32 protein-coding genes are annotated in these 42,777 nt (G+C 42.6%); 23 read left to right on the top strand and 9 right to left on the bottom strand.

Annotated features, from left to right (window positions below; translation table 11 throughout):
• The 10 genes from AB5Z12_RS14915 to AB5Z12_RS14960 form a co-directional block, all read left to right on the top strand.
• The coding region (locus AB5Z12_RS14915) for a family 78 glycoside hydrolase catalytic domain (RefSeq protein ID WP_368368696.1) at positions 1–2,184 on the top strand (2,184 nt) is incomplete at its 5' end.
• Positions 2,185–2,217: 33 nt separating this feature from the next.
• Positions 2,218–3,951 carry a sensor histidine kinase gene (locus AB5Z12_RS14920; protein ID WP_368356842.1) on the top strand — a complete coding sequence of 578 codons (1,734 nt, stop codon included), beginning with the start codon at positions 2,218–2,220 and terminating at the stop codon, positions 3,949–3,951.
• Positions 3,952–3,985: 34 nt separating this feature from the next.
• The gene (locus AB5Z12_RS14925) at positions 3,986–5,056 is read left to right on the top strand and encodes a response regulator (protein ID WP_368356841.1); all 1,071 of its coding nucleotides are present in this window, start codon (positions 3,986–3,988) and stop codon (positions 5,054–5,056) included.
• 299 nt (positions 5,057–5,355) lie between these two features.
• Positions 5,356–6,660, top strand: a complete 1,305-nt coding sequence (locus AB5Z12_RS14930) for an ABC transporter substrate-binding protein (RefSeq protein WP_118577669.1) — start codon at positions 5,356–5,358, stop codon at positions 6,658–6,660.
• Between the two features lie 155 nt (positions 6,661–6,815).
• Positions 6,816–7,694, top strand: a complete 879-nt coding sequence (locus AB5Z12_RS14935) for a carbohydrate ABC transporter permease (protein WP_173734799.1) — start codon at positions 6,816–6,818, stop codon at positions 7,692–7,694.
• A gap of 14 nt (positions 7,695–7,708) precedes the next feature.
• Positions 7,709–8,536, top strand: a complete 828-nt coding sequence (locus tag AB5Z12_RS14940; RefSeq protein WP_227200628.1) for a carbohydrate ABC transporter permease — start codon at positions 7,709–7,711, stop codon at positions 8,534–8,536.
• A gap of 4 nt (positions 8,537–8,540) precedes the next feature.
• Positions 8,541–9,851 (top strand): trehalase family glycosidase, encoded by a 1,311-nt coding sequence (locus AB5Z12_RS14945; protein WP_368356840.1) that lies wholly within the window; start codon positions 8,541–8,543, stop codon positions 9,849–9,851.
• 197 nt (positions 9,852–10,048) lie between these two features.
• A complete protein-coding gene (locus tag AB5Z12_RS14950) occupies positions 10,049–11,794 on the top strand; it encodes a glycoside hydrolase family 43 protein (protein WP_173770800.1) in 1,746 nt (581 codons plus the stop codon).
• Between the two features lie 281 nt (positions 11,795–12,075).
• A complete protein-coding gene (locus AB5Z12_RS14955) occupies positions 12,076–13,692 on the top strand; it encodes a DUF5605 domain-containing protein (protein ID WP_173769404.1) in 1,617 nt (538 codons plus the stop codon).
• A 149-nt stretch (positions 13,693–13,841) separates the two neighbouring features.
• Complete coding sequence (locus tag AB5Z12_RS14960) at positions 13,842–15,212, top strand: MATE family efflux transporter (RefSeq protein ID WP_173718623.1); 1,371 nt, start codon at positions 13,842–13,844, stop codon at positions 15,210–15,212.
• Positions 15,213–15,275: 63 nt separating this feature from the next.
• Here the strand turns inward: AB5Z12_RS14960 and AB5Z12_RS14965 are convergent, their stop codons facing one another.
• The 4 genes from AB5Z12_RS14965 to AB5Z12_RS14980 form a co-directional block, all read right to left on the bottom strand.
• Entirely contained in the window at positions 15,276–15,374 is a 99-nt protein-coding gene (locus tag AB5Z12_RS14965) for a DUF6783 domain-containing protein (protein WP_368356868.1), read from the bottom strand.
• Positions 15,362–17,305, bottom strand: a complete 1,944-nt coding sequence (locus AB5Z12_RS14970) for an EAL domain-containing protein (protein WP_368356839.1) — start codon at positions 17,303–17,305, stop codon at positions 15,362–15,364. Before AB5Z12_RS14970 ends, AB5Z12_RS14965 begins: the two co-directional genes overlap by 13 nt.
• Before the next feature lie 111 nt (positions 17,306–17,416).
• Entirely contained in the window at positions 17,417–17,635 is a 219-nt protein-coding gene (locus AB5Z12_RS14975; RefSeq protein WP_118577646.1) for a FeoA family protein, read from the bottom strand.
• Between the two features lie 475 nt (positions 17,636–18,110).
• Positions 18,111–18,953 carry a NifB/NifX family molybdenum-iron cluster-binding protein gene (locus AB5Z12_RS14980; protein ID WP_173715725.1) on the bottom strand — a complete coding sequence of 281 codons (843 nt, stop codon included), beginning with the start codon at positions 18,951–18,953 and terminating at the stop codon, positions 18,111–18,113.
• Between the two features lie 196 nt (positions 18,954–19,149).
• Between AB5Z12_RS14980 and AB5Z12_RS14985 the strand changes: the two genes are divergently transcribed.
• Positions 19,150–19,881 carry an ABC transporter ATP-binding protein gene (locus AB5Z12_RS14985; RefSeq protein ID WP_173718622.1) on the top strand — a complete coding sequence of 244 codons (732 nt, stop codon included), beginning with the start codon at positions 19,150–19,152 and terminating at the stop codon, positions 19,879–19,881.
• The gene (locus tag AB5Z12_RS14990; protein WP_173715727.1) at positions 19,881–20,804 is read left to right on the top strand and encodes a SufD family Fe-S cluster assembly protein; all 924 of its coding nucleotides are present in this window, start codon (positions 19,881–19,883) and stop codon (positions 20,802–20,804) included. The genes AB5Z12_RS14985 and AB5Z12_RS14990 overlap by 1 nt, the downstream gene beginning before the upstream one ends.
• A gap of 173 nt (positions 20,805–20,977) precedes the next feature.
• Here the strand turns inward: AB5Z12_RS14990 and AB5Z12_RS14995 are convergent, their stop codons facing one another.
• Positions 20,978–25,006, bottom strand: coding sequence for a fibronectin type III domain-containing protein (locus AB5Z12_RS14995; RefSeq protein ID WP_368356838.1), 4,029 nt, complete (start codon positions 25,004–25,006; stop codon positions 20,978–20,980).
• A 67-nt stretch (positions 25,007–25,073) separates the two neighbouring features.
• On the opposite strand from AB5Z12_RS14995, the gene AB5Z12_RS15000 reads away from it, so the two are divergent.
• The 4 genes from AB5Z12_RS15000 to AB5Z12_RS15015 all read left to right on the top strand — a co-directional run bounded on the left by AB5Z12_RS15000 (position 25,074) and on the right by AB5Z12_RS15015 (position 27,913).
• Complete coding sequence (locus tag AB5Z12_RS15000; protein ID WP_173715729.1) at positions 25,074–25,286, top strand: hypothetical protein; 213 nt, start codon at positions 25,074–25,076, stop codon at positions 25,284–25,286.
• 239 nt (positions 25,287–25,525) lie between these two features.
• On the top strand, positions 25,526–25,885 hold the full coding sequence (locus AB5Z12_RS15005) for a TnpV protein (RefSeq protein ID WP_173718655.1): 360 nt from the start codon (positions 25,526–25,528) through the stop codon (positions 25,883–25,885).
• A gap of 156 nt (positions 25,886–26,041) precedes the next feature.
• Positions 26,042–27,091 carry a YhcG family protein gene (locus AB5Z12_RS15010; RefSeq protein WP_173718620.1) on the top strand — a complete coding sequence of 350 codons (1,050 nt, stop codon included), beginning with the start codon at positions 26,042–26,044 and terminating at the stop codon, positions 27,089–27,091.
• A gap of 93 nt (positions 27,092–27,184) precedes the next feature.
• Positions 27,185–27,913 (top strand): conjugal transfer protein, encoded by a 729-nt coding sequence (locus tag AB5Z12_RS15015; protein ID WP_334292544.1) that lies wholly within the window; start codon positions 27,185–27,187, stop codon positions 27,911–27,913.
• A 48-nt stretch (positions 27,914–27,961) separates the two neighbouring features.
• On the opposite strand, the gene AB5Z12_RS15020 is transcribed toward AB5Z12_RS15015, so the two are convergent.
• The gene (locus AB5Z12_RS15020; protein ID WP_368356837.1) at positions 27,962–28,276 is read right to left on the bottom strand and encodes a winged helix-turn-helix transcriptional regulator; all 315 of its coding nucleotides are present in this window, start codon (positions 28,274–28,276) and stop codon (positions 27,962–27,964) included.
• Between the two features lie 134 nt (positions 28,277–28,410).
• Here AB5Z12_RS15020 and AB5Z12_RS15025 point away from each other — a divergent pair, with 134 nt between their 5' ends.
• The 4 genes from AB5Z12_RS15025 to AB5Z12_RS15040 all read left to right on the top strand — a co-directional run bounded on the left by AB5Z12_RS15025 (position 28,411) and on the right by AB5Z12_RS15040 (position 31,839).
• A complete protein-coding gene (locus tag AB5Z12_RS15025) occupies positions 28,411–28,845 on the top strand; it encodes an Hsp20/alpha crystallin family protein (protein ID WP_173715732.1) in 435 nt (144 codons plus the stop codon).
• Positions 28,846–29,300: 455 nt separating this feature from the next.
• A complete protein-coding gene (locus AB5Z12_RS15030) occupies positions 29,301–29,384 on the top strand; it encodes a DUF6783 domain-containing protein (RefSeq protein ID WP_368356867.1) in 84 nt (27 codons plus the stop codon).
• A 96-nt stretch (positions 29,385–29,480) separates the two neighbouring features.
• Entirely contained in the window at positions 29,481–30,431 is a 951-nt protein-coding gene (locus AB5Z12_RS15035; protein WP_195408764.1) for a 3'-5' exonuclease, read from the top strand.
• Between the two features lie 124 nt (positions 30,432–30,555).
• A complete protein-coding gene (locus AB5Z12_RS15040; protein WP_368356836.1) occupies positions 30,556–31,839 on the top strand; it encodes a hypothetical protein in 1,284 nt (427 codons plus the stop codon).
• Between the two features lie 131 nt (positions 31,840–31,970).
• Here AB5Z12_RS15040 and AB5Z12_RS15045 read toward each other — a convergent pair whose 3' ends face one another.
• A complete protein-coding gene (locus AB5Z12_RS15045) occupies positions 31,971–33,203 on the bottom strand; it encodes a D-alanyl-D-alanine carboxypeptidase family protein (RefSeq protein ID WP_237925448.1) in 1,233 nt (410 codons plus the stop codon).
• A 617-nt stretch (positions 33,204–33,820) separates the two neighbouring features.
• Here AB5Z12_RS15045 and ileS point away from each other — a divergent pair.
• Positions 33,821–36,973, top strand: a complete 3,153-nt coding sequence (gene ileS, locus AB5Z12_RS15050; RefSeq protein WP_173734789.1) for an isoleucine--tRNA ligase — start codon at positions 33,821–33,823, stop codon at positions 36,971–36,973.
• 28 nt (positions 36,974–37,001) lie between these two features.
• Positions 37,002–39,476 carry a glycogen/starch/alpha-glucan phosphorylase gene (locus AB5Z12_RS15055; RefSeq protein ID WP_334285846.1) on the top strand — a complete coding sequence of 825 codons (2,475 nt, stop codon included), beginning with the start codon at positions 37,002–37,004 and terminating at the stop codon, positions 39,474–39,476.
• Between the two features lie 104 nt (positions 39,477–39,580).
• Here the strand turns inward: AB5Z12_RS15055 and AB5Z12_RS15060 are convergent, their stop codons facing one another.
• Positions 39,581–40,336 (bottom strand): PIG-L family deacetylase, encoded by a 756-nt coding sequence (locus AB5Z12_RS15060; protein ID WP_173715737.1) that lies wholly within the window; start codon positions 40,334–40,336, stop codon positions 39,581–39,583.
• Between the two features lie 129 nt (positions 40,337–40,465).
• Here AB5Z12_RS15060 and AB5Z12_RS15065 point away from each other — a divergent pair, with 129 nt between their 5' ends.
• On the top strand, positions 40,466–42,502 hold the full coding sequence (locus AB5Z12_RS15065; protein WP_173734788.1) for a beta-galactosidase: 2,037 nt from the start codon (positions 40,466–40,468) through the stop codon (positions 42,500–42,502).
• Between the two features lie 62 nt (positions 42,503–42,564).
• On the opposite strand, the gene AB5Z12_RS15070 is transcribed toward AB5Z12_RS15065, so the two are convergent.
• Positions 42,565–42,777, bottom strand: a 213-nt coding sequence (locus AB5Z12_RS15070) for a hypothetical protein (protein WP_368368697.1), incomplete at its 5' end; no start/stop codon positions are given.

Raw genomic sequence — 42,777 nt, forward strand, 5'->3', positions numbered from 1 at the left:
GGCCTGTATCAGTTTTACCTGAATGGCAAAAAAGTTGGTGAGGACGAGATGACACCGGGATGGACATCCTATAGAAGACATCTCCTCTATCAGACCTATGATGTAACGGAATATCTGCAGAAGGGCATTAACGGTGCCGGAGCAATGCTGGCTCCAGGCTGGTATAAAGGAGTTATGGGACTGACAAAGGCCCGCAACAACTATGGTGATCAGACAGCTTTTACTATGGAACTTCTGATTCGCTACACCGATGGAACAACAGAATCTGTTTATACGGATCCATCATGGAAAGGCTGCGATTCACCGGTGATATTTGCAGAAATCTATGATGGTGAGACTTATGATGCAGCCCTTGAGATTCCGGACTGGTCAAAGGCAGAAACCACAAAAGGCGACTGGAAGCCGGTTCAGCTTGTATTCTTTGATACACAGGTTATGCGCGCGCAGTACGCTGCGAAGGTTCGTGTAATGGATCGTATTCCAGCAAAACGTATTTTTAAAACACCGGCAGGAGATACAGTTATTGATTTTGCCCAGAATATGGCAGGACGAATTGAAGTAACTGCAGCCGGAAAACCAGGCGATGTGATCGAGCTTCACTGCTTCGAGGTTCTGGATAAAGATGGAAATGTATATCTGGACAACCTTCGTGCAGCCAAGGCAACGATGAAATATACTTTTGCAAGGGAAGAGACAGTTACCTGGCATCCGACCTTTACGTACATGGGATTTCAGTATGCGCTGATTGTTTCCTATCCAGGTGAGCCGAAAGCTGAGAATTTCACAGCCTGCACCCTTCACTCCAACATGGCTTCAAACGGAAGTCTGGAGTGTTCGAATCCGCTGCTGAACCAGCTGCATCACAATTTCCTGTGGGGACTGAAGAGTAATTTCCTTGATGTACCTACAGACTGCCCGCAGCGTGATGAGCGCCTGGGCTGGACTGGTGATGCGCAGATTTTCTGCCGTACAGCCACTTATCTGATGAATACCTATACGTTCTATAAGAAATGGCTCCATGATCTGGAGGTTGATCAGACACCAGAAGGCGGTGTACCACATGTTGTTCCGAATATTGAGGAAGGCCGTACAGATGGAAACTGGCTTCTCCGCCAGGGACCTCACTCTGCAGCAGCCTGGGCTGATGCGGCCATCATCAATCCATGGACCATGTATCTGATGTATGGGGATAAAGATATTCTGAAAAAACAGTACAACAGCATGAAGGGATGGATTGACTTCATGCGTGCCCATGCTGTTGATTATATCTGGAACTATAAGCTGCAGTTTGGCGATTGGGTAGCTCTTGATGCAGAAGAAGGCAGCTACTTTGGAGCCACACCAAATGATCTGACCTGTACTGCCTATTATGCATACTCTACCGGACTTTTTGTCCAGATGGCGAAAGCCCTTGGAAAAGAGGATGTGGCAGTAGAGTATGAGGAGCTTTATCATAAGATCGTAAAGAAATTCCAGGAGACCTTCTTCGACGCAGAAGGAAATATGACAGCACAGACACAGACCGCACATATTGTGGCACTGTATTTCCAGCTGACTCCTGAGAAATATATCACAAAAACGGTAGAAGGTCTGAAACGCCTTCTGGACAAAGAAAACGGTCATCTGGTTACTGGATTTGTGGGAACTCCGTATTTCTGCCATGCACTAAGTCAGAACCACGCTCTGAAGGAAGCCTATGACCTGCTTCTGAAGGAAGACTTCCCATCCTGGCTGTATCAGGTGAAAAAAGGTGCCACTACGATCTGGGAGCACTGGGATGGCATGAAGGATGACGGAAGCATGTGGAGTGCAGATATGAACTCCTTTAATCATTATGCTTATGGGGCTATTGGTGAGTGGATGTACCGTGCAATGGCCGGAATTGAAGCTGATCCGGAACATCCGGGCTTTAAACATGCGATACTCTATCCGCGCATTGGTGGAAATCTGAAGTACACTGCAGGAAAATATCATAGCATTTATGGTGATGTTGGTGTAAAATGGGAAGTCCAGGGGAAACAGATTACTTTAACTGTTCAGATTCCGGTGAATACAACAGCAGAGATCCGTCTGGATCAGGCAAAAGCTGTTCTGGAAAGCGATGGACTGACATTTGCCAGGGAAGCAGACTATATGGCTGCCGAAGCGGGAAGCGGTACATACCATATCGCATTTGAACAGTAATCATAATGCAGAATGCGAAAGGGTGATGAGAATATGGAAAAGAAAAAGGAACCTTCAGGAATACAGAAAGCGTGGAGACGGCTGAGTATTCAGAATCAGATTTTTTTATCCATGTTTCTTATCACCCTTTTGGGTGTGGGCGTTTTGATGAATATTGTATACAAAACCTCTATTGATGCTATTGAACAGAATTACAGGGCATCTTATCAGTCTACGCTGAAGAATTCCAGCCGCGTTATGGATATGAATCTGAAGAACATTGTAGACGTAGGCCGAAATTTTCTGAATGATGAAGCTCTTCAGCAGATTCTGGAAAAAGGCAACGAATACGGAGGAAGCAAGTTTGCATCCACAGACCGTGAGAAACTTCGTGTGATTGCAAATGAAATGGCAAGTCAGCAGGTGTGGGTGAATTATATAGTATTTACGGATCTTTATGGCCATGTGTATCAGCTGAACAATGTGAACCTGGGTACTTATGATTTCTATAATTATTATAGTGATAAGGATATTCTGGAAGAAAGCTGGGTGAAACAGGCAAAGGCTGCGCAGGGAAAGGAAATTTTTTTCCGTGACAGTATTTTAAAAGCAGGAACAAAGAAAGGATTTTCTTATGCGAAATATATGATCAATCCCTCTGATGGACAGGGAATGGGCTATATGGTGGTGGGACTGAGCCAGAAGCTGTTGGGAAAATCCTTTGTTATGGGCAATGAAAGCTTTGATTCCAGTAACTTTATGGTTGTAGATGAGGATGATCAGCTGGTTTATTTTGTGGGAAATGAGGAAAGGGAGAATGCAATTATGCAATCCTATTCGAATCCGGGAGAGAACCATCTGTATCTGTTTTCTTCTGTCACCAATTCTACTACAGGCTGGCATATTGTAAACGTAGTGGAGAAAAATGAGATCAGTGAAGAGAGCAAAAATATCCGTCTGACCTCGTTTCTGGTAGCCGGTTGTGTTCTTGTAGTGGGTTTTCTCATGGCACGAATCATTTCCAGAACCATCAGCCATCCTCTGAAGCAGCTGGAAAATACCATTGCACAGGTTGGGGAAGGAGAGCGCCACATTACAGAAGAGTTTGACTACAGTGAAGTTGGCCGGATTGGACGGAAATTCAAGGAAATGGTCAATACGAACCTGGAGCTTTCCGAGCATCTTATGGCGGTGAAGCTGAATGAACGGGAAGCAGAGCTGCTTTTGCTTCAGTCCCAGATCAATCCCCATTTTCTTTATAATACACTGGATTCTCTGTACTTTGTTGCAATCATGCATGGGGATGACCAGATGGCAGAAATGGTAGAAGCACTTTCTGATAACTTTAAGCTGGCGCTGAATAATGGAAGCAAATATATTAAAGTTGCGGATTCTGTGAAATGGATGCAGGGCTATATGAAGCTTCAGAATATGCGCTACAATAATCGTTTTGAACTGTTCGTGGATATCAGCAGAGAAATTCTTCAGCGTGAAACGATTACCTTTATTTTTCAGCCATTTATTGAAAATGCCATGTATCACGGTCTGGAGCCGAAGATTGGAAAAGGAAAGATTTCCCTTCGCGGCTGGCAGGAGCAGAATAATATGATTTTCACTATTGAAGATGATGGTGTGGGAATTGACGATATGTCCAGACTGGAGAATGGTTATGGAGTGCGCAATGTAATAGAGCGTATAAAGTTGAATTACGGGGAAAAATACGGCGTAACATTTGAAAGCAGTCCAGGCAATGGAACGAAGGTAACGATTGTGGTTCCGGTAAGATAAGGGATAGGGAAATGCAGATACAAGGAGGATTTTCATGTATCGCTTAGTGGTAATTGATGATGAATATATAGTTGTGCAGGGAATTAAGGCTTTAATTTCCCGCCTGAAACTGGATTATGAGGTAGTAGGGGCTGCTTATGACGGAATCCAGGGACTGGAAGTGATCCGAAGTGAGAAACCGGATGTAGTAATTACGGATATCCGAATTCCGGGGCTGGATGGTCTGTCTGTGATCGAGGCGGCGAAGGAAGAATGTCCGGATACATATTTTATTGTGATCAGTGGCTATTCTGAATTTGTGTATGCGCAGAGGGCGCTTACTCTTGGTGTAAAAGATTATATTGATAAGCCGGTTACAGCAGATAAACTGAAAAATGCCCTTACCAGAATTGAAGATGAATGGGCGAAGACTCGTCATGAGGATAATCGTAAGGCACAGGCTAATCGCGAGAAATTTCAGGAATTGGAAAGAATTTTTGAGAGCAGTGTAAAATGTATTACAAACTGTGATGCTGCAGCATTTCGGGAAGAATGCCGGCAGGCAATCAGATGCCTGCAGGAACTTTACCCGGAACTGCAGGATTTTCGCAGGGAATTTTACAAGCATCTCTGTGTGCTCAGCGATGTACTGATCGAAAGCCAGAAGCAGGTGGAACGAGGGTTACTTGTTTCTTTTCAGGAGATGGCAAAATGTCAGAGCATAGAAGAAGTACAGGCCTATGGGGAAAGCGTTCTGTCTGATATCAGCAAGCATCTGACAGCAGACCAGACCGGAAGCAAACACAGAATTATCCTGGAGCTTCTTACTTATCTGGACGAGCATTATGATCAGGATATCGGGCTGAGTGAGCTTGCAGACAGAGCCGGAATGAGCACGGCGTACTTAAGTGTTCTTTTTAAAACAGAGGTTGGTACATCTTATGTGAAATATCTGACAGACCTTCGCATAAAAAAGGCGAAGAAGCTTTTGCAGGATGGATATAAGGTTAATGAAGTCAGTGAAATGGTGGGCTATAATAATTACAGATATTTCTGTGATATTTTTAAAAAACATGAGGGCATGACTCCCAATGAGTATAAGGGAAACGTGTGGAAAGCAGAATGATAAAAACAGGATTTGCAAAAAAAATGCACATATTCAAATTGCTGAATATGTGCATTTTATATATTTAGCACAAGTAAATGCCTGGGCAAGTGAAACTTTTTATAAAAACAGTCTAAAAAAACTGTACATTACCAAAAAAATTAGGCACTGGTAAAAAAACAGAACAATGGTATTATATAACCATAAGATATTTCCCGGGGATACAAAGAAACAAATTAAACGTGACCGAAAAGTAAATGGCTATCAAGAGTAAATTATAACAAAGTTCAATAATTTTGAAAATTCTGGAGGAATTTATAATGAAAAAGAGAGCATTAGCTATTTTAATGGCAGCATTAACAGCAAGCACAATGTTTGCAGTTCCTACATTTGCAGCAGATTACTCAGGAGAGGATCCGCAGCTTGAGAAAAACATCAAAATCCTTACCATCTGGGCAGAAGATAATGACAATGGTATGCTGTTAAACAAAATCTGCGAAGACTATCAGAAAAATGTAAACCCGAATTTCACATGGGAATATGAGATGGTTGCTTCTGACAACCTTCAGCAGAAAATTGCTACACTTGCAGCATCCAATGATCTTCCGGATCTGTTCGCTTACGAAGCAGGTGCTCCACTCAGCGTTCTCATCGATTCCGGAAAGGTTAAAAATATTACAGAAGCTGTTGACGAGATCGGAACAGCAGATTATTTAAACAGCGGTGCTGTTGAGCTTCTGAAAGGATTATCTGGAACAGATGATCTTTATGATCTTCCTCTTGGACTGAATGTAGAAGGCTTCTGGTACAACAAAGCCCTGTTCGAGCAGGCAGGATGCGAAGTTCCTACTACATGGGATGAGTTTGAAGAGGTTCTTCAGAAACTTTCCGATGCGGGTATCCAGCCTCTTACAACCGGCGGATCTGACAAATGGGGTGCAACCCGTCTGATCAATGCATACGCAGTAAGAACCGCAGGAAACGACATTATGACAAAAGCAGCTGACGGCGAAGTTCCTTATACAGATGAGAAACTTGTTGCAGCAGCTGATAAGATTGCAGAGTGGGCAGAGAAAGGATACTTCGGAGAAGGTATCACAACAGTTGATATGAACACAGCTGGTTCCATGCTGATGAGTGGAAAAGCAGCCATCTTCTACAATGGTTCCTGGTTTACACAGAACCTGACTGATGATTCCCAGAACCCGGCAGGCGAGGACGGAATCGGATTCTTCAACATTCCGGTTGCAGATGAGTCCATCAGCTCCGCTACTTCTTACTCTATGAACTGTGGTAACATTCTTGCACTTGACAATGACAAATATGATGAGGCTACTGGCTGGTTCCTGAAATACTTCATGGAGAACATCGGAAACGTAGCTATGGAAGATCAGGGAACTGTTAAAGGTTACACATATGATGTTGCAGCAGATGATATGGATAACTACACCAAGCTTGTTCTTGACGAGATTGACAAATCCACAGAAGGATTTGCATGGTGGGAAGCAAAAATGCCTAGCGAAATCTCCAAGACAGCTCAGGAAAATGTACAGCCTCTGTTAAACGGCGAAATGACTGGCGAAGAATATATGCAGTCCATCCAGGATGTATATGACATGCAGTAAGTAACAGCTTTGGCAATATAAGCTTTGAACTTCAAATGGGAGTGTTTGCCAGCAGACACTCCCATTTTTATGTTAGAAGACAGGATGTTAGATGTGGGAGCGCCAAAGGCGCAGAGCATCTGACTTTCGTATGAAATCAGAAAGGAAGGAATTTTATGAACAAGGTATTAGGTAATAAGAAAGCGATATCCCTTTTCGTAGTTCCGGCATTAATTATTTACACTATCATCGTAATGGTACCGGTTATCTGGTCGTTGTATTATTCATTCTTCAGCGGCAGCCCGGGACTTCAGTGGGAATTTGCCGGATTTGACAATTATGCAAGACTTTTCAGAGACAAGAACTTCTTAAATGCATTGACAGTAAACTGTAAATATGTATTGGTAGTAACCGTTGGCCAGGTTGGAATGGGACTTTTACTTTCCCTGATGTTTAAATTCTGGCTGAGAAGATGCAAAACCATCGTAAGAACTCTGGTTTTCTTCCCGGTAGTACTTCCTACTGTTGCAGTAGGTCAGCTGTTTGCAAAGATCTATGAGATTCAGCCAAACTATGGTCTGTTAAACTCATTGCTTGACTCTCTTGGTTTTACGAACCTTGTTCAGCCATGGATCGGCCAGTCCAGCACAGCTCTCTGGGCATTGTGCGTAATGGATATCTGGGTAGCCATGGGATTCTATTCCGTAATTTTCTATGGAGCACTCCTTGATATCTCTGATGATATCCTGGAAGCAGCCAGAATCGACGGCTGCGGCGGATGGCAGTTATTCAAAAACATCCTTCTTCCGCTTCTTCGTCCAATGGTGATCACCAGCCTTGTATTCAGTTTCTCCGGAACTGTAAAGATGTTCGAGTCTGCTATGGCTCTTACCAAGGGTGGTCCAGGAAGCGCAACAAAATCACTTTCCATGTATATGTATGATGTTGCATTTACCTATAACAAGGTAGGTTATGCCAGTGTTATCGCTATCGTAATCTTCCTGATCTGTGTTGTGGGATCTCTTGTTATCAATAAATTTGATGTAAAAGACTGAAAGGAGGAAATATTATGAAAAAAGTAAAAGCAGTTTTTCGGGGAATTGTAATTTTCCTTCTTTGCATAATTGAGATTTACCCATTATTCTGGATGCTTACCGCATCCTTCAAGAAACAGGCTGAGTGGAGTGAAAAGCCAGCTTATGCATTAAATGATGGTTTCTATTTCCAGAACTACTCTGATGCATGGACAAGAGGACATATGTCCACTTTCTTTAAGAACAGTTTGATCACTACATTAGTGGCACTTGTATTTATTGTATTTTTCTCAGTAACTGTTGGTTTTGCTGTAACAAAGATGAAATGGAAATTCAGAAATGCAGTTGCACAGTATTTCCGTTTCGGTATCATGATTCCGGTGGCAATCGCTTTGATCCCGCTGTTCCAGATTTACAGCAGATCAAACCTGTTAAATACCAGAACATGTCTGATCATTACGTACATAGCATTTGGCCTGTCGTTGTCCATTTATCTGGTTCAGGGATATCTTCGTTCCTTCCCGGATGACATTATGGAGGCTGCCGTTATCGATGGCTGTGGTATTTACAGACTGATGTGGCACATTGTAACACCACTGATGAAGAACTCTATTGTAACCGTATTGGTTCTTCAGTTTTTCTTCAAATGGAACGACCTTCTGTTTTCCATGACATTCATCAGTGATTCTGCACTGAAGACTGTTCAGACAGGACTTCTGTACTTCTCTGATGAGTTCGGATCCAAGAACTGGGGTGCAATCTTCGCTTCTGTATCCATGAGTGTATTCCCACTTCTGATCCTGTATATGGCACTGAATAAGAAACTGATGGAAGGTATGACAGCCGGAGCTGTAAAGGGTTGATTTTATGGAAGATAAAAGGACAGAGCAGTATAGACAGGAACTGAAAAAATTTGTGATGTCTCACACGGAGGATGTGCTTAAGAATCCGCGAAGCTTTATCCATTATCCGTTTATTGATCCAGGTTCCGTTTATGATGGAAATGTATGGGACTGGGATACCTACTGGTCCGTATATGGCTTTCTGAATCTGGCGGATTCTTATCAGGATCCGTCTGTGAAGCCGAGAATTATAGAGCACGCACAGGGGAATATCCGCAATTTCTTCGACCACCAGCTGGAAGATGGATATATTCCCATGATGATCGAGGTGGCAGACTGGCCGGAGCCTTATCTGAATATGAGGCATAAGGAAGGCAAGATCATGAATATGCATAAGCCCTTCCTTTGCAGCCAGATGTGCCTGATCAGTGATTATACCGGTGATTATGCCTGGATGGAAGAATTTCTTCCAGGCGTGGCGAAGTATTTTGACTGTTATGATCAGTATTATTTCCATGAAAACAGCGGACTGTATGTATGGCAGGACGATATTATGATCGGTATGGACAATGATCCAGCTACTTTTGGCCGTCCGCCATTTTCCACTGCCAATATTTATCTGAATAGCTTTATGTGTGTGGAGCTGGAAGCTGGTGCCAGATTATACAGAAAGTTTGGCAAGGAGGAAGAGGCGAAGAAGCTTCTGGATAAGCGCGAGGCGCTGATCGGTGCTATCCAGCAGGAATGCTGGGACAAGCGTGATCGTTTCTTCTACTCAGTTGATGTGGATATTAAGACAAGGAAATACGACTGGTTCCACCAGGGACTGGGAGTCTTCTGGAAGACATTGCCCATCAAAGTACGTGTATGGTCTGGCTTTATTCCCATGTATGCAGGAATTGCCACAAAAGAGCAGGCTGCAGATATGGTGAAGCATATTTTTGATCCTGATACCTTTGGTTCTGACTTCGGTCTGACCACGCTTTCTAAGGATGAGAAAATGTTTGACCTGTCTGTTACCAACAATCCGTCCAACTGGCTTGGCCCGATCTGGCTGGTTGCAAACTATGTGGTATTTCGTGGACTTTTGAACTACGGATACCGCATGGAGGCGGAAATTATGTATAAGCGCACCATGCACCTTCTGGGAGAGGACCTGGAGAAAACAGGATGTCTTCATGAGTATTACAATCCATTTAATGGAGAACCGGTTATGAATGGTGGCTTTATTAACTGGAATATACTGGCATTGAATATGGCAGATGAGCTGGAAGGAAAGAAACCAATGTGTCTGCCAGAATTGCTGGAAAAACAGGCAGAAAAGCAATCGTTATAATAAGATTTTTCTGCTGTGAGGTAAGTAAATACAGGAAAAGGATTGCAGAATACGTGGAATTTTGCAGTCCTTTTTTGGTTTGACCGGTAAAAAACATCTTTCTGAAACAAAGTGTGTACAAAAAAATTTAAATAGCTTATACTTAGAATGTGTTTTAAGTTTATTTTGTAAAATGAAACAGATAAAGGAGCAAAAACATGATTCAGAACCCGATTCTTCCGGGATTTTGCCCGGATCCAAGTATTATACGTGTTGGAGAAGATTATTATATTGCAAATTCAAGCTTTGAATGGTGGCCTGGTGTGAAAATCTATCATTCTAAAGATCTGAAGCATTATGAACAACTGCCATCGCCGCTGAACCGAATGAGCCAGCTTAATATGGTTGGTGAGGGTGATTCTTGTGGCGTATGGGCGCCGGATATTTCCTGGGATGGGGAATACTTCTGGCTGATTTATACGGACGTGAAAACCCGTACCGGAGGACTTTTTAACACCCATAATTACCTTGTGAAATCTAAGGACATCCGTGGCGGCTGGTCTGAGCCAGTTTATCTGAACAGCTCTGGCTTTGACCCATCTGTATTTCATGATACAGATGGCAAAATGTATATTGTGAATATGATCAACAATTTCAAGGGAATTCTGGTACAGGAGTATGATCCTGAGAAGGAATGCCTGGTGGGAGAGGCGAAAAATGTCTTCCCGGGAACCGGACGTGGCTATACAGAAGGTCCACATATTTACCATATTGGAGAATATTATTATCTGCTGATGGCAGAAGGTGGAACCGGATATGAGCATATGGTAACTATGGCGAGATCCCGTTCCATCTGGGGACCATACGAGGAAGATCCAGGCAATCCGGTACTTACCTCTGATGTGGATAATCCAGAGAAACTGCAGAAATGCGGACATGCAGATCTTGTATGCACTCAAAACGGGGAGTGGTACATGGTACATCTTTGCGGCAGACCGCCGAAGGGCAGCAGACAGTGCGTGCTTGGCCGCGAAACCGCAATTCAGAAGATGGTATGGAACGAAGAGGGCTGGCTAAGGTTGGCCTGCGGCGGAAGATTTGGACAGTGGGAGACAGAAGAGCCAACTGGAATTCAGGAGTATCTTTTCCCGGAGGAAGAGGGGAAAGATTATGGAAAAGAAGACTTTGATTTAGAAATTGCAGACAGTGCTGGAAATAATGAAACTGCAAAGAATGCGGACATTGCTGAAACTCTTTCGAAAACAAAAGAGTATCTGAATGAGAAGAATGCTGTGGACGAAGAATGTAATAAAAAGTTAAGTATGCCAGTGAAGAAGACCTCTGCGCTCTTAGATGTGCGCTATACTTCCCTGCGCCAGCCATATGACAGCTACACCAGCCTGACAGAACGCCCCGGCTATCTTCGCCTCTACGGTCAGGAATCCCTGAATTCCTGCTATAACGTAAGTCTTGTGGCACGGAGGCAGCAGGAGCGTCATGTTCAGGTGGAAACCTGTGTAGAGTTTGCCCCAACCTGCAGAGAGCAGATGGCAGGACTTGCCTATATGTATGACACTGGCAATTTCTACCTTCTGGTAAAGACCAGAGAGGAAGAGTTTGGCTCCCAGACACTTGATTTGAAAAAGCCTGCAAAGCTGCGCCTGATAAAGAGCGATCACTTTGACGTAGAAGATGTGATTCCGGCAATTTCCATCCCGGAAGATGGTCCTGTATATCTGCGCGTAATCACCACCCAGGAAGGACTTTATGCAAAATTCTTCTACTCCCTGGATGGAAAAGACTATCAGGAACTGGCTGAAGTCCCCACCAACATCCTCACCGATGAGCAAAGCGATGGATTCACCGGCGCTCACTTCGGAATGTACTGTCACGATATGACAGGGGGGAGACGGTATGCGGATTTTGATTATTTTGAGATTGTCAAAACGCGTAAAGAACAATAGAAAAGGCATTCAGCCACTTTTTCAAACACGCTCTGGACAGATTAAAAATTCATACATTTTCTTAATAAAGTAACGTTGCAAACCCCATGTTTTCTGACGTATTATGATAGTAGAAAGCATGGGGGATTTTTATTTACACGGGCAGTAAATCAAAGTCTGCATCCTCATAAGATGTCAGATGCGGCAGTGATATCGAGACAAATCCGCAGCGCGTATTTGGAGTTTTGAAAGAGAGATATATAAAATATAAGAGATCTAAAATGGAGAAGGAGACAAGAAAAATGAAATTAAATTATGCAAAAACAATAGAAAAATGGGGCATTTTTGAAGTGACCGTAAGCGGTCCCAAGGAGGGGAATCCATTTTGTGACCAGTGGATTAAAGGTACTTTTTGTTGTAAAAATGAGAAGAAAACGGTAGATGGGTTTTATGATGGAGATGGTACTTATAGAGTAAGATTTATGCCGTCTTTTACAGACGAGTATACCTTTGAAATTGAGGCTTCCTTTGATATTAACGCGGGGGAAGAAGTGCCGGATGAAGAAGCGCCTGAACATAAGCTAGGAACTGCTGATGGTGGGAAGGCAGCAGAAAAATGTGCTGTCAGAAATATACTGACCGGAAGTTTTACTGTAACTTCTCCTTCAGCAGACAACCATGGTCCGGTTCGTGTTGCAGGTACCTATTATCTTGCCTATGAGGATGGAACACCCTATCACTGCATTGGAACTACATGTTATGTATGGAATCTGCAGAACGAAGAATTGCAGAAGCAGACACTGAAAACTCTGGAAGAAAATGCTTTTAATAAGATCCGCTTCTGTATTTTTCCCAAGCACTATGACTACAACCTTCATGAGCCAATTACCTATCCTTATGAGGGAACACCCTGCGACAGCTCTGTGTTAAATGAGAATAATTTCGCGGAATATAATGGCTGTGCTCCGGGCAATGACTGGGACTTTACCAGATTCAATCCAGCCCATTTCCAGCATATTGAAAAGTGTATTCAGGCACTTATGAATCTGGGAATTGAGGCTGATCTGATTGTTATGCATCCATACGACAGATGGGGATTCTCCATGATGAAAGCAGAGGATGATGACCGTTACTGGAAGTATGTGCTGGCACGTTTTTCCGCATACCGAAATGTATGGTGGTCCCTGGCTAATGAGTATGATCTGATGCATGAGAAGACTCTTTCTGATTGGGAAAGATATGCCGGCATTATCTGTGAGAAGGATCCTTACCATCATCTCAGATCCATTCATAACTGTAAGGCATATTACGATTATAACCTGCCTTGGATTACCCACTGCAGCATCCAGAGAACAGAGACATACCGTTCCTCCGAGCTGGTAAATGAGTGGCGTGAGAAATATCATAAGCCTGTAATTCTGGATGAAATCTGCTATGAGGGCAACATTCAGTTTGGCTGGGGAAATATCAGCGGTGAGGAAATGACAAGAAGATTCTGGGAGGCATTCTGCCGCGGAGGATATCCGGGACACGGTGAAACCTATCTCAGCCCGGATCGTATTCTCTGGTGGTCTCATGGCGGCGTTCTTCACGGAACCTCACCGGATCGTATTAGATTTCTTGCAAAAATCATGGAAGAAACACCGGGACTTGGTGTGGAACCAATGCCTTGTAAATGGGATGAGGTTGCCTGCCGTGCTACCGGTTTCCCGGCGAGGAAAGATTATTTTATTTACTATTATTCCTTCATGCGGCCGGGCTTTCGTGACTTCTACTTTGATGATACTACAGAGTATCAGGTGGAAATTATCGATACCTGGGAAATGACTATTACAGATGGAGGTATCCACAAAGGTAAATTCCGCGTGCAGCTGCCGGGGAAAGAGTATATGGCAGTGCGCCTACAGATAGCGAAATAATAACCATATTCATACAAAAATCCCAGTTGTGTATGCAGCTGGGCTTTTTGAGCATAAAATTCTTGAATCGTTTTTCAGAATTTGTTATGATTCATATCAGAATTTATGAGAAATAAACAGAAATACTTTTAAACAGGGGAGGAGATTTTTTGGAAGAAACAAACATCAGTCAGGAGCAAAATCCATTGGGAACGGCTCCGGTAGGTGGTTTGATCGGGAAATTTGCAATTCCGGCTATTATCAGCATGCTGGTCAGTGCTTTGTACAATATAGTGGACCAGATTTTTATTGGCCAGGGCGTGGGGATGCTGGGAAATGCGGCTACCAATGTTGCATTTCCTGTAACAACTATTGCAACGGCGTTGGCACTGCTTCTGGGAATTGGAGGTGCGTCTAACTATAACCTGGAAATGGGTGCCGGAAGAGAGAAGAAGGCAAGCTCCATAGCCGGAACTGCACTTTCCACACTGGTGATTACCGGTGTGATTCTGGCAGTGGCAGTACTTCTGTTTTTGCGTCCGCTTCTAAGCTTATTTGGTGCAACGACAGATGTTATGCCCTATGCGGTGGATTATCTTGGGATTACAGCAGTGGGACTCCCTTTTTATGCATTATCCATTGGAGGCAATCATATTGTCCGCGCAGACAGAAGCCCCACATATTCTATGACCTGTGTTCTTACAGGTGCCATTATCAACACAATTCTGGATCCCCTTTTCATCTTTGGGTTTGGTTGGGGAATCAAGGGTGCTGCCTGGGCAACGGTGATCGGACAGGTTGTTTCCGGAATTTTGGTGATTATTTATTTTGGAAAATTTCGTAAAATGTATCTGGAGATGAGCATGTTAAAGCCTTCTTCAGAGTGCCTGAAAGCTATTATTTCTCTCGGAATGGCGTCCTGTATTAATCAGATCGCTATGGCGGTTGTTCAGATTGTACTGAATAATATTTTACGTTATTATGGCGGTTTATCTGTCTATGGAAGTGATATTCCAATCGCCTGTGTAGGAGTTATTTCAAAAGTAAATCAGGTGTTTATGGCGATTTGTATTGGAATTTCCCAGGGCTGTCAGCCAATCTGGGGCTTTAATTATGGAGCAAAAAAATACGACAGAGTAAGGCTTGCATACCGTTATTCTGTGACTGCATGTACGGTGATTGCCACCATATTTTTCCTTTGTTTCCAGCTATTTCCCCATCAGATTGTGAGCATTTTCGGAACAGGAAGTGACCTTTATTTCCAGTTCGCAGAACGCTATCTGAAGATTTTTATGTTTATGACATTTGCAAATGGGATTCAGCCAATGTCCTCAGGATTTTTTACATCTATCGGAAAAGCAAAGCTTGGAATCGTCATGTCCCTGACCAGACAGGTGCTGTTTCTTTTGCCTCTGATTATTATTTTCTCATTGATACTGGGAATTGACGGAGTTATGTATGCAGGACCGATCGCAGATGCAGCGGCGTTTGTATTGGCAATATTGTTCGCAAGAAGAGAGCTTGTGGCTATGAAAAAATAAAGATGTTTTACTATGAAGGTTCCGGACAGCAGCCATGAATGAGCCATGTTTGCATGAACAAATTCATGGATCATCTATGGCTGTCGTCCGGGTTGGAGCGTGTAAAAAAATCATTCCCGCAAGCTGCACGCTCCACTTTTGTGGATATTTTACCCGATTAATTGCTCAAATTTTGCCATTTCCATGGGCTTATAATAATAATATCCCTGCAGTTCATCGCATCCCTCAACTACCAGGAAGTCTACCATTTCTTTGGTTTCTACCCCTTCACATACAATAAACTTATTAGTCCTTTTCAGCAGATGGAAAATCTCCTGCAGCACGATTTTTCCATTCTCTGTGAGCTTATCTGACAGGAATTTCTTGTCGATTTTTACCTCGTCAAACAGGATATCCTTTAATGTATTTAAGGAAGAATATCCAGAGCCGAAATCATCCATAGAGATTCGAATGTTTTTTTCATGGAAGAAGCGGATCATGTGATTAACCGCTTCAATATTATGAATATAAGTAGTTTCCGTAATCTCAAAAATTAAATATTGAGAGGGAATTTCATATTTCTGGATTAAATGCGAAACCTTTTCTGTGAATGTGTGGATTTTCCGAAAATGAACCGGAGATACATTCAGGGACAGAGACAACAGCTTAAGCCCTTTTTCCCGTCTGTCTGCCAGCCATTGAAATGCTGTTTCATAAACATAATAATCCAGAGCTTCAATCTCCCCGGTTTCTTCCAAAATAGGAAGAAAACTGTCTGGAAACCATAGGTCTCCATTTGCTCTCTGCCAACGGACAAGTACTTCTGCACTGGCAATTTTCTGCTCCCTTCCGCTGATTTTTGGTTGGAAATAAATTTGAAATTCTTTCTTCCCAAGTGCTTCCTTAAAGGAGTGAATAGTGTCTGCACGTTTCTGTTCAGCAAGAGCAATTTCTCTTGTATATTCGCACACACCGCAAAGCTTATCCTTCGCCTTTATGCGGACGATATTGGAGTGCGAAATAATTTCTTCGCCTGGAATTTCCATGTTTTCCAGATAATAAATACCAGTGTTCAGGGAAAGATAATTTACAGGATAAGCAGCCAGAACTTCTTTTGTAGTCTGCTTGTTAGACTCAATAATTCGGTTTTTAACAGCTGTATGCTCCTCTCCGGTAATGTCAATAACAGCTACAAAGATATCTGAATGATACCTGTTTACAAACAAGGTTTGTGGAAAAAGTTCCATCTTTTTCAGAATAAAATTCAGAATATTAGTCCCGGTTTCATACCCCCAATAGTCATTAATAAGGTGAAAATTGCTTACATCTGTCATTAGAAAAGCATACTTTTTTTCATCGTTGCTATTATTTAAAATAGTAAAAAGTTTCTCTTTCAAAGACTCTGTAGAGATACTTTCTGTCAGTGGATTCCGGCAAAACTCCTGTGGCTTTTTTGCCATTTGTTCCTTTTTATAACGCTTGTCCTGATACATTTTCTGATCGGCAATCTGTAGAAGATCCATGATCAGGTAGTAGTGATTTTTGCAGCTGATATCGTATCCGACTGCATAGCTGATAGGATGGTCAGCTGTTTGATTATACACATCCAGCATGGATTGGAGCTGAATATTCATCTGCTCCAGCTGAGACCAGGTGGCGTGATTTTGCACGATCACGAACTCATCGCCTCCGAATCTGGCGAGAAAACTATCCTCAGTGAGTATCCGTGTCAGGTAAGAAGCAAAGGTCTGAATAAACACATCCCCCTGTTCGTGACCATATGTATCGTTGATTTTTTTCAGATTGTTCAGATCGAACATCATGACACCCACATTCAAGGTATCGTCTGCATTCTGAAGCTGCTGCAGCTTCTTTTCTAATGATTTTTTATCGTGGACACCTGCTACGTCAAAGCCGGAACTTCGGATCATATTTCTGAGATAATCTCCTAAAGTAAGGGAAACTGCACATCCCACAAGGGATAAAATAATCAGAAATGCAAAGGTTTTCTGACTTATTCCGCGTCTGTGACGGGTAATTAATGCAGTCAAAAATACAATATAAAATGCTGTCTGCAGGTAGCAGAGTTTCATAATTGTTTTGTTTTTTTCCATACATTTCTCCAGTATATAGTGCCTGATATTTCACTTGTAACTATTTGGAAGACAGCATTTTGCGGAGGGCGTAACTGTGAAGATACTGAACAGTTACTCTCTGTTTTTTAATTAGCCTGCGTATACAATAATTTTCTTGGCAAGCTCCTTATCCAGGCCGATTTTGCTGCCCTTTACCATAACCACATAATACCCGTGTAATTCTGATAAAATCGTAACCTGCGTTCCTGGGACAAAGCCTAGGGATTCCAGATAATGCCGCTGTTTTTCCAGTCCGCACACCTTATTAATGATATAAAAATGGTTAAACTCAGTTAAACTTAAAGGCATTGTGACGACCTCCTTTAAATAACGTTAGCAAAGACTAACATAGTATAACACGCATTTCATACAGATGGTATAGAAAATACATTTTTGAGAAATTTTTTCAGTTGATATCTACAGAAAAAGGAGTGAGTAATACTGGAAATAAGTATTTTCAGAAGTAAGGAAAATCAGACGTTTATTTTACGTGAGTCATCAATCATTGGTTCTGTTCTGATCTTTGCGGGATTGGTAGTCTCACAGAAGAAGACGAGGGAGAAGATGCAGGCTGAGGGAGCACCACAGGCGCGGAACAGCTGATTTCCATATATGGCAATGTCACCGGTAGGCGACATATCCGCTTGGTGAACCAAGCTCACAAAAAAGACTGATATAAACAATACTGTACTTCAGGAGGTTGTTGTTGGAGTCCGGTATGTTATATCAGTCTTTTTTTATAAATACAGCCGATTAACCGCTTAGGTTAAATCTGTGTCTGCGATTAATGGCAGGAATGGCTTCCACAGCCATGATCGCCGCAGCTGTGTCCCTCTCCATGATGGTCGTGATGATCACAATGCACATCAGGATCATAGCCAAGATTTCCTGCAAGCAGTGCGTTTACAGCTTCGTCTGCATTTCCTGAGACTCCGCCGAAAAGACGGATTCCAGCCTGGGCAAGTGCATTCTGGGCACCGCCGCCAATACCGCCGCAGATCAGGGTATCTACGCCATGTGCAACCAGGAATCCAGCCAGTGCGCCGTGACCGCTTCCATTGGTATCGACTACTTCGGCACTTACAACCTTGCCATCTGCAATGTCATAGATCTTGAATGCTTCTGTGTGTCCAAAGTGCTGAAAAATTTCTCCATTTTCATAAGTAACTGCAATCTTCATAATGATATCTCCTTCATTTTGTAAATTTGATTTGGGAAGTGAACTATTAAATCGGTCAGCGGCTGGCAGTTCCTGTGAAAGGTCTAAGCTGGTAAGCGGAGTCTGTTTAGATCCCTTTCGGCAACAGCATTTCCCGCAGCGCGTATGCTCCCGTCCTTCGCAGAGCCGGTAATTTCCCCCGGCTATGACAAGGCGCTGTCCAAGGACGATACATCGGGCAATTTTTCCCCGGGCAGTTTCATAAATTTCTGTGACAGTTGTCCGGGAAATATCCATCTGGGCAGCACATTGCTCGTGAGTTTTCTTCTCCAGATCTACCAGACGGATGACTTCATATTCATCCAGAGTCAGAGTGACAGCTTCCGACTCTCTGGGACATTCTTCCGGAGAAAAAGATTCATATTGGGGTGCCTGGCAGATTCTGCGGCATCTGGGCGGTCTTGGCATATACGTCACCTCCTTGTTTTCGACATATGTCGATTATAAACCAGAAGAAGAGAAAATTCAATACTAGTTGACAATTTTTTTTATTTGGAGTACAGTCCAAGAAGAGATAAAATCGTTATTGCTCAAAAGCAATTTTTTTCTGGAATTTCGGGCACAATTGGAGCAGTAATGTAAAATTAACAGAAGAGGTACGAATATGCTGAAAGTAAAGAACCTGACTTTTGAAGTGAATGAAGAAGGGAAAAAGCGCTGTCTGGTAAATCACATCAGTTTTGATGTTCAGGATGGGGAAATGCTGGTAATCACCGGACCTAATGGAGGTGGAAAATCCACCCTGGCCAAGGTACTGGCTGGCATTGAGAAAGCAAACAGCGGAGAAATTTATCTAGATGATGAGAACATTACAGGATACGATATTGATCATCGTGCAAATGCGGGAATTGGCTATGCATTTCAGCAGCCACCCCGCTTTAAAGGTATGACCGTGGCAAGAATGTTATCTCTTGCAGCAGGAAAGAATTTAACGGAAAAAGAGAGCTGTGACCTTCTCTCAGCTGTAGGACTTTGTTCCGAAGATTACCTGAACCGTCAGCTGGATGGAACCCTTTCCGGCGGTGAAATGAAGCGAATTGAGATTGCCACAGTTTTGGCGAAGTCTCATAAAGTAAGCATTTTTGATGAACCTGAAGCAGGAATCGACCTGTGGAGCTTTTCCATGCTGATCAAGCGCTTTGAGGAGATTCATCGTGAGAAAAAGGAGTGCCTGATCCTGATTTCCCATCAGGAAAAAATCATCAATATGGCAGATAAGATCATGGTAATTGAAGACGGTGAAGTAAAGAAATATGGTACGAAAGAAGACGTTTTCCCAACCTTATTTCAGCAGGAAAAATGTCAGAAATGTCTGAATGAAGGAGGAAAATGTTGATGGTTAAAGTAGAAGAAACAACCCAGGGTGTGCTTGATAAGATCAGCGAAGGCTTTGCACAGAAAGGTGCTTTTAATCTCCGTCAGAATGGTATTTCCATCTGTCACGGTGACAGCGAACATATCAAAATAAAGAAAAAAGAGGACAAGCCGGGAATCGATATTTTCATTGACGGGGAGACAAAGGGAGAGAAGGTTTTCATCCCGGTAGTGGTAAGTGTATCTGGAATGACCGATCTGGTTTACAATGATTTTTATGTGGCAGACGGTGCAGATGTTGACATTGTTGCAGGCTGCGGAATCCACAATAGTGGCTGTAATGACAGTCGTCACGATGGTATTCATACCTTCCATGTGGGTAAAAATGCCAATGTACATTATGAGGAAAAACACTACGGAGAGGGGAATGGAACCGGAAGCAGAGTGCTGAATCCGGTAACCAATATTGAGCTTGGAGAGAACTCCGTATTTACGCTGGATACCGTTCAGATCAAAGGTGTTGATTCCACAGTCCGTACCACAAATGTGTCAATGGATGCAGATTCCAAGTTGTTTGTTCTGGAACGTCTGATGACAGACGGGGAGCAGAAAGCGGAGTCTGATATTGAAGTCTGTATGAACGGAGCGGGATCTTCTGCACAGATTATTTCCCGTTCTGTTGGAAAGGGAAATTCTTCCCAGGTTTTCCATCCGAAGGCTGTTGGAAAGAACAAATGTCACGCACATATCCAGTGTGATTCCATTATTATGGATCACGCAGAGGTGGGTTCTATCCCGGAAATCCAGGCGAAGCATGTGGATGCTGCAATTGTTCATGAGGCCGCTATTGGAAGAATTAACGATGAGCAGCTTCTGAAGCTAAGAACTCTTGGAATGACGGAAGCTGAGGCGGAAAATGTGATCATTGAGAATTTCCTGAGTTGAGAAAAACTTAAACAGAAAAATAACCATTCAGTAGGTATGTACTATTTCGCGGAGGGTGTAACTGTGAAGGTGCTGAATAGTTACACAGAGAATATAGAATCTTCAGACCGGTTCGAAGATTTATGAAAAATGCCAGGCAGCGTCGTTCAAAGACGCTGACCTGGCATTTGACATTATTTGATTTTTACGGATTTTTTGGAACTCCATTTGGAATAATATTTTTTGCCGCTTATAACTTTGTAGGTGCGGATCCGTACATAATATTTTTTCTTTGAAACCAGTTTCTTTAAGGTTGCGCGTGTAGCAGAACCTTTTACGGTAAGGGTTTTCGCCTTTTTCATGCTGCTGTTCTGACTGTAGCTGATCTGATAGCCGCTGATGGATTTGGCCTTTTTCCAGGTAACAGTGGCTTGTTTTGCTGTTTTTGATTTTACAGAACGCAGGCTTGTTTTTGCAGGAATTACAGTTATGGTAACTGTTTTCGATGCAGCAGCGTACCGGGTTCCGGCTGCCACGGTAATGGTAACATTGGCTTTACCTGGGTTAACTGGAATTACTTTTGTTCCGGAAATCTTTACTACTTTTGTGTTGGAAGATTTCAGGGAAACTTTTCCATCTGATTCAATGCTGGTGATAATGTTTGCTTTCTTTTTGCTTTTTGTAAGCGTTATGTCAGAGGCATTGATTACAGCCGGAACCGGGGTGATTGCAGTGTCATTGTTCGCTTCATTGTTGGAGCTGTTGTTCTGATTATTGCTGTTATTATTGGTGTTGTTATTGTTTTGACCGTTATTGTTCTGGTCATTATTACCGGATGTATTTCCGTTGTTATTATTGTTGTTGTTGTTTCCTGGTGTGCTGCTGTTCTGGTTGCCTTTATCGGAATCATTTTTACTGGAGTTATCTTTGCCAGAATCATCTTTACCAGAGTTATCTTTACCAGAATCATCTTTGACGGAATTATCTTTACCGGAATCATCTTTACCGGAATCATCTTTACTAGGATTATCTTTTCCTGAGTCCGAGTCATCTTTGCCAGGAGCAGCTGTGATCGTAAAGGTTGTGTTAATAATGCCGGTGTAATTTCCGGCTCCTGTAATAGTTACAGTAGCAGTACCTTCCTTCACATTATCTTTATAAGAAACTGTGAAATCAGTGCCTGCCGCAAGCGTCTTGTCTCCGTATGTAACGGTAACATCCGGGCATTTCTCTGTTCCGTCACTGGTGTAGGAATACTGGGAAAGAGAAGCGGAATAGCGGCTGATATCCAATGGTTTAATGGTAAAGTCTTTCGTAACGGAACCAGTATAATTTCCGGTTCCAGTGAGGATTGCAGAAGCAGTACCTGCATTCACGTTGTTTGCATAAGTTACTGTGAAATCGGTATCTTCGCTAAGCCAGCGGGTTCCTGAATAAAGACGGACATACCGTTGTTCTTTGGCAGTTCCATCGTAATCAAAGGAATCATTGTATAATGTAACTTCATAATTACTGATATCAGCGGGAATAATCTGGAAATCTTTTGTAACAGAACCAGTGTAATTTCCACTGCCGTTTACGATAACAGAAGCAGTACCTGCATTCCAGTTGTTTCGGTAGGAAACGTAATAATCCTGGTTCAGAGTTAATTCCTTGTCCCCGTTTTTTACCGTGACGGTTGGGCGTAAAGAGGAGCCTGTGTAGGTAAGGCTTTCATCGGAAAGTGTAACAGTGCAGCTGCTGATGTCAGCTCTGTTTATGGTAAAGGATTTGGTTACATATCCCTGGTAATTTCCAATTCCGTCAATTCCAACCCAGGGAGAATTGTAATAGCTGCTTGGTTCAATGTTGTTGTGGTATGTTACTATGAAATCCCTGTCTTTTACCAGGGTTTTACCGCTGTGGGTAACTGTCACTTCAGGAGTTACCTCGGAACCAGTGTAGTATGCAGGGGCAACGGAGAAGCTGGCATTGGACATACTGAGCTTCTGGATGTTATAAGTGGTTTCCACAGAACCTGTATAAGCACCAATTCCGGTAACCGTGAGTTTTACAGTGCCGGCATTGATAAGATCGCCATCATAGGTGATCTCGTAATCAGTACCTTCTGTAAGCAGTTTATTGTTTACTTTCAAATGAACAGATGGTTTATGTTCCGTTCCGTCGAATACAAAATAACTGGAAGGAAGGTACCAGCTGGCTGTATCATCACTGATCATATTTACATAAACCTTGGCAGTAAATACAGCGGATGGATTGGTCTTCTCCTGGATGGTAAAGGTGGCAAATCCTGGTTTTAATGCTGTAATGGTACACGTATTCTTGCCGGTTTGTTCTACTGAGACAATGCTTTCATCTGAACTGCTAATCTTCCAGTTGGTGATTTGGTCATAGTCCTTATTTGCGCTGGCAAAATAGGAATACCAGAGAATATCAGCAGTTCCGCCAGGCTCCATCTGATAGATTTCTTTCATTTCCTGATAGAAAGTATTGGAGGCGTCCTTTTTCTGAACGTCTAATTCAACTGGGACAGAGAACTGCTTCTGATAACCACAGACGCGGCATGTTCCAGTGAGCAGTGCATTTTCAGCTTTGTCAGCGTAATTATATTTATGTCCATTTTCAATTCTGGCTGCATGGTTGCTGGAAAGATCATTTAGGCTGATTTCGTAGAAGGTATTAAACTGATTTTTCCAGGTGTACCAGATTGCTTTGCCGTTGCTGACAATTGGAGCACAATCAGAAAGGTTTCCAGCCATTTTGTGGGTTGTACCAACCTGCTGGCCAGTTCCATCTACAGCTGTGTAATAAACATAACCCTGGTTTGACCACAGCAGGATGAAACTGTTGTTTCCGGTTTTGACTAGGTGTGGTGTAAGCGCGCTGTCATCGGTGCCCGCGTAATTGGAATAAAAGTGCGTGAAGGTTTCCCCGCTGGATTTATCCATAGAAGTAATGAAAACATCTCTGGTGGTGGCGGTACTGTCCGTGTCTTTGGTGCCTGCAATTAAGTAGGCAGAATCGGAGTATTCGAAAGCACCCAGGGAAGCTCCTGTGTAATTGTAGTGAATACTGGTGTCGTTTACCAGAGACATAAAAGTAAGGCTTTTACATGGAGTGGCAATTCCGGACTGGAAGTTACCGCTGCTGATATCAGATACATATTTGGAAAGAACCAATGCAGTTGGGTAACCTTCTCCATGATCCACGCCAAGGAGAGTTCCATTGTCTACCTGTATAAACTGATTGAAAGAATGGCTTACATAACCATTGGAGGTATTCCATACACCAGTGAATTTGTCAACAATATTCATGCTTGACGTATCTACTGAAAATGTAACATTTGCCTGGTGTCCATTGTACATTTTGTGGCAGGTTCTTACAAAAAGGTAATTTCCGTTTATAACCATCCGCGCGGAACCGGCATCAAAGGGATAAGCTGTGTTGGCACCAAAAAGACCACAGGATCCAAGTGCTTTCCAGTCCTTCGTATATTTTGTTACATGATAAACCTCTACAGAATCATCGTGGTCCGTATTATTTTGTCCGGACAGAACATAGTAATTATCAGCGCTTTCATAGAATGCTCCAAAAACTGGTAGTGACAGTGGCACAGTCACTGTACGCTGATAATTATAGGATGAATCATAATATTCAACTAAAAGAGTTCCGTCCAGAGCTCCGGCTTGAACTCGCATCAAACCGCCATCCGGGCTTGTAGTTAAATAAGAGCTGACAGTGGAAGACCAGACCGTATAGTTCTGATATTCCAGGTTACGTCCTGAGTAGGAGTTGCATGTTGCAGTAATAGATGGATCAATTTCAATATCTGCTTCTACAATAGAAGCTCTGGGGGCTGCATTCGCATAGTCAATAATGGAAGTCTCGTCCGCTATCTCTGTATCCGCAATTTCTTCCTCCGACACCTCCCCATCTGAAAATCCCTGCTCATTGATATCGGATTCATCAGATGCAAAATCACTTGTGGTTTCCGCCTCTTCATTGGAAAAGAAGCTGCTGTCTTCGTTGGCAGAATCCGGATCTTCTATCTGGAAGCTGTCTTGTGAAGTATCGTCTGAAGAAACGGATACTTCTGGGTCTGCTTCATCTGATGCGACTAAATTGTCGGAGAAATCTGAGAAATCCTCGCCATAAACAGGAGCGGTTCCCAACATGGACAGAGAAAGCAGGATAGACAAAAGCTTTGCTTTTTTGTTTTTCATACATTTCCTCCTTAAAGTGTGACCTATTTCTGGAATAATTTTACTATAAAGACATAGCGATTTCTATATGAAAATATTACGGAAATCCATTTATTCCGTGCTGAAAAATATAAGTCTGGCATTTACCAGGATCTACAATGCAATCACTGGAAATGCAGATGCAGTAGAGGAAAATGGCGAGGCAGTCCGTCTGTACCAGAATTTCTGGAGCTCCACAAGGGAAAATGTGAAAAGGGGCACAAATTTAGTTTTTCATTTAAGAAAATGTGAAAAAATGTGAAATTAGCACTCACCTCTTGACAATGGAAGTCGATTTTTGTCCTGGCTTGTGTATCCCGAAAGTGGCTATTTTACAGGCTTTCCGGGGCATCAGTCATTTTGTCTGGTATTGTAAAGCAGTGTCAGATTTGTCGTAAATGTCGTAAATTTGTGGTCAAAAAATGATGAGAAATGGAGAGTGCTAATAAAATGAACGCAGGTAGCGAAGCAACTGCGTTCATGAGCAAGTAGCGAAAGCGGATTGCGAATGTCCTATTTGTAACGTACACGAATGTAAATGGGCATCTGATTCCGAACCTTACCTATAAATCCGGTGAACAGATGGAGCGGATTGGCAAGTATGGGTTCTTACGCAGAGATTATCTGAAGAACCATAAAAATTCTCTGTATCAGGTCATGCTTCTGCAGGACACCATTGGAGAACATCTTCTGGAAGTGGATAAGGCAGCCAGAGAACGGGAAGAGGTAATTCTGAAGCAGTTAGAAGAAAAAGAACCATTGCCGGACAAAGAAGCAGATCAGATGGCATGGGTGAGAGCTGCCAACCAGCACAGAGCGATTGCAGAAGAGATTATTCTCAAGGAATTGATTTATATTTAAATGGGGGGATGAGGTCGTGGATTGCGACCTCATTATTATGTGAGAACATGAAATAGCAGTAGGCATAATGAGAAAAATAGGGTAATATAACAGTAAGCAATTGGTGTAGTTTTGAAATGCCGATTTGGCATTTCAAGTTATAGAAGGGAATTGATAATGAAAAAAGAGATATTAATAGCAGATAATATTGACAACATTTATGATGAAATAAATGCGTTGATCAGGGAAAAGAAAACTAATGTAAAAAAAGTTGTGAATGATGCCATTATTTCTCTTAATTGGGGAATTGGAAAAAGACTTAGTGTGGAGTTAACTGGAAATAATAAGCCTGAGTATGGAAAAAAAGTTGTTACAGAAGTCAGTAAAAGGCTGGAACAGGAGTATGGTTCGGGATTTGATAAAACATCAATTTCAAGAATGATTAAGTTTTATCAGGAATTTCCTGACTTCGAAAAAGTTGCGACACTGTCGCAACAATTGACCTGGTCGCATTTTGTAGAGATTCTGCCAATACAAGATGAGTTAAAAAGAGATTTTTATGCCGCAATGTGTATGCAGGAAAACTGGTCAGTGCGAACACTGCGTGAAAGAAAAAAATCCATGCTTTATGAACGAACTGCAATATCGAAGAAACCAGAAGAAACGATTAAAAATGAAATTGCAGAATTACGAGATGATGGAAAAATGAGTCTGGATCTTTTTTACAGAGATCCATATATGCTTGATTTTCTCGGTTTACGTGATACTTATAGTGAAAAAGATTTAGAAAATGCTATTCTTGCAGAATTAGAAAAATTTATTCTGGAAATGGGATCGGATTTTGCATTTTTAGCAAGACAGAAACATTTTGTACTGGATGGCAAGGACTACTATATGGATTTATTATTCTATCATAGAGGCTTGAGAAGGTTGGTTCTTGTTGAACTAAAGCTTGGAGAATTTGAACCGCAGGATAAAGGACAAGTCGAACTGTATTTGCGATGGCTGGAAAAGAATGAAAGAGTGGAAGGTGAAGAAAGTCCGGTTGCACTTATATTATGTGCAGAAAAATCACAGGAAACCATAGAATTAATGCAATTGGATCATGGAAATATCCATGTGGGACAGTATATGACCCAAATGCCCCCAAAAGAACTTCTGGAACAGAAGCTATCCCTTGCTATTGCAAATGCGAGAGAATTGTTAGAACAGAGGAAAGAAGAATAAAAATTTTGAATTTAATAATGAAATACAGAGAAAGGCGTGAGTCATAGAAATATGGCTTGCGTCTTTTTCTGTCTGGAAAGGAAGTGGGGTAGAATGGCACAAGTCTTTCGTGTAGAACGAAACAAGAATTTTACTGTAATGTGCAACCCTCATTTCAAGAACAAAAATTTGTCATTAAAGGCAAAGGGACTGTTATCCCTGATGTTAAGTCTGCCAGAGGACTGGAATTACAATATGCAGGGACTGGCAACATTGAGCAGAGATGGGATTGATCATGGGTATGGAAACATGAAAACAGCCACCAGATGCTTTCCATCCGGTGTAGCCAGATATGACAAGGAGCCAATCTTTCAGAATAATCTTCTTTTTTACAATGGTATGTATTATCAGATTGGAGAAGAACACAAGGAGTTCTGTGCAGAGAAAACGCAGGATGAGGACGGTGCAATGGTCATAACACAGAATCCTACCCTTGCTCCGGCGGTACAGAAATCAAAGTATGAACCGAAAGCACAGGAAGCCGATGTCAGTGTCAGCTCCGATACAGTCAAGGACGCTACCGCTTTCTTGGAAACATTCTTTAAGCTCTATCCGATAGCTACGGAAAAGGAACTTGCCTACTATGTCAAAGACGGCGTGCTTGCTCCTGTATCCGGCGATTATGTATTTTCGAAACTGGTAAATCCTGTCTTTACCAAAGATGGCGATAACCTCAAGGTCAGTGTGTCTGTGAAATATCTGGATAACAAATCGAAAATGACACAAATCTCACAGTATGAGCTTGTGCTTCATAAGGACGATAACTGGAAGATTGTAGGATAAAATCAAAAGGCTTGCTTTCGTATAAACTACGGACAGCAGGCCTAAATATTACATTAAATGTATATCACTCCATTTTTTCATATCTTGAAGAATCGGTACAAAATTTTTCCCTAAATCAGTTAAAGAATATTCTACTTTCGGTGGGACTTCTTGATATACATATCGTGAGATAAACCCATCTTGCTCTAATTCTCTAAGCTGTTTCGTCAAAGTAGACTGTGTAATATCGCCTAATCTTCGGCGTAGTTCCCCGAATCTTTGGATTTCATATTCTGAAATATACCACAAAATAGTTATTTTCCACTTTCCACTTAAAATATTTTGGAAAATGTGAAAAATGTGAAAAATATGTGAAATTAGCACTCACATCTTGACAGTGCTAACAATGCGTGCTATATTACATGCAGAACAAAGGAAGAGAGAAAAAGAAATCTTCCAGTTTCAACAACGATGTTAATTAAACACGCAAGTGTTCACAATATAAGGAGGAATGGATTATGTTAATGCCTAGTATTTTTGGAGAAGATTTATTTGATGACTGGATGAGATTACCTGTAGAAAGAGAGAATCACAGAGGTTACAGAGCTGCTGAATTGATGAAGACAGATATTAAGGATGTGGATGGAAATTATGAGCTGAGCATTGATCTTCCAGGATTCCATAAAGAGGATGTGAAGATTCAGCTGAAGGATGGCTATCTGAACATTCAGGCTTCCAGAACCGAGAATAAAGATGATAAAGACAATAACGGCAAATACGTTCACAGAGAGCGTTACACCGGACAGTGCTCCAGAAGCTTTTATGTAGGTAAGGAACTGGAGCATGAGGACATCCATGCGAAATATGACAATGGTGTTCTGACTGTTACTTTCCCGAAGGAAGCGAAGAAGAAAGTGCCGGAAGAGAAGAAGTTTATTTCTATTGAAGGCTGATTTCCGGGGAAAGAGCTGTTTTAACAGATAAGAATTCCCACAGGAAACTGATAACAGATAATAACTGGCGCGGAGCAGTTCACCTGCTTCGTGCCGATGAAATAAATGATTGAAATAGATAATTGAATTAGATAATACAGAGTGTGCATTAGCCGTAAATCAGAAGCGGCGGCTGATATTGCCGACTTACATAAGTAACAAGTGAAAGCGGCAGAGCATGTTTTATTTGATGTGCTTGCAGTGTATGGATTATTCAGCGATATTGAAATAATGGTAAACAGCTTCTTTTATATAGATTGTGTTTTAGATTGTGTTTCATTTTAAGACGATTTTCTAATTTACATAGATTTTGTTTCATACCCCCTCATTTCCTGCCGGCTACCCACCGGCAGGTTTTTTCTTATGTCTTTACATCATTTCACCTGTCTGCTATACTTGTCTGGAATTGTTGATGACTGCGAAAGACAGAACAAAAATCTCTCACAAATTGTGATGCATATCTTGCAGAAAGCCTTTTTCAAACAGGCTTCAGAGCGTGAAAACAAGATGCTGCTGCAGTAATCGTGGATGGCAAAAACATGTTACTGTTACTCCGTTCACAGTAACAAAAACATTTTCAGAGAAGGAATTTACTCATGAATTATATTGTATTTGACCTGGAATGGAATCAGAGTCCAGGGGGAAAAAGGTGGTCTAACAGCCGTCTGCCTTTTGAAATCATAGAAATCGGCGCCATAAAACTAAATGAAGAGAAAGAAATTGTGGATAGCTTTCAGCGTCTGATCAAGCCCCAGGTGTACAATTGGATTCATGACAGCATCCATGAAGTGATTCACATGAATTATAAGGATCTGCAGAAAGGAACTCTTTTCCCACAGGCCATCACGGAATTTCTGGAATGGTGTGGCGAAGAATATATATTCTTTACCTGGGGAAATCAGGATGTAATGGAACTGCAGCGGAACATGAAATATTATGGAAAACTTTCCCTGATCAAAGGTCCGGTGACTTATTATGATGTGCAGAAATTATTTGCCATTCGTTATGAAGAAAATGACGAGCGCCGTGCCCTGGAATTTGCTGCTGATAAAATGGGCGTGGAGAAGAAAATGGATTTTCACCGCGCTCTGGGAGATGCTTATTATACTGCATGTATTCTTCAGAAAATAGAAGATAAATACATTTTTCCAAACTCATCCCTGGACGTGTATCAGAATCCCAAGAGCAAGCGTGAAGAGATTCACATATCCTATCCAACCTATGATAAATATGTATCCCGGGAGTTCTATTCCCGCGAAAAAGCCATGAAGGACCGGGAAGTAACCAGCACGAAATGTCCATTGTGCCATAATCCTGCCAAGCGTAAGATCCGTTGGTTTATGAATAATTCCAAGGTTTACTACAGTGTGTCCCTCTGTCAGGAGCATGGCTTTGTACTGGGAAAAATCAGGATTCGCCGAACGGAAGACAATAAGTATTATGTAATTAAGAAGCTCACCAATGTAACCGATGAAGAAGCCGATGAAATCCGCCAGAAACGTGATGCGCATCGTGCCAAACGGAGACTGAAGAAAGAAGAGCAGTAAATCTGTGAGACTACCTCTGACAATGAATGAAAAACTAACATTTGGTTAATAGAAAAATCCCCTCCAATCACATATGCTGATTATAAGTAATACAACAACAGCGTATAAAAAAGGAGGGGGTTTTATGAGTTTAAGAAATTATTTTTACAGGTTTGGGAAATACATTCTGACATTTTTCTTTGTAACACTGCTGATGGTTCTCTTTAGCCCGCTGCGGGCGGAGGCGGCTATCACCAAGGAAGTTACCTCGGATGGTTTTAAACTCAGCGGAACGGGCAGCATGAATGTGTGGGATGGAGACGAATTCCGCTATTATATCGGCTATCAGATCCCTCATGAAGACTCCATGGATTACAAGGTAGATGTGACTATGACTTTTCAAAGCTCCAGTCTGACGCCAGGCAGGGCAAGCGTGTATCTGGATGACGACAGCATTCCCTTATATTCAAACGGAGGTACGGTGCTGCAGGGCTCAGCCACGTTCTCCAAATCTGATGAAATGGAATTAATGGAAATATTTGTAAATTATGATAGTTTTCCAAGTGAGCAGAACGTAGATTTTTCCATCACTGTAAATGTGCGGGAAAATCGCAAAAACGCAGATATTGCCATTTATCCGCCGGAAAACAATTACGACAAAACCACAGGAATGTTTCTGGTAACGGTTGACGATCCTTATGTTTTTTATTCAAATAAGGATTCGTCAAAATATTCCGTAAGTATTTCGGACTCATCTGTGGCACAGGTTACAGGCATTACTCCAAAATCCAATGACAGCTTTGAGGTAAGCGTATATTTTGCAAAAGCAGGTTCGGCGGATTTCACTTTTAAATATGGAAATCAGACGAAAAAGGTGACCTTCACAGTGGCGAAAACAGTCATAACTGTTTCCAGCTCCATCTCCCTGAAGGTGGGGGATACCACCATGTTTTCCAATTATGTTTTCAAAACCGGCGGTGGAAGCATCACCATCAAGAAAGTGAAATCCAGCAACAAAAAGATCGTTGATGCAGCCGGAGGATTCCTGATCGCAAAGAAGCCTGGCACTGCCAAGGTAAGTGCCCTGGTAAATGGCAAGCGGAGAACCATAACCGTGATTGTCGGCAAAAAGCCTGCCCCCAAGCCAAAACTGAAACAGCTTCAGGTAAAAGTGAAAGGCTATAAATACTATCCGGATTCCGGCAAAACCATTTACACAACCCGTTTCACCAATAAATCCAAAAGCACCATCACCAAAGTTAAGCTGAAATTCACCATGACCATTAATGAAGAAATGACCCGCACCAAAACCTTCAAGGTTAATATAAAACCGGGAAAGACAAAAACCATGAAGCTGAATATAGGAAAACTAATAGCAGATCCTTCAAATATTAAGGTGAAATGTCTGAAATTCTGGTATAAGAGTTGAGGAAAGAAACTGTAGTAATAGGGGCATTTCGAATAAAGAAATAAAAGAATATTGTGTAAAGTAGAAGAACTACAATAATACAGGGCTAAGAACGAAAATGCGTAATGCAGTTTTCATTCTTAGCCCTTATTTTATAAAGTCGGTGTTGTCAGCAGACTGGTCATGATCGACCGTTCATACTGCATTCCCCATCCAACCATCTGACCATTGAAATAATACTTGCTCTTTAATCTCAATGGTCCCACAGCGTTGGAAAGAATGGCCTGTTTCTTGGTAAGAACACTGAGGTCTGTTCCTGTGGGGACGGTCACGTATACATTTTTTGTGTAGTAGAATGGATAAGTATTTCCGCAATTATTCAGCAGATACTGCTCACCTGGAAGATTTTTCTTCGGAACAGGATTCTTGCTGATTTTTACTTTTTTACATTCGAAATTGTCGAAACCGTAATCCAGAAGGCTCTTTGTGTCAGCCCAGGCACCATTTACGGAATTCATCACAACTGCAACCAGGGTCATATTTCCACGCTTGGCATAGGTGATCAGAGTAGCACCGGCAACATCTGTGTAGCCTGTTTTTCCACCCAGAACACCATCATAGGCGTAATCCCGGCCAGCCATCATCTTGTGATGATTGAGCAGATAGCGGGTTTCTGTAAAAATATTGGTAGGCGGAATTTCATAAAGATCTGTGGTGAAAAATTTCCTGCAAAGTGGATTCTGCCATGCAGCCTTGGCTATTTTTGCCATATCGCCTGCGGTGGTTACATGAGTCTCATCAGGAAGTCCGTTAGGGTTATTAAAATGGGTGTTTTTGCATCCAAGTTGCTGGGCTCTGGTGTTCATCAGCTCTACAAACTTCTTCACAGAACCGGAAACCTCTTCCCCAATACCAAGTGCCATTTCATTGGCTGATTCCAGCATCAGTGCCATAAGACATTGTTCAACTGTAAAAACCTCTCCGGCATCACCATAAATGGTGGAACTTCCCGCTTCAATTCCGTAAGCCGCCTGCTGAGAAAGGGTAAGCTGTGCGTTCACGTCCAGGTTCTCACATCCAAGAAGACAGGTGAGAAGCTTGGTAATACTGGCCGGGTAAAGCTGAGTATTGGCATTCTTGGAATACAGGACCGCTTCTGTATTTAAGTCCATGAGAACTGCTGACTGCGCCTCAATCTTAGGACCCTCCGGCCAACCCTCAATGGAATCGGTATCAGCTGCCTGTGCATAATATTCGGTATGCGGATCCGGAGTAGGAGTGGGAGATTCGCTGGCAGTGTCTGTAGCTTCTGCCCAGACAGCGCCCGTCTGCCCAAGCAGCATTGCTGCTGTCAGGATTCCACAGAAAATCCGCTTTATTTTCATATGAAGATTTTTCCTGATCATATAAAATCCTTTCTTAAAATAGTACATAAAATTCCCAATACGTAATTGCATTATACCACTTTTCTTTATGTAAAACTATTAAAAGAGTGTGAATTGTTCACAGCACCCCGGAAAATCCACAAATTCAGCATTATTTTCCCCTATTCTCCCCATTTTTTCAGCGGAAAAACACTTGACATATAGAAATTCAGACCATTATAATAGACGGGAAACAGAATAGTTAAAGACTGTGATGGAGACAGTAAGCTGATTTTGAACGTTTAAGGTTGTGCAGACACAGACAGCAGCAATCTTTTCAGCGAGACGGGGATGGTGTAAGCCCGCCGCAAGTAGATTCAGCCGAAGATCACTCCGGAGTTTTATCTCTGAAGGAACAAGTAGGAGATAACGGAATTCCCCCGTTACAGGGAGCGTGTATCGGCTGCGTGTGCAAGCCCGTACAATGTAACAGGTGGTATAACGAGTGCTGACAGCTTTCGTCCTTTTGCAGGATGAGAGCTTTTTTTATGCAGGTGGAGAATCCTGCAGGCAGGATTCTTTATGTAACAGGAAATCCCAACAGCAATCGACTGATAATTTTAAAGGAGGAAAAAGCTTTGTACCAGAAAGTAGACACGAATCTGAATTTCGTAGATCGCGAGAAAAAAGTAGAAGAATTCTGGAAAGAAAACCATATTTTCGAAAAAAGTATGGAAAACCGTAAAGAAGGCCCGACTTACACATTCTATGACGGACCGCCAACAGCAAACGGCAAGCCGCATATCGGCCATGTGCTGACACGTGTTATCAAGGATATGATTCCAAGATACCGCGCAATGAAGGGTTACATGGTTCCGCGTAAGGCTGGATGGGATACCCATGGTCTTCCGGTAGAGCTTGAAGTAGAGAAGAAGCTTGGTCTGGATGGAAAAGATCAGATCGAGGAATACGGTATGGAGCCGTTCATCCAGCAGTGTAAAGAGAGTGTCTGGAAATACAAAGGAATGTGGGAGGATTTCTCCTCAACAGTTGGTTTCTGGGCTGATATGGAGCATCCATATGTAACTTACGAGGACAATTATATTGAGTCCGAGTGGTGGGCACTGAAAGAAATCTGGAACAAAGGTCTCTTATACAAAGGCTTCAAGATCGTTCCTTACTGTCCACGCTGCGGAACCCCGCTTTCATCCCAGGAGGTTTCCCAGGGCTATAAATTAGTAAAAGAGCGTTCTGCGATCGCACGTTTCAAAGTGGTTGGAGAGGACGCATATTTCCTGGCATGGACCACAACACCGTGGACACTGCCTTCTAATGTTGCACTTTGCGTAAATCCGGATGAGACTTACTGTAAAGTAAAAGCAGCAGACGGATACACTTACTATATGGCAGAAGCACTTCTTGACAAAGTACTTGGCAAGCTTGCAAAGGAAAAAGAGCCTGCATATGAGGTTCTGGAAACTTATAAAGGTAAAGACCTGGAATACAAGGAATATGAGCCGCTGTTTAAATGCACAGGTGACTATGTAGCATCCAAGGGTAAGAAAGCTCATTATCTCGTATGTGATAACTACGTTACCATGAGTGATGGTACCGGTATCGTTCATATCGCTCCTGCATTTGGTGAAGACGACAGTCGTGTAGGACGTGAATATGACCTTCCGTTTGTACAGTTTGTAGATGGCAAGGGTGATCTTACTGCTGAGACACCATATGCCGGTGTATTTGTTAAGAAAGCAGACCCAATGGTACTGGCTGATCTTGAAAAAGAAGGCAAGCTGTTCGATGCTCCGAAATTTGAGCATGATTACCCGCACTGCTGGCGTTGTGATACACCACTGATCTACTACGCAAGAGAATCCTGGTTTATTAAAATGACAGCTGTTAAAGATGACCTGATCCGCAATAACAACACCATTAACTGGATCCCGGAGAGCATCGGTAAAGGACGTTTCGGCGACTGGCTTGAGAACGTTCAGGACTGGGGAATCAGCCGTAACCGTTACTGGGGAACTCCACTGAATATCTGGGAGTGCAGCTGCGGTCATATGGAATCTGTTGGAAGCCGTCAGGATCTCTATGAGAAAACTGGTGACGAGCGCGCCAAGACAGTAGAGCTTCACCGCCCATACATTGACGAGCTTACCATGAAGTGTCCGGAGTGCGGCGGCACTATGCACCGTGTACCGGAGGTTATTGACTGCTGGTTCGATTCAGGAGCAATGCCATTTGCACAGCATCATTATCCATTTGAGAATCAGGAATTGTTCAAACAGCAGTTCCCGGCAAACTTTATTTCTGAGGCTGTTGACCAGACAAGAGGATGGTTCTACTCCCTTCTTGCTGAGTCTACTCTTCTGTTTAATCAGGCTCCATATAAGAACGTTATCGTTCTTGGACATGTTCAGGATGAGAATGGCCAGAAGATGAGCAAGTCCAAGGGAAATGCAGTTGATCCGTTTGATGCACTTCAGACATACGGTGCAGATGCCATCCGCTGGTACTTCTACATCAACAGTGCACCATGGCTGCCGAACCGTTTCCATGGCAAGGCTGTTCAGGAAGGTCAGCGTAAATTCATGGGTACTCTGTGGAATACCTATGCATTCTTTGTACTTTATGCAAATATTGATAACTTCGATGCTACCAAATATACACTTGACTATGACAAGCTTCCGGTTATGGACAAATGGCTCCTCAGCAAGCTGAATACACTTGTAAAGACTGTTGACGAGGATCTGAACGACTATAAGATTCCGGAGACTGCAAGAGCACTTCAGGGCTTTGTAGACGAGATGAGTAACTGGTATGTAAGACGCTGCCGTGAGCGTTTCTGGGCAAAAGGCATGGAGCAGGATAAGATCAATGCGTACATGACTCTTTACACAGCACTGGTAACAGTTGCCAAGGCTGCAGCTCCGATGATCCCGTTCATGACAGAGGATATTTACCAGAATCTTGTAAGATCTCTGGACAAAACAGCTCCTGAGAGTATCCATCTCTGCGACTTCCCGGAAGTAAAGGAAGAGTGGATCAACAAAGATCTGGAAGAAAACATGGAAGAAGTTCTGGACGTTGTTGTTCTTGGCCGTGCATGCCGTAATACGGCAAATATCAAGAACCGTCAGCCAATCGGAACCATGTATGTAAAAGCTCCGAAGGTGATGGATAAATATTTCACAGACATTATTGCAGACGAGCTGAATGTAAAAGAAGTGAAATTTGCAGATGACGTGGAATCCTTCATTTCCTACAGCTTCAAGCCACAGCTTCGTACAGTGGGACCGAAATACGGCAAGCTTCTCGGCGGAATCCGTACTGCACTTGCCCAGATCAACGGAAGCAAGGCTATGAACGAGCTGAAAACAAACGGTGTACTTGTACTTGATATCGATGGAAACAAGGTTGAGCTTACAGAGGAAGACCTGCTCATCGAGACCGCACAGACAGAAGGTTATGTAACTGAGTCAGAAGGCGAGACTGCAGTTGTTCTGGATACCAACCTGACACCTGAGCTGATCGAAGAGGGATTTGTCCGCGAAATCATCAGCAAGGTACAGACCATGCGTAAAGAGGCTGGCTTTGAGGTTATGGATAAGATCCGTGTATCTGTAAAAGATAATGACAAGATTATCGAGACCATGAAGGCAAATGAGGCTGAGATCAAATCTGAAGTTCTGGCTGAGGAAGTCGTTTATGGCGAGACAAATGGTTATGTAAAAGAGTGGAATATTAATAAAGAGCATGTAACTCTTGGTGTTACAAAGCTTTGATTTAACATACAACAGGAGGATCAAAATGATTGACAAACAGTTTGACAAAGAAACCTTCAAGAAAAGTGTAAAAGACAACGTTAAGTTTCTTTACCGCAGAAAGCTTGAAGAGGCAACTCAGGAGCAGCTTTTCCAGGCAGTAAGCTACACAGTGAAGGATGTGATCATCGATAACTGGCTTGATACACAGAACGCTTATGAAAAGCAGGATCCGAAGATCGTATATTATATGTCCATGGAGTTTCTTATGGGACGTGCCCTTGGAAACAACCTTTTAAACCTTGGTGCATACGGTGAAGTGAAAGAAGCTCTTGAAGAGCTTGGAATCGACATCAATGCACTTGAGGATCAGGAGCCGGATCCGGCTCTTGGAAACGGTGGTCTGGGAAGACTTGCAGCATGCTTCCTTGATTCCCTTGCAACACTTGGATACAGTGCATATGGCTGCGGAATCCGTTACCGTTATGGTATGTTCAAACAGGAAATCAGAGACGGATACCAGGTTGAGGTTCCGGATGCATGGCTTGAAGAAGGCTATCCATTTGAGCTTCGTCGTCCGGAGTACGCAAAAGAGGTACATTTCGGGGGATATGTAAGAGTTGAATATGACCAGGCAACCGGCCAGAACAAATTTGTCCATGAAGGATATCAGGCAGTAAAGGCAATCCCATACGATATGCCGATCGTTGGTTATGAGAACAATGTAGTAAATACACTTCGTATCTGGGATGCTGCTGCTATCGAAGAGTTTGGATTTGATTCCTTTGACAAAGGTGATTACAAGAAAGCCGTTGAGCAGGAGAACCTCGCAAAGGATATCGTAAACGTTCTTTATCCGAACGATAATAAAATGTCCGGTAAAGAGCTTCGTCTGAAACAGCAGTACTTCTTCGTATCTGCAAGTATTCAGGCTGCAATCGAGAAATATAAGAAAACACATAATGATATTAAGAAGCTCCACGAGAAAGTCGTATTCCAGATGAACGATACTCATCCGACTATGGCAGTTGCAGAGCTTATGCGTCTTCTTATGGATCAAGAAGGTCTTGGCTGGGATGATGCCTGGGCTGTAACTACCAAATGTGTTGCTTACACCAACCATACCATTATGGCTGAGGCTCTTGAGAAATGGCCGATCGAGCTGTTCTCCAGACTTCTTCCACGTGTATATCAGATCATCGAAGAGATCAACCGTCGTTTCATCATTGAAGTACAGAATAAATATCCTGGAAACTATGAGAAAATCAAAAAGATGGCAATCATCTATGACGGACAGGTTAAGATGGCTCACCTTGCAATCGTTGCAGGCTTCTCTGTAAATGGTGTTGCAAGACTTCATACTGAGATTCTGGAAAAGCAGGAGTTAAAAGATTTCTATGAGATGATGCCAGAGAAATTTAATAACAAAACCAACGGTATCACTCAGAGACGTTTCCTTCTTCACGGAAACCAGAATCTTGCTGCATGGATTACAGACCATATTGGACCAGACTGGATCACAGATCTTTCCCAGATCAGCAAGCTGAAGGTATATGCTGACGATGAGAAGGCTCTTCAGGAGTTTATGAACATTAAATTCCAGAACAAACAGCGTCTTGCAAAATATATCCTGGAGCACAATGGTGTTGAAGTTGATCCTCACTCCATTTTCGATGTACAGGTTAAGAGACTTCATGAGTATAAGAGACAGCTTCTCAATATCCTTCATGTAATCTATCTGTACAACCAGATTAAATTACATCCGGAGATGGAATTCTATCCAAGAACCTTCATCTTTGGTGCAAAAGCTTCTGCAGCATATGAGCGTGCGAAAAAGATCATCAAACTGATCAACTGCGTAGCAGATGTTGTAAACAATGATCCATCAATTGGCGGCAAGATCAAAGTTGTATTTATTGAGAATTACAGAGTATCTAATGCTGAGCTGATTTTTGCAGCAGCAGATGTTTCCGAGCAGATTTCTACTGCAAGTAAAGAGGCTTCCGGTACAGGTAACATGAAGTTCATGCTGAATGGTGCTCCTACACTTGGAACCATGGACGGTGCAAACGTAGAGATCGTTGAGGAAGTTGGTCAGGAGAACGCATTCATCTTCGGTATGAGCGCTGACCAGATCATTAACTATGAGAACCATGGCGGATACGATCCAGACTTTATCTACAATACAGATGCTGAGATCCGTCAGGTATTGATGCAGCTGATCAATGGAACCTTCTCCAGCGATACAGAGCTGTTCAGAGATATCTATGATTCTCTTCTGAATACTAAGAACTGCTCCAGAGCAGACCAGTATTTCATTCTCGGAGACTTCAGATCCTATGCTGAGGCTCAGAAGAGAGTGGAGGCAGCTTACAAAGATGAGAAGAAGTGGGCGAAGATGGCACTTCTGAACACTGCATGCAGTGGTAAATTCTCCTCTGACAGAACCATCCAGGAGTATGTAGATGATATCTGGCATCTGGATAAGGTTACTGTAACCAAGAGCGAGGCTGCTGAGAAATAAATAAGGGCAGATTCATTTTGCGAAAAAAATTATAAGAAATAATAAAGGCTGTGTTCATGCCAGGATAAATAAATTCTGGCATAGACACAGCTTTTTATATAAGATCAGAAATCTTCTTTCTGCCAGTACTCATAGGGCAGCATATGATACATTTTCCTTACGGTAGTCCGCTGACTGACATAGAGCTTTGCCAGCTTGCGCTTCTGTATATAAAGATCTTTAGGCATTTCTTCAAGGTCGTAGGGAACCTTGTCGTTTACATAATACGTTCCAAAAGAATAGAAATCAGCATTGCAGTCTGTCTCTTTATAGGCTTCTGCTACAAGCTGGTGAGTCATCTGGTGGTGGTGATGGCCGTACTCGCCGTCTGCGTTGTGAGTGGCAACCTGTTTCCAATCTTTATAGTTCAGAACGGTGGTAATATCTGCTTCCATATCTTTTTTCCAGTAGTTCCAGCTGCTGCGATCTTTTCCGATTTTGTCCGGGTAGGAAAGAATCAGATATTTGTCCCCGGTAGCTTCCATTACGGATTTAAATTCTGCGCTTCGAACCGGATCATTTCCACGGGTCATACACACTACCAGATAATCGTCTTCAATCAAGTGCCGTCCACCCCAGAGCAAATCATCATCTGGGTGCGCCACAAACATCACCTTGTCGTAACCATCCAGATCAAGGGCGTCCAGATCGGCAGCAGTTACATGGGGCAGATTCAGGTAAGGATAAAAAAGATAAAGCTTATGGCAGGCAAAGGCAATCGCGCTTAGTATTACAATTGCCGCCAGTAACTGTTTCCAGTGCCGCACAAACCAGGAAAAAAGGCTGGCAGTGTTGGAACTGGGAGAAAAATTATTTTTCATATCAGGTACTCCATTTCTGAGTTTATTTGTATAGACGAAATCGAAATTGATTATTTGTAATAATTATACTATATTTGAGATAAGTTACAAGCTAAGATATAATGCCATAAAAAATAATGGAGGATGAACATGAAAGAACTTCTTTATGGAGTAGCATATTATGATGAGTATATGCCGTATGACCGCCTGGATAAAGATGTGGAAATGATGAAAAAAGCGGGAATCAATACCGTTCGAATTGCCGAGTCTACCTGGAGCACTTGCGAGCCGCAGCCAGGAGTATTTGATTTTTCCCATGTGGAAAGAGTAATGGATGCCATGGAAGAGGCAGGAATCAATGTGATTATCGGTACGCCTACCTATGCTGTGCCTACATGGATGGTGAAGGCGCATCCGGATGTACTGGCTGAAACAGTAAGAGGAAGAGGTATTTACGGTGCCCGTCAGATCATGGACATTACCCATCCGGTGTACCTGTTCTATGCGGAGCGTGTAATCCGAGAACTGATGAAGCGCACAGCACATAGAAAGTGCGTCATCGGCTTCCAGCTGGATAATGAGACGAAATATTACGGAACTGCTGGAAAAAACGTGCAGGAGCAGTTTGTGAAATATATTCGTGAAAAATTCCATGATGATCTGGATGCCCTGAATTACGAATTCGGGCTGGATTATTGGAGCAATCGAATTAATGCATGGGAGGATTTTCCAGATGTGCGTGGTACGATCAATGGAAGCCTTGGCGCAGAATTTGAGAAATTCCAGAGAACTCTGGTGGACAAATTCCTCGGCTGGCAGGCTGATATTGTAAATGAATATAGAAGAGAAGACCAGTTTGTAACCCATAATCTGGATTTTGAGTGGCGTGGATATTCCTATGGCATTCAGCCTTATGTAAACCATCTGCATGCGTCCCAGTGCCTGACAATTGCAGGAACCGATATTTACCATCCTACACAGGACGACCTCACTGGCGTAGAAATTGCATTCGGCGGAGATCTGATCCGCTCCCTGAAACAGGATAACTATCTGGTAATTGAAACCGAAGCACAGGGATTTCCTGGATGGACACCATATAAAGGACAGCTGAGATTACAGGCATACAGTCACCTGGCATCGGGAGCGAATAGTGTGATGTACTGGCACTGGCATTCCATTCACAATGCCTGTGAAACCCACTGGAAGGGAATTCTTAGTCATGATTTTCAGGAGAATGCCACTTACAGGGAAGCCTGCATAATTGGTAACGAGTTTGCCCGCCTTGGAAAACATCTGGTTAACCTGAAGAAGAAAAATGAAGTGGCAGTACTGGTCAGCAATGAAGCACTTACTGCTCTGAACTGGTTCCGAATCCAGGAACAGGCACCCGGCGCGGATGCTAAGAGTATCTATTATAATGACGTTATGCGTTGGATGTACGATACTCTGTATCACATGAACATAGAATGCGATTTCATCTGGCCAGAGTCCGAGAATCTGGATCAATATAAAGCAATTATAGTACCAGCCCTTTATGCGGCACCTGATGAGCTTCTCATACGGTTAAATCAGTATGTGGAAAATGGCGGAACCCTGATTGCATCCTTTAAAACTGCTTTTGCAAATGAAAATGTGAAGGTAAGCCATGAGGTGCAGCCGCATATTCTGAGCAACTGCTTCGGAGTCCATTACGATCAGTTCACTTTCCCGAAAAATGTGGGCTTAACAGGGGAAGTTATTCTGAAAAAAACAGATCAGAAAGGCAATGCACACCCAGCTGCGAATGTATTTATGGAGCTTCTGGTTTCGGAAGGAGCAGAAGTGCTGGCATCTTACGAGCACTATAATTGGAAAGATTACGCCGCTATCACCCGAAACCACTACGGAAAAGGCCAGGCCGTATACATCGGCTGCATGACAGACGAGGAAACCCTGAAGTCCGTTTATAAAGCCGTGCTCCCGGAAGCAGACGTAGAAATCCCAGAATACCACTACCCAATTATTGTGCGAAAAGGTTTGAATGATCTGGGAAAAACTGTTTGTTATTTCTTGAATTATTCTGGTATGGAACTGGAAATGCCTTATGATTATAAAAATGGCATAGAGCTGTTAGAAAACACCGCCGTAGAAAATGGCACCGCTCTCCAAATGCCTGCATGGGGTGTGAAAATCGTGGAAGAAGCTTAAAAAGAAACCATAAAAAGTCCCGGTAAACGGTGGAAAGACATCGGTTACCGGAACTTTTTGTGTTACCAGTATTTGTTTGGAACACCAGTAGCGTGATTTGTTTGGTCCGTGTGTTGGTTTATATGCTGGCGGCTTTCTGCCTGGTCTGATTGTGGTTGTAAGGAAAGCGGATATAGGTCTAAATAATTTAATGCACATAAATCGTTAAGGAAAGAATCGAAGGTGGTGCAAACGAAAAAGCAGTATGGAGACTTTTCATTAACTGCCCTTTCGTT

Source organism: Ruminococcus sp. RTP21358st1_G6_RTP21358_211008 (assembly GCF_040908885.1).
GTDB lineage: Bacteria > Bacillota > Clostridia > Lachnospirales > Lachnospiraceae > Blautia_A > Blautia_A faecis.

What these genes read in the sequence shown, in the direction of transcription:
- AB5Z12_RS14920 (WP_368356842.1), top strand. Translation starts at nt 2,218, where the DNA reads ATGGAAAAGAAAAAGGAACCTTCAGGAATACAGAAAGCGTGGAGACGG.
- AB5Z12_RS14925 (WP_368356841.1), top strand. Translation starts at nt 3,986, where the DNA reads ATGTATCGCTTAGTGGTAATTGATGATGAATATATAGTTGTGCAGGGA.
- AB5Z12_RS14930 (WP_118577669.1), top strand. Translation starts at nt 5,356, where the DNA reads ATGAAAAAGAGAGCATTAGCTATTTTAATGGCAGCATTAACAGCAAGC.
- AB5Z12_RS14935 (WP_173734799.1), top strand. Translation starts at nt 6,816, where the DNA reads ATGAACAAGGTATTAGGTAATAAGAAAGCGATATCCCTTTTCGTAGTT.
- AB5Z12_RS14940 (WP_227200628.1), top strand. Translation starts at nt 7,709, where the DNA reads ATGAAAAAAGTAAAAGCAGTTTTTCGGGGAATTGTAATTTTCCTTCTT.
- AB5Z12_RS14945 (WP_368356840.1), top strand. Translation starts at nt 8,541, where the DNA reads ATGGAAGATAAAAGGACAGAGCAGTATAGACAGGAACTGAAAAAATTT.
- AB5Z12_RS14950 (WP_173770800.1), top strand. Translation starts at nt 10,049, where the DNA reads ATGATTCAGAACCCGATTCTTCCGGGATTTTGCCCGGATCCAAGTATT.
- AB5Z12_RS14955 (WP_173769404.1), top strand. Translation starts at nt 12,076, where the DNA reads ATGAAATTAAATTATGCAAAAACAATAGAAAAATGGGGCATTTTTGAA.
- AB5Z12_RS14970 (WP_368356839.1), bottom strand. Translation starts at nt 17,305, where the DNA reads ATGGAAAAAAACAAAACAATTATGAAACTCTGCTACCTGCAGACAGCA.
- AB5Z12_RS14975 (WP_118577646.1), bottom strand. Translation starts at nt 17,635, where the DNA reads ATGCCTTTAAGTTTAACTGAGTTTAACCATTTTTATATCATTAATAAG.
- AB5Z12_RS14980 (WP_173715725.1), bottom strand. Translation starts at nt 18,953, where the DNA reads ATGCCAAGACCGCCCAGATGCCGCAGAATCTGCCAGGCACCCCAATAT.
- AB5Z12_RS14985 (WP_173718622.1), top strand. Translation starts at nt 19,150, where the DNA reads ATGCTGAAAGTAAAGAACCTGACTTTTGAAGTGAATGAAGAAGGGAAA.
- AB5Z12_RS14990 (WP_173715727.1), top strand. Translation starts at nt 19,881, where the DNA reads ATGGTTAAAGTAGAAGAAACAACCCAGGGTGTGCTTGATAAGATCAGC.
- AB5Z12_RS14995 (WP_368356838.1), bottom strand. Translation starts at nt 25,006, where the DNA reads ATGAAAAACAAAAAAGCAAAGCTTTTGTCTATCCTGCTTTCTCTGTCC.
- AB5Z12_RS15000 (WP_173715729.1), top strand. Translation starts at nt 25,074, where the DNA reads ATGAAAATATTACGGAAATCCATTTATTCCGTGCTGAAAAATATAAGT.
- AB5Z12_RS15010 (WP_173718620.1), top strand. Translation starts at nt 26,042, where the DNA reads ATGAAAAAAGAGATATTAATAGCAGATAATATTGACAACATTTATGAT.
- AB5Z12_RS15015 (WP_334292544.1), top strand. Translation starts at nt 27,185, where the DNA reads ATGGCACAAGTCTTTCGTGTAGAACGAAACAAGAATTTTACTGTAATG.
- AB5Z12_RS15025 (WP_173715732.1), top strand. Translation starts at nt 28,411, where the DNA reads ATGTTAATGCCTAGTATTTTTGGAGAAGATTTATTTGATGACTGGATG.
- AB5Z12_RS15035 (WP_195408764.1), top strand. Translation starts at nt 29,481, where the DNA reads ATGAATTATATTGTATTTGACCTGGAATGGAATCAGAGTCCAGGGGGA.
- AB5Z12_RS15040 (WP_368356836.1), top strand. Translation starts at nt 30,556, where the DNA reads ATGAGTTTAAGAAATTATTTTTACAGGTTTGGGAAATACATTCTGACA.
- AB5Z12_RS15045 (WP_237925448.1), bottom strand. Translation starts at nt 33,203, where the DNA reads ATGAAAATAAAGCGGATTTTCTGTGGAATCCTGACAGCAGCAATGCTG.
- AB5Z12_RS15060 (WP_173715737.1), bottom strand. Translation starts at nt 40,336, where the DNA reads ATGAAAAATAATTTTTCTCCCAGTTCCAACACTGCCAGCCTTTTTTCC.
- AB5Z12_RS15065 (WP_173734788.1), top strand. Translation starts at nt 40,466, where the DNA reads ATGAAAGAACTTCTTTATGGAGTAGCATATTATGATGAGTATATGCCG.